Annotated in this window: 55 protein-coding genes, 3 pseudogenes and 1 other annotated feature (1 of these 59 running past the window's edge); of the genes and pseudogenes, 44 read left to right on the top strand and 14 right to left on the bottom strand. The window is 36.8% G+C overall.

Annotated features, from left to right (window positions below; genetic code table 11):
• Both ACFX40_RS21405 and ACFX40_RS21400 read left to right on the top strand, forming a co-directional pair.
• Nucleotides 1–1,176: the 3' portion of an MFS transporter gene (locus ACFX40_RS21405; protein ID WP_377256268.1), read on the top strand. It extends 60 nt beyond the left edge of the window; only the last 1,176 of its 1,236 coding nucleotides appear in the window; its start codon lies off the left edge, out of view; its stop codon occupies nt 1,174–1,176.
• Complete coding sequence (locus tag ACFX40_RS21400) at nt 1,173–1,625, top strand: GNAT family N-acetyltransferase (protein WP_060746832.1); 453 nt, start codon at nt 1,173–1,175, stop codon at nt 1,623–1,625. The genes ACFX40_RS21405 and ACFX40_RS21400 overlap by 4 nt, the downstream gene beginning before the upstream one ends.
• A gap of 109 nt (nt 1,626–1,734) precedes the next feature.
• On the opposite strand, the gene ACFX40_RS21395 is transcribed toward ACFX40_RS21400, so the two are convergent.
• Entirely contained in the window at nt 1,735–2,646 is a 912-nt protein-coding gene (locus ACFX40_RS21395; protein ID WP_060746831.1) for a DMT family transporter, read from the bottom strand.
• A gap of 167 nt (nt 2,647–2,813) precedes the next feature.
• Complete coding sequence (locus ACFX40_RS21390) at nt 2,814–2,960, bottom strand: hypothetical protein (RefSeq protein ID WP_013057506.1); 147 nt, start codon at nt 2,958–2,960, stop codon at nt 2,814–2,816.
• 220 nt (nt 2,961–3,180) lie between these two features.
• On the opposite strand from ACFX40_RS21390, the gene ACFX40_RS21385 reads away from it, so the two are divergent.
• Together ACFX40_RS21385 and ACFX40_RS21380 are read left to right on the top strand one after the other, a co-directional pair.
• The gene (locus ACFX40_RS21385; protein ID WP_377256265.1) at nt 3,181–4,071 is read left to right on the top strand and encodes a LysR family transcriptional regulator; all 891 of its coding nucleotides are present in this window, start codon (nt 3,181–3,183) and stop codon (nt 4,069–4,071) included.
• Between the two features lie 84 nt (nt 4,072–4,155).
• The gene (locus ACFX40_RS21380; RefSeq protein WP_098334472.1) at nt 4,156–5,328 is read left to right on the top strand and encodes an iron-containing alcohol dehydrogenase; all 1,173 of its coding nucleotides are present in this window, start codon (nt 4,156–4,158) and stop codon (nt 5,326–5,328) included.
• A gap of 37 nt (nt 5,329–5,365) precedes the next feature.
• Here the strand turns inward: ACFX40_RS21380 and ACFX40_RS21375 are convergent, their stop codons facing one another.
• Nucleotides 5,366–5,698, bottom strand: coding sequence for a hypothetical protein (locus ACFX40_RS21375; RefSeq protein ID WP_060746828.1), 333 nt, complete (start codon nt 5,696–5,698; stop codon nt 5,366–5,368).
• A gap of 198 nt (nt 5,699–5,896) precedes the next feature.
• Here ACFX40_RS21375 and ACFX40_RS21370 point away from each other — a divergent pair, with 198 nt between their 5' ends.
• From ACFX40_RS21370 to ACFX40_RS21340, 7 genes are all read left to right on the top strand, one after another.
• Nucleotides 5,897–6,934, top strand: coding sequence for an EAL domain-containing protein (locus ACFX40_RS21370; protein WP_377256262.1), 1,038 nt, complete (start codon nt 5,897–5,899; stop codon nt 6,932–6,934).
• A gap of 172 nt (nt 6,935–7,106) precedes the next feature.
• Nucleotides 7,107–8,351 (top strand): YeeE/YedE family protein, encoded by a 1,245-nt coding sequence (locus ACFX40_RS21365; protein WP_098433167.1) that lies wholly within the window; start codon nt 7,107–7,109, stop codon nt 8,349–8,351.
• 301 nt (nt 8,352–8,652) lie between these two features.
• On the top strand, nt 8,653–9,759 hold the full coding sequence (locus ACFX40_RS21360; RefSeq protein ID WP_050690498.1) for a CapA family protein: 1,107 nt from the start codon (nt 8,653–8,655) through the stop codon (nt 9,757–9,759).
• A gap of 92 nt (nt 9,760–9,851) precedes the next feature.
• Nucleotides 9,852–10,037 carry a DUF4083 family protein gene (locus ACFX40_RS21355; protein ID WP_043981614.1) on the top strand — a complete coding sequence of 62 codons (186 nt, stop codon included), beginning with the start codon at nt 9,852–9,854 and terminating at the stop codon, nt 10,035–10,037.
• Between the two features lie 100 nt (nt 10,038–10,137).
• On the top strand, nt 10,138–10,449 hold the full coding sequence (locus ACFX40_RS21350) for a hypothetical protein (RefSeq protein ID WP_377256259.1): 312 nt from the start codon (nt 10,138–10,140) through the stop codon (nt 10,447–10,449).
• A gap of 26 nt (nt 10,450–10,475) precedes the next feature.
• Nucleotides 10,476–10,961 carry a GNAT family N-acetyltransferase gene (locus ACFX40_RS21345; RefSeq protein WP_162214447.1) on the top strand — a complete coding sequence of 162 codons (486 nt, stop codon included), beginning with the start codon at nt 10,476–10,478 and terminating at the stop codon, nt 10,959–10,961.
• Nucleotides 10,962–11,088: 127 nt separating this feature from the next.
• Nucleotides 11,089–12,420: a TIGR00366 family protein gene (locus tag ACFX40_RS21340; protein ID WP_377256256.1), complete on the top strand. Its 1,332-nt coding sequence runs from the start codon at nt 11,089–11,091 to the stop codon at nt 12,418–12,420.
• 43 nt (nt 12,421–12,463) lie between these two features.
• Here ACFX40_RS21340 and ACFX40_RS21335 read toward each other — a convergent pair whose 3' ends face one another.
• Nucleotides 12,464–13,303, bottom strand: coding sequence for an SDR family oxidoreductase (locus tag ACFX40_RS21335; RefSeq protein WP_377256253.1), 840 nt, complete (start codon nt 13,301–13,303; stop codon nt 12,464–12,466).
• 224 nt (nt 13,304–13,527) lie between these two features.
• Between ACFX40_RS21335 and ACFX40_RS21330 the strand changes: the two genes are divergently transcribed.
• The 3 genes from ACFX40_RS21330 (at nt 13,528) to ACFX40_RS21320 (ending at nt 16,671) form a co-directional block, all read left to right on the top strand.
• A complete protein-coding gene (locus tag ACFX40_RS21330; RefSeq protein WP_028408977.1) occupies nt 13,528–14,490 on the top strand; it encodes a carbohydrate ABC transporter permease in 963 nt (320 codons plus the stop codon).
• Entirely contained in the window at nt 14,490–15,317 is an 828-nt protein-coding gene (locus ACFX40_RS21325; protein ID WP_013057493.1) for a carbohydrate ABC transporter permease, read from the top strand. Before ACFX40_RS21330 ends, ACFX40_RS21325 begins: the two co-directional genes overlap by 1 nt.
• 70 nt (nt 15,318–15,387) lie before the next feature.
• Nucleotides 15,388–16,671, top strand: coding sequence for an ABC transporter substrate-binding protein (locus ACFX40_RS21320; RefSeq protein WP_047931829.1), 1,284 nt, complete (start codon nt 15,388–15,390; stop codon nt 16,669–16,671).
• 122 nt (nt 16,672–16,793) lie between these two features.
• Here the strand turns inward: ACFX40_RS21320 and ACFX40_RS21315 are convergent, their stop codons facing one another.
• The gene (locus ACFX40_RS21315) at nt 16,794–17,117 is read right to left on the bottom strand and encodes a YnfA family protein (protein WP_014459650.1); all 324 of its coding nucleotides are present in this window, start codon (nt 17,115–17,117) and stop codon (nt 16,794–16,796) included.
• 277 nt (nt 17,118–17,394) lie between these two features.
• Here ACFX40_RS21315 and ACFX40_RS21310 point away from each other — a divergent pair, with 277 nt between their 5' ends.
• Entirely contained in the window at nt 17,395–18,381 is a 987-nt protein-coding gene (locus tag ACFX40_RS21310; RefSeq protein ID WP_098579422.1) for an MBL fold metallo-hydrolase, read from the top strand.
• 40 nt (nt 18,382–18,421) lie between these two features.
• Here ACFX40_RS21310 and htpX read toward each other — a convergent pair whose 3' ends face one another.
• Entirely contained in the window at nt 18,422–19,294 is an 873-nt protein-coding gene (gene htpX / locus ACFX40_RS21305; protein ID WP_013057489.1) for a protease HtpX, read from the bottom strand.
• Nucleotides 19,295–19,619: 325 nt separating this feature from the next.
• Entirely contained in the window at nt 19,620–20,207 is a 588-nt protein-coding gene (gene plsY, locus ACFX40_RS21300) for a glycerol-3-phosphate 1-O-acyltransferase PlsY (RefSeq protein ID WP_136789968.1), read from the bottom strand.
• Nucleotides 20,208–20,816: 609 nt separating this feature from the next.
• Between plsY and ACFX40_RS21295 the strand changes: the two genes are divergently transcribed.
• The 16 genes and pseudogenes from ACFX40_RS21295 (at nt 20,817) to ACFX40_RS21220 (ending at nt 32,990) form a co-directional block, all read left to right on the top strand.
• The gene (locus ACFX40_RS21295) at nt 20,817–21,005 is read left to right on the top strand and encodes a hypothetical protein (protein ID WP_225049418.1); all 189 of its coding nucleotides are present in this window, start codon (nt 20,817–20,819) and stop codon (nt 21,003–21,005) included.
• Nucleotides 21,006–21,311: 306 nt separating this feature from the next.
• On the top strand, nt 21,312–21,623 hold the full coding sequence (locus tag ACFX40_RS21290) for a hypothetical protein (RefSeq protein ID WP_098248245.1): 312 nt from the start codon (nt 21,312–21,314) through the stop codon (nt 21,621–21,623).
• Between the two features lie 129 nt (nt 21,624–21,752).
• Nucleotides 21,753–22,493 (top strand): annotated as a pseudogene (locus ACFX40_RS21285) (GH25 family lysozyme).
• A gap of 34 nt (nt 22,494–22,527) precedes the next feature.
• Complete coding sequence (locus ACFX40_RS21280; protein WP_098248247.1) at nt 22,528–22,854, top strand: nucleoside triphosphate pyrophosphohydrolase; 327 nt, start codon at nt 22,528–22,530, stop codon at nt 22,852–22,854.
• A 38-nt stretch (nt 22,855–22,892) separates the two neighbouring features.
• Entirely contained in the window at nt 22,893–23,867 is a 975-nt protein-coding gene (locus ACFX40_RS21275) for an HNH endonuclease (protein ID WP_098790565.1), read from the top strand.
• Nucleotides 23,868–24,005: 138 nt separating this feature from the next.
• The gene (locus tag ACFX40_RS21270; protein ID WP_026106623.1) at nt 24,006–24,950 is read left to right on the top strand and encodes a DNA-binding transcriptional repressor DeoR; all 945 of its coding nucleotides are present in this window, start codon (nt 24,006–24,008) and stop codon (nt 24,948–24,950) included.
• A gap of 5 nt (nt 24,951–24,955) precedes the next feature.
• Nucleotides 24,956–25,279 carry a hypothetical protein gene (locus ACFX40_RS21265; protein WP_377256248.1) on the top strand — a complete coding sequence of 108 codons (324 nt, stop codon included), beginning with the start codon at nt 24,956–24,958 and terminating at the stop codon, nt 25,277–25,279.
• 182 nt (nt 25,280–25,461) lie between these two features.
• Nucleotides 25,462–26,763: a pyrimidine-nucleoside phosphorylase gene (locus ACFX40_RS21260; protein WP_016764541.1), complete on the top strand. Its 1,302-nt coding sequence runs from the start codon at nt 25,462–25,464 to the stop codon at nt 26,761–26,763.
• A 21-nt stretch (nt 26,764–26,784) separates the two neighbouring features.
• Nucleotides 26,785–27,459, top strand: a complete 675-nt coding sequence (deoC, locus tag ACFX40_RS21255) for a deoxyribose-phosphate aldolase (RefSeq protein ID WP_013057476.1) — start codon at nt 26,785–26,787, stop codon at nt 27,457–27,459.
• 59 nt (nt 27,460–27,518) lie between these two features.
• On the top strand, nt 27,519–27,917 hold the full coding sequence (locus ACFX40_RS21250) for a cytidine deaminase (RefSeq protein ID WP_013057475.1): 399 nt from the start codon (nt 27,519–27,521) through the stop codon (nt 27,915–27,917).
• Nucleotides 27,918–27,936: 19 nt separating this feature from the next.
• Nucleotides 27,937–29,118, top strand: coding sequence for a NupC/NupG family nucleoside CNT transporter (locus ACFX40_RS21245; RefSeq protein ID WP_013083603.1), 1,182 nt, complete (start codon nt 27,937–27,939; stop codon nt 29,116–29,118).
• Between the two features lie 148 nt (nt 29,119–29,266).
• Entirely contained in the window at nt 29,267–29,881 is a 615-nt protein-coding gene (locus ACFX40_RS21240) for an AmiS/UreI family transporter (RefSeq protein ID WP_025751370.1), read from the top strand.
• A 42-nt stretch (nt 29,882–29,923) separates the two neighbouring features.
• Nucleotides 29,924–30,168, top strand: a binding site (T-box leader).
• Between the two features lie 67 nt (nt 30,169–30,235).
• The gene (locus tag ACFX40_RS21235; protein WP_377256245.1) at nt 30,236–31,465 is read left to right on the top strand and encodes an MFS transporter; all 1,230 of its coding nucleotides are present in this window, start codon (nt 30,236–30,238) and stop codon (nt 31,463–31,465) included.
• 78 nt (nt 31,466–31,543) lie between these two features.
• Entirely contained in the window at nt 31,544–31,966 is a 423-nt protein-coding gene (locus tag ACFX40_RS21230; RefSeq protein WP_098248254.1) for a DUF4275 family protein, read from the top strand.
• Between the two features lie 269 nt (nt 31,967–32,235).
• Nucleotides 32,236–32,583, top strand: coding sequence for a DUF805 domain-containing protein (locus ACFX40_RS21225; protein WP_028408956.1), 348 nt, complete (start codon nt 32,236–32,238; stop codon nt 32,581–32,583).
• A 50-nt stretch (nt 32,584–32,633) separates the two neighbouring features.
• Nucleotides 32,634–32,990 (top strand): DUF805 domain-containing protein, encoded by a 357-nt coding sequence (locus ACFX40_RS21220; protein WP_098332906.1) that lies wholly within the window; start codon nt 32,634–32,636, stop codon nt 32,988–32,990.
• A 73-nt stretch (nt 32,991–33,063) separates the two neighbouring features.
• Here ACFX40_RS21220 and ACFX40_RS21215 read toward each other — a convergent pair whose 3' ends face one another.
• Nucleotides 33,064–34,122: an LLM class flavin-dependent oxidoreductase gene (locus ACFX40_RS21215; protein WP_098334487.1), complete on the bottom strand. Its 1,059-nt coding sequence runs from the start codon at nt 34,120–34,122 to the stop codon at nt 33,064–33,066.
• Nucleotides 34,123–34,442: 320 nt separating this feature from the next.
• Between ACFX40_RS21215 and ACFX40_RS21210 the strand changes: the two genes are divergently transcribed.
• The 6 genes and pseudogenes from ACFX40_RS21210 to ACFX40_RS21185 all read left to right on the top strand — a co-directional run bounded on the left by ACFX40_RS21210 (nt 34,443) and on the right by ACFX40_RS21185 (nt 41,270).
• Nucleotides 34,443–35,255, top strand: a complete 813-nt coding sequence (locus ACFX40_RS21210; protein ID WP_377256241.1) for an amino acid ABC transporter substrate-binding protein — start codon at nt 34,443–34,445, stop codon at nt 35,253–35,255.
• Nucleotides 35,256–35,406: 151 nt separating this feature from the next.
• Nucleotides 35,407–36,216 carry an HNH endonuclease gene (locus ACFX40_RS21205; protein WP_377256238.1) on the top strand — a complete coding sequence of 270 codons (810 nt, stop codon included), beginning with the start codon at nt 35,407–35,409 and terminating at the stop codon, nt 36,214–36,216.
• 181 nt (nt 36,217–36,397) lie between these two features.
• Nucleotides 36,398–37,309 (top strand): NAD(P)/FAD-dependent oxidoreductase, encoded by a 912-nt coding sequence (locus ACFX40_RS21200; protein ID WP_116513892.1) that lies wholly within the window; start codon nt 36,398–36,400, stop codon nt 37,307–37,309.
• 321 nt (nt 37,310–37,630) lie between these two features.
• A pseudogene (locus ACFX40_RS21195) lies at nt 37,631–37,963 on the top strand (putative immunity protein); the annotation flags it as partial.
• Between the two features lie 338 nt (nt 37,964–38,301).
• On the top strand, nt 38,302–39,657 hold the full coding sequence (locus tag ACFX40_RS21190; protein ID WP_098332910.1) for a TrkH family potassium uptake protein: 1,356 nt from the start codon (nt 38,302–38,304) through the stop codon (nt 39,655–39,657).
• A gap of 779 nt (nt 39,658–40,436) precedes the next feature.
• The gene (locus ACFX40_RS21185) at nt 40,437–41,270 is read left to right on the top strand and encodes an STAS domain-containing protein (protein ID WP_377256235.1); all 834 of its coding nucleotides are present in this window, start codon (nt 40,437–40,439) and stop codon (nt 41,268–41,270) included.
• Nucleotides 41,271–41,735: 465 nt separating this feature from the next.
• On the opposite strand, the gene ACFX40_RS21180 is transcribed toward ACFX40_RS21185, so the two are convergent.
• A complete protein-coding gene (locus ACFX40_RS21180; protein ID WP_098250245.1) occupies nt 41,736–42,572 on the bottom strand; it encodes an STAS domain-containing protein in 837 nt (278 codons plus the stop codon).
• 696 nt (nt 42,573–43,268) lie between these two features.
• Here ACFX40_RS21180 and ACFX40_RS21175 point away from each other — a divergent pair.
• Together ACFX40_RS21175 and ACFX40_RS21170 are read left to right on the top strand one after the other, a co-directional pair.
• Nucleotides 43,269–43,481: pseudogene (locus ACFX40_RS21175) on the top strand (spore coat protein); the annotation flags it as partial.
• Between the two features lie 517 nt (nt 43,482–43,998).
• Entirely contained in the window at nt 43,999–44,472 is a 474-nt protein-coding gene (locus tag ACFX40_RS21170; protein WP_240717543.1) for a hypothetical protein, read from the top strand.
• Nucleotides 44,473–45,100: 628 nt separating this feature from the next.
• Here ACFX40_RS21170 and corA read toward each other — a convergent pair.
• Together corA and ACFX40_RS21160 are read right to left on the bottom strand one after the other, a co-directional pair.
• Nucleotides 45,101–46,060, bottom strand: coding sequence for a magnesium/cobalt transporter CorA (gene corA, locus ACFX40_RS21165; RefSeq protein ID WP_377256232.1), 960 nt, complete (start codon nt 46,058–46,060; stop codon nt 45,101–45,103).
• A gap of 46 nt (nt 46,061–46,106) precedes the next feature.
• Nucleotides 46,107–46,304, bottom strand: a complete 198-nt coding sequence (locus ACFX40_RS21160) for a hypothetical protein (RefSeq protein ID WP_377256229.1) — start codon at nt 46,302–46,304, stop codon at nt 46,107–46,109.
• Between the two features lie 354 nt (nt 46,305–46,658).
• On the opposite strand from ACFX40_RS21160, the gene ACFX40_RS21155 reads away from it, so the two are divergent.
• The 4 genes from ACFX40_RS21155 to ACFX40_RS21140 all read left to right on the top strand — a co-directional run bounded on the left by ACFX40_RS21155 (nt 46,659) and on the right by ACFX40_RS21140 (nt 51,164).
• Complete coding sequence (locus ACFX40_RS21155) at nt 46,659–46,916, top strand: hypothetical protein (protein ID WP_377256226.1); 258 nt, start codon at nt 46,659–46,661, stop codon at nt 46,914–46,916.
• 42 nt (nt 46,917–46,958) lie between these two features.
• A complete protein-coding gene (ftsW, locus tag ACFX40_RS21150; RefSeq protein WP_377256223.1) occupies nt 46,959–48,149 on the top strand; it encodes a putative lipid II flippase FtsW in 1,191 nt (396 codons plus the stop codon).
• A gap of 748 nt (nt 48,150–48,897) precedes the next feature.
• Entirely contained in the window at nt 48,898–50,502 is a 1,605-nt protein-coding gene (locus ACFX40_RS21145) for a copper resistance CopC/CopD family protein (protein ID WP_377256220.1), read from the top strand.
• Between the two features lie 29 nt (nt 50,503–50,531).
• The gene (locus tag ACFX40_RS21140; protein ID WP_377256217.1) at nt 50,532–51,164 is read left to right on the top strand and encodes a YcnI family copper-binding membrane protein; all 633 of its coding nucleotides are present in this window, start codon (nt 50,532–50,534) and stop codon (nt 51,162–51,164) included.
• Nucleotides 51,165–51,244: 80 nt separating this feature from the next.
• On the opposite strand, the gene ACFX40_RS21135 is transcribed toward ACFX40_RS21140, so the two are convergent.
• Genes ACFX40_RS21135 through ACFX40_RS21125 form a run of 3 tightly spaced genes read right to left on the bottom strand, consistent with a single transcriptional unit; the run spans nt 51,245 to nt 53,841 of the window.
• Nucleotides 51,245–51,922 (bottom strand): TIGR03943 family putative permease subunit, encoded by a 678-nt coding sequence (locus ACFX40_RS21135; protein ID WP_377256418.1) that lies wholly within the window; start codon nt 51,920–51,922, stop codon nt 51,245–51,247.
• The gene (locus tag ACFX40_RS21130) at nt 51,923–52,708 is read right to left on the bottom strand and encodes a YibE/F family protein (RefSeq protein ID WP_377256214.1); all 786 of its coding nucleotides are present in this window, start codon (nt 52,706–52,708) and stop codon (nt 51,923–51,925) included. It abuts the gene before it with no gap.
• Nucleotides 52,705–53,841 (bottom strand): YibE/F family protein, encoded by a 1,137-nt coding sequence (locus ACFX40_RS21125; protein ID WP_377256415.1) that lies wholly within the window; start codon nt 53,839–53,841, stop codon nt 52,705–52,707. The genes ACFX40_RS21130 and ACFX40_RS21125 overlap by 4 nt, the downstream gene beginning before the upstream one ends.
• Before the next feature lie 1,482 nt (nt 53,842–55,323).
• Here ACFX40_RS21125 and ACFX40_RS21120 point away from each other — a divergent pair.
• On the top strand, nt 55,324–56,679 hold the full coding sequence (locus ACFX40_RS21120; protein WP_377239136.1) for a purine-cytosine permease family protein: 1,356 nt from the start codon (nt 55,324–55,326) through the stop codon (nt 56,677–56,679).
• The last annotated feature ends 992 nt before the right edge of the window (nt 56,680–57,671 follow it).

Genomic DNA, 57,671 nt, shown 5'->3' with positions numbered 1-57,671 from the left:
CTTTATACAATGGCTGTCACTTCCTATATAAAGGAAAACACCGGTTCAACAGCTCTTGCGTCGATGATTACGATGACGAGCTTACTTGCACGGCTCCTTAGCAGCCTTAGCGTACCTTTACTAGCCGATATGTATAAATCCATTCACATTATGCGGTTTGTTCAAGTGATACAGATAGGGATGCTTGTTGGATTGTATGTGCTGCTTACACAAGAATTTACAGTCACAGTACTAACGATGGGTTTTATCATTGTTGGAATCATTTCTTTTTTTAACGGCTTTTTCTCCATTTTTAAAACGTCAGTTGTACGCAGCTTAGTAAATGATAGTCAAAGAATGCAGGCCAATAGCTTGCTTTCAACAATTGATCAAACTTTTCTGTTTGCAGGGTGGTCGCTTGGTGGTTTCGTTTTGTCCTTAACGGGATCCACTCAGTCTCTATTTATAACGGCAGGTCTTCTATCGATCTCATTTGTTTGCTTACTGTTTATAAAAGAAGCCCACACATATAAACAAACACAAAAGCGAAGAGCGGCAAAACTAATGGAAGGATGGCGCTTTTTATGGATACATAAACGCATCAGAGCCCTCGTTATAATGGACATCATCGAGTCGCTTTTTGGAACCATTTGGATTGGAGCTATTACTCTTTCTTTTGTGAAAGAAGTGCTTGAAAAAGGAGAAGCGTGGTGGGGATATATAAACGGTGCGTATTATTTTGGAAGCATAGTTGGAGGAATTATTGTGTACCGCATGTCTTCTATGGTAAAAGGAAGGCTTTTGCTTTTTATGTTCTTAGGCTCAATTGGTTATGCTGTTTTAACCGGTTTTTACGGTCTAGTAACGAACCCGTATCTAGCTTTAGTACTTTTGATCATGATGGGTCCTGCCTATCAGCTTCGAGATGTAGCTCAGGAAACCATTTATCAAAATACCTGCAGCAACGGGATGTTTCCTAAAGTAATAGCGGCAAAATCAACTCTTGTACAGGCTGTGTTTATACTTTCCATCGCATTTGTAGGGACAGTAGCCGATCTGTTTGGGGTAAGGTTTGTATATCTATTTTCAAGCTTCATGCTACTTTTAACGGCTCTAATAGGCATGGCAGGATTAATGTATAACAAGCATTCTATCGAAATAAACAAGACACCTGCTGAACGGAGAGGAGGTATATGAGAATCATTAGGCTAACGTATCTTGTGGAGCATGATATAAAAGAGCTGTTAATAGAAAGCCAGGAGGCAGGCTTTTTCTTTCTTACCAAGCTAGTAGCGGAGTATAAAAACGGGCAAAACGTATTTAACAAAACAGGCGAAAGATTGTGGGGAGTTTACGGTAAAAAAAACAAATTAATTGGCGTAGCCGGCCTTAATCAAAATCCTTACAGCCAGTATGCTAACGCTGGGAGAGTAAGGAGGTTTTATGTTTCAGCTCAGTTTCGCAGAAAGGGTATAGGCAAACAACTTTTAAAAGAAATTATTCACTATGCAGAGAATTATTACGACAGTCTCGTTCTCTATACAGACACGGACAAAGCGAAACTATTTTATGAACAAAACGGTTTTAAACGCGTATACAATCAGCATAAAATCACTCATGAATATAAACTAAAAAATGTTCATTAATCAAACTAACGAGCGTTTAATTCAAGTAGGACATTAAAATAATATACGAATAACGCCCAGAAAAAATCTGAGCGTTATTAGCATAAATCAACCGAACCCGTTACTCTTGTTAGTTTGCTTTTTTAAGTTTAAGAGCTGTTTTAGGAGCAGGGCTTTTTTTGACAATATACAAACCGCTAAAAATAATAAGTCCTCCAAGCAGCTGCATAGCATTGATGGTCTCTCCAATAGTTACAGCAGCAAAAACAACGGCGAACAAAGGAATAACATACATGTAAACCATTACTTTTGTCGAGCCGATTTTTCCAATTCCTACATACCACATCACGAGTCCGTACACCGTCACAAATAGAACAGAGTATGCCAGAGAGCTCCAGCTGCCTATATCTGTGGGCCAGATAAGCGTTTGATAGGTGAAAAGACAGTAGACAGTAAGCGGAATAGCGCCGATTAAAGCAGACCACGCAGTCACGCGCAAAGCAGAATATTTTACGACTAAAGGTTTTGCTAAAATCGGGTACCAGCCCCAAGCAATGGCTGCCACAATCCCCATGATGTTTCCGAACCATGCAAGCTGCGACAGCGCATGACTAGAGTGACCAAACAGCAGTACAAACGCAGCCCCAAAAAAAGCAAGCACAGAGCCTAGCTGTGTTTTTAATGAAAAAGCTTCATGCTTATATAATATAGCTAGGATTCCTGTGAAAATAGGAGACATCGAAATAAGTAAAGAAGCATTGGTAGCTGTCGTATACTTAACAGATACCATAAACAGCGTTTGGTAGAGCGTAACGCCTACTATACTGACCGCTATTAAGCGTCCCCAGTCTTTTTTTTCAATACGAATGCCTCGCTCTATTATTCCTGTGATAAGTAAAAGAATAGGAGCAACCATTATAAAACGCAGTGCGCTAAATTGAATGGAAGACATATGAGCAACTCCAAATTTTCCGATTGTATAATTAGCTCCCCAAATTAACGCCACGGATAATAATATCCATTCCAGCCAGCCTTTTTTCATGTAATCACCTCGAGTAAGTATAGAAACTAAATAAGTGCGAATATCCTTAGTTACAAAGTATACAGGAAGAAATTATGTAAAAGGCCAGCCAATTCAGCTATTTTTATCTCATCCACTTGTTTTTAATACAAACAAAAAAGCAGCTGCATTAGCTGCATTCATGACTGTTATCCACATTGTTCTATCTCATCTAATCGCACAAGTTCGACTTTAAAAGCATGATCAATCGGTCGGATTTCACAGTATCCTGAATCATATACGTGAATCAGTACAAAGCGTTTTCCTTTATATAATACTTCTTTGTAGGCTGTCATGAGATACACCCTTTCTTTTCATAGGTTTGTTTTTCATTCTATGAACAAAAAACGGCGTAATTGCCTAATATAAAAAGAATTTTTAAGGTTGATAAAATTGCTTGGCAAAACGAGTTCGCTTATACTGTACTGTGATTCTATTTACGTATAAGTTCTAATTACTAGAACAGCTTTAGCACATAGACAACGAAACCAAACAGCAGTACATAAGGAGCAGCATATGGATATTAACTATTTATATACATTCAAAGAAGTAGCGAAGTGGGGGAGCTATACACGAACGGGCGAGGAGTTAGGGTATGCTCAGTCAAGCGTTACCACTCATATAAAAAAATTAGAGGATCATTACGGTCAAAAACTATTTGAACGAACAGGACAAAAAATGAAGCTGACTCAGCCTGGTGAAGAATTGCTTTATTATGTGAATCAAGTAACCGAGTTATTAAATGAAGCAAAAGAGCACCTTACTACGAACGAAGATGCTAGAGGAACGGTTTCAATAGGAACCGTGGAGTCGCTGGCCGCCTATTTTATTACACCGTATATTCGTGAATTAAAAAAGCAGCACCCTTCTCTAAAGATTATGCTAGAAGCGGGTTTATGTCCAAATTTAACGCAAGGAATTATTGACGGAAAGTATGACGTAGCCGTTTTGCTTGATCGCCTTCAAACATCTGCAAGCTTAGAAGTGATTCCTATTCGAAAAGAAAAGATGGTTATGATTGCTTCGCCTTCCCATTCTTTTAGTAAAAGAAACAGCGTTCTAATGGAAGAGTTTGAGGGAGAGACTATCATTTTAACTGAGAGCGGCTGCCCTTATCGCACGCTTTTAGAAGAGATGATGCGCAGCAGCGGTATTCATATGCAATCGGTCATATCATTTAGCAGTCTTGAAGCGATTAAACAGTGCGTAGCGGATAATTTAGGTATTGCTCTTGTACCGGAAATAGCGGTAAAACAAGAGATGGAAAGTGGAAAACTGATTAAAGTCCCGTTTGACCACGAAGAGTTTTATCTTTATTCACAGCTCATATTCAAAAAGAAAAAATGGCTGACGGCACCTATTCAACAATTTATTTCACTTGTTCAAGAAGGTTATCAAAAATATTGATAATAGATATAGAGAATCTTCAATAATGATGAAGTTGTTTTCGTGCTACACTTTTTATAAGACATGAAACTAGAGGTGTAGAACATGAATATATTTTTGCAGCACAATCCTACAAAATTATACTTTGGAAAAAATCAAATTACGAAGCTATCGCAAGAGCTTGCTTCTTATCATAAACAAGTAAAGGTTCTGTTAGTATACGGAGGAGGAAGCATCAAACGAAATGGCGTATACGACGAAGTGAAAGCTGAACTTCAGTCTATTAACGCAGTTGTTCACGAGCTGTCTGGTGTAGAACCGAACCCTCGTTTGACTACGGTTGCTAAAGGCGTTGACATATGTAAAAAAGAAAATATTGATTTTCTCTTAGCCGTCGGGGGAGGAAGTGTGATCGATTGTACAAAAGCTATCGCAGCGGGAGCCGTGTATGAAGGGAATACATGGGACTTAATTACACGTAAAGAAGAGATTACAGGTGCTCTTCCTTTTGGAACGGTCTTAACACTTGCAGCAACAGGATCTGAAATGAATTCAACTTCTGTTATTACAAATTGGGAAACAAAAGAAAAGCTAGGTTGGACGTCTTCTCACGTATTTCCCGTCTTTTCTATCTTAGATCCGGCGTACACGTTTTCAGTGCCGCGCGACCAAACCGTCTATGGAATTGTTGACAGTATGTCGCATGCGCTTGAACACTATTTTCATCGCACGGAAAACACGCCGATGATCGACGGCTTTATTGAATCTTTACTAAGAACGGCTGTAAAAGAAGGTCCTAAGCTTCTTAAAGACCTGACTTCTTATAAGTATCGTGAAACAATGATGTATATCAGCACGACGGCATTTAACGGAAGCTTAGCAAACGGAACGGACGGGGGAGACTGGGCTACTCATCGTATTGAACATGCTCTGTCGGCCGTATATGATATTCCCCACGGAGGCGGTCTTGCTATCTTGTTTCCTAACTGGCTGGAGCACGTCTTAAAAGAAGACCCTTCTCGTGTAAAACAATTGGCTGTAAACGTATTTGGCATTGATCCAGCAGGAAAAAGCGATGAAGAAACAGCAATGGAAGGAGCAAAAGCGCTTCGCACTTTCTGGAATGACTTAGGAGCTCCGAACAGCTTGCGTGACTATGATATTGATGATTCTGAATTTGATTCAATTGTTGAAAAGACCTTTGTAAAACCAGGTGTTGGAACTTATAAAGAGCTTGATCATGCAAGCGTTAGAGATATTCTAGAAAGATCCAAATAAAAAAGACGAGCTGCCTGCTCGTCTTTTTTATATGTACTCAATAATCCATTAGAAAGTAAAGAAAAAGAAAAAAGCACAGCAAGATGCCTCCTGCTCCTACCGCTATTTCCGAAAAGCCTTGAATAAACGTACTTTTAGGACTGCTTCCATCATTTTGCAGATGAAATACACGTTTTCTTTTGCGTTCATGTACGATCACCAACGAGCCAAAAGCAACCGATAATAATGTAGAGAGCGGCACCACAATTAAAAACAGCTTAATAGAATACGCCCAGTACGATATATAGAGCGTATAATACATTGCTCCGGTACTTAAGGCAAAGAGTATTAAAGAAAATAAAAACCACTTCGTAAAACGGTTTTTGCTCATGTATGGTTCACTTCCTTTTATCAGGCGCGTCTTATGATGTAGAAATAAAACACGTCTATCATTTTACCAAAACTTTTTAATACATTCTATTTTAGCGGAAAAATAGGGTTTGTAAGTTTCTTAAAAGTGGTATAGTTCCTAAGAACTATTCATGTATACATACAAAAAACTGATGATAAATGAGGGAGAAGATGAGCTATGGGGTGCGACGCGTGTCTGCCAATTAGGACAGGATATACGGTTTCTTTTCAGAAATCAAGCGATGTGAAGAAATTGGAAAAATACTTTAAAGATATTTCTCAAAGCCAATGGAAGACTCTTGGAGAAGATATGGTCTGGATGAGGGAAGATATCTTTTGGAGTTTTATGGATTATGTTCATCAGCATCTAGACCCTCGGCATGTGCGGGCTGTAGAAGCCAAGCAGCGGAGCCCGTTTGAAAACCTGCGGCGTATGGAGCCAATCACCGTTTTTCAAAAAATGAAAGATGCCTTGTGGATTGATGAGCTGATTGAAGACAAGCGAATTTGCTCATATTATCAGCCGATTGTATCGATTGATCACGAACGCGTGCATATCGTTGGGCACGAAATTTTATCAAGAGGATTAGAAGAAGACGGAAGTATTATACCGCCTTTTAAAATGTTTGAAGCTGCTCAAATAAGAAATAAAACCTTCGCTCTTGACCGAGCCTGCCGCTTAGAAGCTGTAAAAAATGCTAGTATTATTGATCGTCAGCTGATTTTTATTAACTTTATTCCTACAGCAATATATAATCCCGAGCATTGCTTGGCATCTACATTTGCGTTAATTCAAGAATTGAATATAAAGCCCGAGCAAATTGTATTTGAAGTGATTGAAACCGAGGATGTTCAAGATATTGAGCATTTGAAAAACATTTTGAATTATTATCGCTCCCACGGATTTAAATATGCGCTAGATGACGTAGGAATTGGCTATAATACGCTGAATCGGCTTTTAGAAGTGGAGCCTGACGTCGTGAAATTGGCATTTGAATTCACAAACGGAGTCAGTAAGAATGAGAAACAGAAAAAAGTGGCTCAAGAGATGTTAGCTATAACCCATAGAATGGGGGCGCAGGCTCTTGCAGAAGGTGTAGAAACAGAAGAAGATTTAAAATGCCTGATAGAGATGGGTTATGATTTGTTTCAAGGGTATTATTTTGCAAAGCCTCATCCTACTCCGGTAAAAGAGATTCATTCTATTTACGCTTAGCAGCGAAAAGCAGAAGGATAGAAGCTTCTGCTTTTTGTATGAACAAAAGTAAGAATACTCAAAAAATAAACAATTCACTTTCATTTTGCTAAACAGTTTACAGGAGAAGGGAAGTGCTATAAGATGATAAATATTAATTCTTAGTATTTCTATCAGAAAAGGAGTGGATGGTGTGTCGCAAACGTTGCACTCATCATATAAATCAAAGCCTACTACTGTTGTAACAGAATTAAGTCCTATGCAAAAGCCATTATTTGCAGGAGGGGTTATAGCAGCAGTTATTTTATTTCTTGCGATTGTGCTCACGACTAATTGGACGCAAGGTGTTTTATTTACTATCGGCCTAGCGTTAGGGATGACGCTTCTATACGCACGTTTTGGCTTTACATCAGCATTTCGCCGCCTTGTGTCTGTCGGCAATGTTCAAGGCTTGCAAGCGCATATGCTTATGCTTGCAATTGCGTCAACGCTGTTTGCTATTATTTTAAGTACAGGCTTTAGCTTTACAGGGGTAACGCCAAAGGGATATGTCTCACCTGTAGGAGTAAGCGTGATAGTTGGTTCGTTTATGTTTGGAATTGGGATGCAGTTAGGAAATGGATGTGCCTCAGGGACGCTGTATTCGTTAGGCGGAGGCTCTTCTTCTATGATTTTAACGCTTTTAGCTTTTATTGTAGGTTCTATGTTTGGGGCGTATCATTTGCCATTTTGGCAAAAGCAACCTTCGCTTCCCCCTATCTCATTAGCTGAATCGACAGGTCTTGGTTATTTTGGAGCTTGGATTATACAGCTTATCGCGTTCGCAGCGATTTACTGGATTACGATTCAAATTGCTAAAAAGAAAAATCCGCCTATGATGAAACAGCTTCCTACTACAAAAGGGTGGAAAAAGATTATTCGCGGCTCTTGGCCTCTATTCACAGCAGCGATTGTGCTGGCCGTATTAAATGCATTGACGCTTGCTGTAAGAGGAAACCCTTGGGGAATCACTTCTGCTTTTGCATTATGGGGCGGAAAAGCCATGATGGCAGCTGGGATAGATGTATCGAGCTGGGGATTTTTCCAAGGTGCAAATGGAGAAGCGCTAACGCAAAGTGTGCTAGCAGATTCTACCAGCGTGTTAAACTTTGGGATTATATTAGGTGCCTTCATTTCAGCGACGGCGCAAGGGACATTCAAACCAGGAAAGATTAAGCCCGGAGTTGCAGGTGCAGCTGTTGTTGGCGGCCTTTTAATGGGGTATGGTGCGCGTCTTGCTTTTGGCTGTAACATCGGCGCTTACTTTGGCGGCATTGCTTCATTTAGTCTCCACGGATGGGTATGGATGGTTATGGCAATGCTTGGCACAGGCTTAGCACTATTTATCCGACCGATATTTGGACTCAAAAACCCTAAATCTAATGATTCGATTTGTTAAGTTTAGATAAAACCTTCTTTGCATGGGCAAAGGAGGTTTTTTATTTTAGCTGATGTTTGAAAATCTCTATATTTTTGTAAATTCCTTGACGTTTATCAAAGATCATCAGCTTTCTTCATAGCGCTTGTATTACAAAAACCTCTTGTTCTAACCCAAAAAGAAGATAGGAATTTCCTTTTTTTATAAAAATTTCACTTATTTTGCCGATATAACAGGAAGATTGTATGTATTTGGCGAAATGTACATTAAACACCATGTCCAAACACAGTTATTAAAACGTAAAAAGGGGTTTTAACGTTACATGAACAAGTATTTAAAAAAAGCTGTTATTTATGGAAGTTTGTGTTTTTTACTGGGAGCGTGCGGAGGAGCAGGAGAACAAACATCTTCTGAACCGCAGAAAAAAGAAGAAGCTGTAAAATCTAAAGAAGAAGCGACAAAAAAAGAAAAAAAAGAGGGCATTAATACAACCATTAAAATTAGCGCAGCGGGAGATTTTACTTTAGGAAATGATGAAAGCTTCAGCTATGATTCTACTTTTAATGACGTAGCGGCAAGAAATGGCCTTCCGTATTTTACGCAAAATGTAAAGTCGATTTTTGAACAAGATGATTTAACAACGGTTAATTTAGAAACGACGCTGACAACTGCGACTGAAAAAGCAAGTAAAACATTTCGTTTTAAAGGTGATCCTTCTTTTGTGAATATTTTAAAACAAGGAAGTATTGAAACCGTTAACTTAGCTAATAATCATACACGTGATTATTTACAGCAAGGATATGATGATACAAGAGAGAACTTGAAGAAAAGCGGAATAGGCTATTTTGGCTATGAAGATACATACGTCACAACGGTAAAAGGAGTCAAAGTAGGGTTGCTTGGATATCCGGGCTGGGATGACACCAAAGAAATAAGAAGTCAGATTAAAGACGGAATTAAGTCTTTAAAAGAAAAAGGCGCTAAAATTATCATTGTGCATTTCCACTGGGGATCTGAGCGACACTATGTTCCTGATACAGCGCAGCAAGCATTGGCAAAATATACAATTGATAACGGAGCAGATTTAATTTTAGGTCATCATCCTCATGTTGTTCAAGGAATTGAAGAGTACAAAAATAAATTTATTGTCTATAGCTTAGGAAACTTTATGTTTGGCGGAAACAAAAATCCAAGTGATAAAGATACATTTGTATTTCAGCAGAAGTTTACGATTAAAGATGGAAAGCTAACGACGAATAAAGACATCAACGTCATTCCATTCCGTATTTCTTCCACAACAGCACGAAACGACTACCGACCTACGCCTTTAACAGGCCCGGAAAAGGACCGAGTGAAAAATAAACTGATTGATGTTTCCAATCAAATCAAACAGGAAAAGTGGACAGTTTACGATGAAGATAGTAAATGAAGCTCTCAGCATTGAGAGCTTTTTTTTATAAAATAAAACAAAAACAACCAAAAAAATGATATAATGTAAAAAAATAGATTAAAGGTGGAACTATGGTTAATATAGGTGATATAATTTTTCAAATTCTTATGATGCTTATCCTGATAGGAATAGCAGGAGTAATAATTGCATTTATTATAGGCTTAAAAAGGTTGATTCAAAAGCAGGGGGCAAATGAAAAAAGGCTTCAGCGTATGGAGCAAAAGTTAGATGATATGCTGAAAAATAAAGAGTCTTAACTATACAGAAGCACTGTCAATACATCAGTGCTTCTGCACTTGACATTTTATAAAAAAGCAGTAAGATATGTATACATCATTTATATAGGGAGGAAGTTACATGGCAAAGTCAAAAGCAAAAAAAATGCGTGATAAAATGACGCGTGAAGGCAAGCGAAACCCAGAATTAAACCGCAGTCTGTTTGTATTTGCAGACATGGAAACGCGGAAAACCAAAACAAAGAAGGAAAAACTTCAGCATCAGCAAACAAAACATAAAAAACGATTATCAGACGGAGCGTACAGTACCGGAGATGATCGTTTTTTTTATTTCGTTTCATACATCTACAAAATGAAAAAAGAGCTTTTTGACTATCCATCTTCACTTTGCTCAAACATTTTTACTGTAAACTTTCACAAAAAACCCTTATGATAGGAAAAGAAGGGGATGAACTAAGAATGCTTACGATTGAAAAAGTACCTAAAGACCAAGCGGGCGTTTTGCAAAATTTGTATTCTCTTTATCTCCACGATTTATCTGCGTATACACCTTCTTTAGATATTCGCGAAGATGGAGCTTTCCACTTTGAAGAGCTGCCGCTGTTTTGGAAAGTAGAAGGCCTCTCGCCATACTTTATTAAAGTAGATGATAAGCTGACGGGCTTTTTTTTACTTCTTGAACAGCCCGCACTTCAGCAAGAAGCAGATTACTGCATCAATGATTTTTTTATCTTAAACAAATACCGAGGGCAGGGCATCGCTTCCAAAACGGTAAAAGACATTTTCTCTCATCGAAAAGGAACATATATGATTATTGAGCTTGCAGGCAATAAGCGGGCTATTTCATTTTGGAAACATATTTATAAAAGCTTACATATTTCCTTTCAAGAAAAGAAAATCGAACTTGACGGAGAGCCAACTCTTATTCAAACATTTAGTGTGTAAAACCCGTCTGAAAAACAGAAGGGTTTTTTATTTAAACTAAATATTAACAATTTTCAACAAATTATGTATAATTAAAGATGCTTGTCGACATTTATTCACAGGAGTATTCCTGTAAAGGAGGAGTAAAATGAAAGCGTTATCTAATTTCTTCACAGCGCTTGTGCAGCGTTTTTTACCTGATCCGTTTGTATTTGCTCTAATCCTGACGCTGATTTTATTTGTATCAGGTATTGTTTTTACTCCTCACGGGCCGATTGAAATGGTTCAGTTTTGGGGAAGTGGCTTTTGGAACCTTTTGGCATTTGCGATGCAAATGAGCTTAGTGCTTGTCACGGGACATGCGCTTGCCAGCTCGCCGCTTGTAAAAAAGTGGCTTGTGAACATAGCGCTGTTAGCCAAAACTCCGGCACAAGGGGTAATTCTGGTCACGCTCGGCGCAGCTATGGCCTGTATGATTAACTGGGGGTTTGGTTTAATTGTAGGTGCGCTGTTTGCGAAAGAAGTAGCGAAGCGCGTGCCGGGATCTGATTATCGGTTTTTAATTGCCTGTGCTTACATAGGGTTTTTAACATGGCACGGAGGCTTGTCGGGTTCGATTCCTCTTGTTGCTGCTACACCTGGAAACCCAATGGAAAAAACGGCTGGACTTATTCCGCTGTCAGACACGATTTTTACAGGGTACAACTTATTTATTACCCTCGGGTTATTAATTGTCCTTCCTATTATGACAAGACTGATGATGCCGACGGGAAAAGAAGTGGTAGAAATTGATCCAAGACTGTTGGCGGAAGATGAAATGGCTCCGGCTACAGTTGTTGAGACCACCTCTTCTAAGCCAACATTTGCTGTACGGATGGAGAACAGCAGATTTTTAAGTCTGACGATTGCGCTTCTTGGGTATTCATATTTAATTTATTATTTTGCTACAAACGGTTTTAAAATGGATATTAACACAGTGAACTTATTGTTTTTTACAACGGGTATTTTACTTCACCGCACGCCTTTATCCTATATGAATGCCGTTTCTAATGCTGCGAAAGGAACCGCTGGGATTGTGATTCAGTTTCCATTCTACGCAGGTATTCAAGGCATGATGGAGCTATCAGGCTTAGGCGGGAAGCTAACGAACGTATTTATCTCGATTTCAAATGAAACGACATTTCCGTTTCTTGCGTTTTTAAGTTCTGGCGTTGTGAACTTTTTTGTTCCATCTGGAGGAGGACACTGGGTTGTACAAGGACCTTTTATTATGCCGGCAGCTGAACAGCTCGGCGTAGATCCGGGAGTCGCTGCGATGGCCATTGCCTACGGAGAAGCATGGATGAATATGGCGCAGCCGTTTTGGGCACTGCCTGCACTAGCTATCGCAGGGCTCGGAGCGCGCGATATAATGGGCTACTGCGTGACCACCTTAATTGTATCAGGCTTTATTTTTGCTATAGGACTAACGTTTTTCTAATACGAAAAGGTCAGCTGAAAAGCTGACCTTTTTTTATTCTACATTATAAGCCAACTTCGCGTGCACTCCAGTTCCAGAATTCTTCTGCAAGCCGTTCATTTTTTGCTCTTGAAGAAGGGGGCGTAACGCGTTTTTTATAAAAGTAAGCGCCGCTAATATGCGTCACTTCAGGGCTGTCTGCTAAATAAATAGCTGTTTCGGCACCCTGAAGAGGTGTTAAAAAGAAAGGGCGAAGCACGGCGTGAACGCTTTTTCCAAAACCCGTTTGACGATTAACGCCGATAGCGGTAGAGACTGCACCGGGGTGTAGGCAATTTACGGTTACAGAAGTATCTTTTAGCTTTTTACTTAAATGGACCGTAAATAAATTATTCGCTAATTTAGACTGAGAGTATCCTCGCCATATTCCGAATCCTGTTGTTAAGTGAGGGTTGTTGAAGTCTATTTTTCCAGATTTATGAGCACCGGACCCAACGTTTATAATGCGTCCTTGCTTAGATTTTTTCAGCAGCTCTAAAAGTAAATTAGTTAATAAAAAGTGACCTAAATGATTAACACCAAGCATCATTTCGAATCCGTCTTGTGTTATTTCCCGCTTAACTGTCACGACGCCCGCGTTATTAATCAGCACATCAAGTATACTGTAGCGAGACATAAAGTCATCACTGAAAGCCCGGATACTAGCGAGAGAAGCTAAGTCGCAGGTCATAAGAGATATGGAATCCGATCCGCTTTGACGCTTCGCTTCTTCTAAAGCCGTATTTCCTCTTTCTTCATTTCGGCATACCATAATGACTTCGAATCCTTTTTTAGCTAGTTCAATCGTTGTGGCCAGCCCCATTCCAGAATTGGCACCCGTAATTAACGCTCGTTTGGCTGTCATGCGTATGTTCCTCCCAACTACATCTTTTTTCTAGTGTATAAGATAAGAAGATACGCCGTCCACTTCTAGCTTTTCTTTCATGCATACTTTAAAAAAATGCGTAAAATGTGCACAGGGGAGAAAATGTTGCACAAAGGTCAATATTTTACACCCTACTCGTCAATTAAAGCGGTTTCATAAATAACTGATTTCGCTAAAATAAGACATAGGGAGGTGCTAGTAAGATGAATAGCCAAAGTAAATTACAGGAGACAGAATATGTTCCTTTAGAGCAAGAACTTAAAAGAGAACCATCCATTAATACGAAAAGACGTAAAAATTTGAAAAATGTAGGTTTATTTGCACTATTTGTAGGACCCGCACTATTAGCATTTTGTGTGATTGTACTTATACCATTTTTTACAGGGATTTATTACTCATTTACAGACTGGAACGGAGTAAACGGTACGATTAACTGGGTGGGACTTGATAACTTTAAGTACTTATTCACTGAAGATAAGCAGTTTCAGCAATCGTTTTGGATCACAACGAAATATACGGTCGTTGCAATTATCTTAACGAATGTGGTTGGGTTCGTGTTAGCAATCCTTGTTACTCAAATGTTAAAGACACGAAACATTTTACGTACGGTTTTCTTTATGCCGAATTTAATTGGCGGACTTTTACTAGGATTTGTATGGCAGTTCATTTTTGTAAAAGGATTTGCATCTATCGGACAAATCACGGGAATTTCGCTTTTTGAGCTTCCTTGGCTGGGAGACGCAAAAACAGCATTTTGGGGCATCGTGATTGTAAGTGTATGGCAAGGAGCGGGCTATATCATGCTTATTTACACAGCAGCACTTCAAAACGTACCGCAAGAGCTGATTGAAGCAGCAAAAATTGACGGAGCAAGCAGATGGCAAATTCTTCGTCACATTACAATTCCAATGGTAGCACCGGCAGTAACGGTTTGTTTATTCTTAACGATTTCATGGTCATTCAAAGTATTTGATGTCAACTTATCATTAACAAACGGTGGTCCATTTAAATCAACAGAAATGTTAGCGCTTAACATTTATACAGAAGCATTTGTTAATAACAGATACGGTCTAGGTGAAGCAAAAGCCTTAATTTTCTTCATCGTCGTAGCAGCAATTACAATTATTCAAGTAACATACACCAAGAAGAAGGAGGTTGAATCGTGATGGGAAACAAATATACGAGCAAAACCTTTATTGTTGAAATTTTAGCAGTCCTGCTTGGACTAGTGTTCTTGGTTCCATTTTATTACGTGCTTTCAAACTCACTGAAGTCATTTGCAGAAATTTTATCAAACACATCGGCGCTGCCGACAACGATTCAGTTTCAAAACTTTGTTAATGCATTCAACCAAATGAATTACTTAAAAGTGCTTAGCAACTCGCTGATCATTACAGTCATTAGTAACGCAGTTCTAGTCATCTTCTGTTCAATGGCAGCTTACATGCTGGTTCGAACAAAGAAAAAAATCAGCAGCATTATCTTTATGGCATTCGTAGCGGCAATGGTTATTCCGTTTCAATCCATCATGATTCCACTTGTAAAAGTAGCAGGAAACTTAAATCTGTTAAACAGCATCTGGGGTATTGTGATCATGTATTTAGGCTTTGGTTCAGGTATGACGATTTTCTTGTACCACGGATTTATTAAAGGAATTCCAGTTGAGCTAGAAGAAGCGGCAATCATCGACGGATGCTCACGTCTAGGCGTATTCTGGAGAATTGTATTTCCGTTATTAAAACCAATTACAGTAACCGTAGTTATCTTAAACAGCCTATGGATTTGGAATGACTTCTTACTTCCGTCTCTTGTTCTGCAAGATCCTGAGCTAAGAACGATTCCGCTTGCGACATTCTTCTTCTTTGGTCAGTATACAAAGCAGTGGGATTTAGCACTAGCAGCACTTGTAATCAGTATTATCCCGCTATTAATCTTCTTCTTTGCAATGCAAAAACACATTGTTAAAGGAATTACAAGCGGTTCAATTAAATAATAGTATCGGCAACAGGGCTGGTTTTGAGGCTGTGGCGTCAAAACCAGCAGCAAATAGGGAGGAACGGAAAATGGCATTTAAAATGAAAAAATGGCCTTTAGCAGCAGGTGTTTTATCGGCTACGCTTTTATTTTCAACCGCATGTTCAAACGAAAGCGCATCGGGTAATAAAAAAAGCGGCGGAGATCAAGTAGTAGTAGATGTATTTCAAGGAAAAGTAGAAATCGCTGATCAGCTAAAAGCTCTAACTGATCAATACACAAAAGAACATCCAAATGTGAAGTTCAATATCCAAACGGTTGGTGGAGGAGCTGACGGTGCAGCAGCTTTAAAAGCGCAGTTTGCGTCGGGGAATGCACCTGACCTTTTCACAAACGGCGGATATCAAGAGGCAAAAACGTGGAAAAATAAATTAGAAGATTTATCCGATCAGCCTTGGATTGATGACGCGTACGAAAACACACTTACACCAATGACGATGGACGGTAAAGTATATGGACAGCCAATCAGTCTTGAAGGCTACGGATTTACATATAACAAAAAACTGTTCAAAAAAGCAGGCATCAAAGAACTTCCAAAAACATATTCAGAATTAGAAGCAGCGGCTAAAAAGCTTAAAGCTGCCGGTATTACGCCATTTTCTATCGGCTACGGCGAGTGGTGGGTGCTTGGAAACCACGGCTTAAATATTCCATTTGCTAGTCAAAAAGATCCGGATGCATTTATTAAAGGATTAAATGACGGCAGTACGAAAATCGCAGGAAACGAGCAGTTCAAACAGTATGTAAAGCTGCTTGATTTAACGGTAAAATACGGAAATAAAAATCCGTTAACGACGGACTACAACACGCAAGTAACGAAGTTTGCGAACGGTGAAGCAGCGATGATTCAGCAAGGAAACTGGATTCAGCCAATGCTTAATAAAATTACGCCGAACATGGATGTAGGCATTCTACCTATGCCGTTAAGCGATGATGCAGCTGTAGCTGACAAGCTTGCAATCGACGTTCCAAGCAACTGGGTTATTCACAAACAAGCACCAGCGGCAGATAAAAAAGCAGCAAAAGACTTCTTAAACTGGATGGTCACATCTAAAGAAGGCCAAAAAGCGTTAGTAGAAGACTTTAAGTACATTCCAGCTTTTAAATCAATTGAAGCGAAAGACATTGGACCTTTAGGCGAAGAACTTCTTAAATATTCTAAGGATCAAAAAACGCTTCCTTGGGAATGGACAAAATTCCCTGAAGGCGTAACGCAAAAATTTGGAGCGGATGTACAAGAATACATCGGCGGCCAAACATCTGAAGATGAGCTGTTAAAATCATTAGATAAAAGATGGGCTGAGTTGAAGTAATAAAAAAGACAACCTTTGGGTTGTCTTTTTTGTGAGTACATAAACTGGCAATATAGCTGTATTTATCTAAAAAAATAAAAGACGGCAGAATTCATGTATTCTGCCGCTTTCTGCGTTATCACTTAACTTCTTGGCCAAAGCATAACCGCTACGCCAATCAGACACACAAGTCCGCCAATCCAATCGTATGTATCGGGCATTTTTTTATCAACCCACCACGCCCAAAACAGGCTTAAAACAATAAAAATACCGCCGTAAGCTGCATATACACGTCCAAAGTCCGGGAACGACTGCCACGTAGCAATGACGCCGTACAGCACCAAAGCAATACCGCCTAGAAGTCCTAACCAGCTTGATGCTCCTTCGCGCAGCCACTGCCAAATCAGATAGCCTCCGCCAATTTCAGCAAGACCTGCTAAAATAAAAAGAAAAATTGCTTTAATCATAAACTATACTCCTTATATCATCATTTCATCTCTTTATTCTATCTTACTTTCTTCGTTTGATGAATCATTCGTTTGCTTCAAATAAGTACACTGGAAAGCATTCCTTTATCAATTTGTCTTCAAACCTGCTAAACTATTAATAGTATGAGTTTATGTAGAATGTTTGTGAGAGTACAAAGAGTCATTCAATTATTGATGCTCAGGGTACTTTTACAAAAGGTAGAAGTTAGCAGTAAATGGACTATATAAAAGAATGCAGATATAGGGGTTTGGTAAAATGAGTTTAGATCATAAAGTAATACGCATTGAGCTGCCTACGCCATTTCCAATTGGACCAGTGAATGTGTTTTTATTAAAAGCAGACAAGTTAACGTTAATTGATGCAGGGATGAAAACCGAAGAAGCGTGGAATGTTTTTGAAGAGGCGCTTCGTAAAGAAGGATATAAAGTAACAGATATTGAACAAGTGATTCTTACTCATCAGCATCCGGATCACACTGGATTTTTAGAATGGCTGCCGAGTGATATACCGGTTTACGGTCATAAGCTTGTGGAGCCTTGGATTTACCAAGATGAAGAGTTTGTTCAGCAGCATAATGAGTTATACCATAATTTCCTTATGGAGTTTGGAGTCAGTGATGATGTAATGGATACATGGCTTCGTAAAGCAACGGCTGCAATTCAAGTATATTCACCTAAAGGGCAGAAGCTAGCAGGGTATTTGAAAGAAGGAGATACACTTCCGTATGCCAGTGATTGGGAAGTGATTGAAACGCCGGGACATTCCTTGAGTCAGCTGATGTTTTACAATCGAAAAGAAAAAGTCGCGTTTGGCGGAGATCATATTTTGCCAAAAGTACCGTCAAACCCGTATTTAGAGCCAACCATTCAAAATCCTAAGCCAACGCCGCTATTGGACTACTTGGCGTCGCTAGAAAAAACGTTGAACTACGACATTGATTTGATCTACAGCGGACATGGTAAACCGCTTAGTGACATTCATTCTTTAATTATGGAACGTATTCAAAAGCAGCATAAATGGGCGCTGCGCGTGTTACAAGCGATGGGTGAAGGAAAGAAAACAACGCTTGAAGTCAGCGCAGCTTTTTTCCCGGATATGTATCAAAAAGCACCGGACTTTATTTTCTCAGAAGTGTACGGCCAGCTTACGTATTTAGAGAAAGAAGGATATGTTGAATTAACAAAAAATCAAGATGGCGTCTTGCTGTGGGAAACTACACGTGTGCTTGCTCCTCAGTCATAATATAAAAAACCAGCTTCTATAAAGAAGCTGGTTTTTATGCTTATAGTGAATGCAAGCGCTCAATGCGTTTTTCAAGCGGCGGGTGAGTAGAGAATAAGCGTGAGAATTTTTCTTTACCGCTAATTTTAAAAGCGGCAATTGATTTTTGGCGGTCATCTACTAATGAAGTAGTATGACGAAGCGATTCTAACGCATAAATCATTTTTTCTTTACCACCGAGTTTAGCTGCAAGCTCATCGGCTTTGAATTCACGTCTTCTTGAATGCCAGAAGATAATTGGGCTGCTTAGGATACTAAAGAGAATCTCAAACACAATCGATGTAAGGAAATAAACAACCATCGCAAACTCTTCTCGCACAAAGTTTGACACCGCTTTGGCTACTAAACGAGAGAAGAAAATAACGAATGTATTTAATACTCCTTGCAGAAGCGTAGTTGTGACCATATCACCGCTTTTAATATGCGCTATTTCGTGAGCGATAACGCCGCTGATCGCATCGCGGTCCATTCGTTCAAGCATTCCGCTTGAAACGGCAACAAGCGAGCGTCTTTTACTTGGCCCAGTTGCAAAAGCGTTAACTTCTGCTGAATGATAAATTCCGACCTGAGGCATTTTTCTTAATCCTGCAACAGATGCAAGTCGATGCGTTTCTTCTAAAACAAATCGTTCATATTCACCTTGAGGAGAACGTTCATCAATAACTTGAACACCCATCATCCACTTTGCCATCACGCGTGACATCATAAGAGAAATAATCGCCCCGCTGAAGCCAGCAATGACGCTAAATGCCAGCAGGCCGCCGTAACCGCTGCTTCCCATATAGCTTTGAACACCTAATAAAGATGTAATCGTTGTGATTGTAATTAATACTAAAATATTAACGAAAATAAACAGTGAAATTCGTTTTAGCACAAGTCTTCCTCCTTTAACTAATACGTGCATGATAGATATACGGTTAGAGGAGAGGAAAGGTTTCATTTATTTATTCAAAGTTATTAAAATTAAAAAGGTTATTATGCTAAGTTATTAAATAGGAAATATCAAATTACAAAATGAGATACAAGAAGTAGCGGAATGTATAATTTACTCTATAACCAAGAGCGTTTGTTAATAGAAATTTTATAATTTACGTCTATCTTCGGACGAGACGTACTAAAATAATAAAAAAGGTGTTCAAATCATGAACACCTTTTTGGCAAAAATATTTAAAGATTAATAGTAAATAACTTTATTACGCTTAAAAATTAACTTTTGGTTCTGTACCTAATTTAATGCGTTTGAAGTTTTTAATATGCTTCCATGTAATGAAAACAAAAATAATGGCTGCAAATACCATTAAAACTACATCGCCTACATAAATTGATGCTAAAAAGGCAACCAATGCGCCAATAGGTGAAGATAAGGATACGTATTTAGAAATTTTGAGAGAAATTAAAAAAGCAAGAACCCCTAGAATGAAAGCTAATGGTGAAAATGCAAGGAATACACCAGCCGCAGTCGCTACGGATTTTCCTCCTTTAAACTTTGCAAAAACAGGATAGCTATGTCCAAGAATAGCGATAAATCCAGGGACAAGCATATGCAAGTGGCTATTCATCATAAGCGGTAAACAGACAGCTAGCGAACCTTTTGCTATATCGCCGATCAATACTATAATACCTGCTTTCTTTCCTAAAGTGCGAAAGGTATTAGTGGCTCCTAAGTTACCGCTTCCGTGCTTGCGAACATCGGTTTTGTAAAAGCCCTTTCCAATCACTAAAGCAAAAGGAATGGACCCAATTAAATAAGCTAATAAGATAATTATAGCGTTTGTTAATACGTTCATTATTGGCACCTCAAATTGTGTTGTTATTATTCATTTTATAGCAAGATATCAAGAGTAAAGTTTATTTTGTTTCTGAACACTTCTATCAGTATGGATTGCTTCCCAGGGAGTAAATTGTGGTTTCTTAAATAGTGGAAGGCAACTTTTATATGGATAGAGGGTGCTGGCTGTTTTGGTAGAGTATTTGTAAATTCAACTGTATTTTTAGCGGAATAGCTTCATGACTTTATGCTGAGATGTTTTTGAATTTTCAAGCCTTCCTACGTATTAGGACGAATCCATATGTCCATTATAAATATGTAAAAAAGAAAAGAGAGTAGGCGGAAAGGCAAAAATAAAAAACTTGCTACAACACCAGCGAAGTTTTTTGCGCATCAGCCGTTCTGATTTTTTCTGCAAAAATAAAAAACTTGTAATACAATTTTTAAAATATAACATAAATGTTTAAGGATTAAAAGATATTTTGGGTATATTGTATTAGAAGGAATGTCTTTTAATATTTTTTTATAAAAAATAAGACAAATAAATTAACAAATCAAAAAAAATATAATAGAATGTAAAACAGTGTTTCGAAATATTAACTTCTTAAAGTTGAAAGGGGTTCTGCACTTGTTGTGGACAGATATCAAAGAACGAGAAGTAGTTATGTACAAAAACTGCCAGGCGAAAATTTTGGAAAAAAAGGTGCCGAATAAAATAGTCGTGCGCAATCTAGAATTCCCGGAAAAAGGCGATTGGATATCAGCCGAGCTTGATTTTGAAGCTGTTGAAAAATTTGAGAAGAGTCGAGAACACTAATACAAGAAACATTTTACAATAATTCTATTTATCATATAAGAAAAAGCCGAGCTTACATTTTGAGTTCGGCTTTTTTGTTTATATCTCATTCGTTCTCTTTACGAAGAGCTCCTCGTTATTACATGTAAAACCACGTCTTTTCCTCTCATTCATTTTCCACTATTACACTAGTCCCGTATAAAAACGTATCTTTATAAGGGACTATCGATTCATTTTTAGTACACGTATTTTTGCCATTTTTTTCATATGCTAACGTTCAGAAATAAAACCTCTGTGCATACATTGAAGACAAAGGGGGAGGATACATTGGGAAAAACAAGTCGTATATTGAAATGGGTCAGCGGGGGATTAGAGGCTCTTTGGGGGATTCCCCTCTTAGGCGGCACCTTGGTTATAAGCCTAGCCTACACGCCGCTTATTCTAATGCTCGCATTGCACATCGTAGGTTTAGTATTTGCGATTAAAACAAACAAAGTTCGGACAGGGCATATCATGGGAATTGTCTGTTCTGCTATTGCGTGGATTCCAATTGTCGGCATGATTATGCATATCTTAACGGCTATTTTCTTACTGATAGAAGCAGCCAAAGATAACGAGCCATCTGAAGACGCAGCATAAAAGAAAAGCCGCCTGATTTTTAGGTGGTTTTTTATATTTTCTAGCAAAGACTTGAAGGCTCTATTGTTTTAGAAAATCCTTTTTATGTTAGAATATTAGAAGTATTTTCTAAAAAAGGGGGTAAACATAATAGACAAAGCCAATCAAAAAAACAAAAGACTTTTTACAGCAGGACTCATATTAGTCGCTCTTGTAAGCTTTATATTTTTACTATGGAGTAAAGGATGGGTAATTCCTAATGCGATAAGTGCCAACCGCTATGATGTAAAAGGCGTAGACGTATCTTCTTATTAAGGGGAGATTGATTGGAGTGTGCTGAGTAAACAAGATATTCAGTTTGCTTTTATTAAAGCAACGGAAGGAAGTTCATTTCAAGATCCTTTATTTAAACAAAACTGGGAACAAGCAAATCGGAAAAACATGCGGATCGGAGCTTATCACTTTTTTAGCTACGATAGCAAAGGTTCCACACAAGCGGCTAATTTTATCAAAGCGGTCTCTCTTAAAAATAACGATTTGCCTCCAGTGATTGATGTAGAATTTTACGAAGATAAAAAACAAAACCTTCCGTCTCAGAAACATGTATACAAGGAGCTTTCTAGCATGATTAAACGTCTTGAATCTCACTATGACAAGCGCGTCATTCTTTATACGACGCCTAAAGCGTATGACTTGTATATTAAAAACAAATATCCTGAGTGTGATATCTGGATTCCCGATGTTGTGAAAAAGCCTACTCTTGAAGAACAGAAGAAATGGACGTTTTGGCAGTATACGGACAAAGGGCGGTTAAGCGGCTATAAAGGTAAAGAAACGTTTATTGATTTAAATGTGTTTAACGGAAATCAAGCAGAATTTGAAAAATACTAGTTTACTAGAAAGCTAAGAGATGGAGGGAAGAATAATGCCTACTTATAACAAGCTAGTGCGAGATAAAATTCCTGCGATTATTGAACAAAGCGGAAAAACCTTCAAATCACGCGTGCTGCAGCGAGAGGAATATCAACATGAGCTGATAAAAAAAGCAAAAGAAGAGCTTCAAGAATACATAGAAGCCCCAACGCATCAGGAGGCAATTGAAGAGCTCGCGGATTTACTGGAAGTTATGCAGGCGCTAGCAGCTGTGCACGGGGCCACGCCAGAACAACTTGAGAAAGTGCGTGAGGAGAAGGCCAGGGAGCGCGGGAAGTTTGATGATCGGGTTTATTTGGTGGAAACAGGAGAAGCGTAGTTTGATGATGCAATAGTGGAGGGAGCGAGCGATGGCAGGTGAGTTTTAATTTAAAAGTAGGAGAAATAAAAAAAGCTTATTTAACAGAACAAGAAATTTGGAAGATCATTAATCAATTTTTCGCTAATGGTCACTTTACCACAACGTATAAATATGGATTAATGAAAGCTTTAATTGAAAACCTATATAACGTTGACAATCGGTTAGTACTCACGTTTGATCAAGTGTATTTTTCCTTTGCTAAAATATATTGGAATTTGGTTATTCATCATGATTTAAATCAATTAAATACACACAATAGACAAGCTGGAATTCAAAAAGAGTTAAAGGAATTTCAGTTAATGCATGGTGTCCCAAATAAAGTAGTATTTGATCGTTTACCAAGTAATCTTCAATTGCAGTTAGTAGAAAGAACTAAAAAAGTGGGGGCAAGGTATGTAGTAGGGGCGTTATACGGAGATATGGAAGGTTCCATTTATGAGTTTGATAAAAGAACAGAATACATAAAGTTTAATAGCAGTATGTATATTTTTTTGCAAAAGTATAGACAAATTGTTACTCATTTAACCAATTATCATTTGGCGAAATTTTTAGAAAAGCATAATGACAAAAATAAGTTAGAAGATGTCTTGTTAAAAGTGGAGAATATTTCAAAACGCGAATCGCTGCATGCATTCTATAACATACTTTGGAAATACGAAACAAAAGAATGTTTTTATTGTGGGAAAGTTCTTTCTGATAAACGCATCGCTACTCATGTAGATCATTTTATTCCATGGAGTTATATCCAATCAGATAATATGTGGAATTTGGTGTTAAGCTGTCAAAGCTGCAACACAAAAAAGAGCAATAAACTTGCTAAGAGTGTATACCTCGAGAAGATGTTTGTTCGTAACGATAATCTTAAATTAACAGCAGTTCACAATGATTTTAACTATTATTCGGAGCGTAAGTTAGAAGCTCTTTATGAGTTTGCTGGAATGAATGGATACGTAGAAAACTGGTCTCCTTAACCCCGAGTATTTCTCTTTTCATTTCAGTTACAAAATCCCCTCTTGAAATTTTGTTCACCAAACAAGTAAACTAAAGACATAAGTTTGGTAAAATTGGGATAAGAAATTCATGAGGTAGGGGAGAACAAGTCGATGGAGATGGATCAAGAGAAATTTAATAAAGTGATTGAAGCGGCAAGGATGTATTATATTCTTGATTATAATCAAAGTGAAATTGCAAAAAAGCTTGGTGTATCAAGGCCTACGGTTTCTCGATTGCTGCAGACAGCAAAAGAAGAAGGCATTGTTCAAATTAAAATTGTGGATTCGTCTATCAATAGTGAAAAATTGTCTTCTCAGCTTGAACAAAAATTCAATCTAAAAAAAGCAATCGTCACACCGGTGCCTCAATATGAAAATCACATTATTAAAAGTCATCTAGGCGTGGCAGCAGCTGACTATCTCTATGACATCGTAAAAGACGGAGATATTATTGGGGTGACGTGGGGAACAACTCTTTATCAAGTGGCCATCGATTTAAAACAAAAGTATGTGAATGACGTGCAGGTTGTGCAGTTAAAAGGCGGAGTAAGCCATTCGGAAACGAGCACATATGCTTCTGAAATTATGTACTTATTTGGAAAGGCATACAATACGCCTCCTATGCATCTTCCTTTGCCTGTAATTGTCGATCACGTGGTAGTCAAAAAAGCAATGGAAACGGATCGTCATATTAAGCGTATTTTAGATTTAGGCAAACAAGCCAATATTGCCGTCTTTACTACGGGACCCATTAAAACGGATTCGCTGCTTTTTCAGCTTGGCTACTTTTCCGAACAAGATGTAGAGATGATTTCCTCGCGAGCGGTAGGAGACATTTGTTCACGTTTTTTTGATAAAGATGGACAAATTTGCAATGAAAGCCTGGATGAACGGACGCTTGGACTTGATTTGGAAGAACTAAAGAAGAAAGAATACGCCATTTTAGTAGCGGGCGGGGACCAGAAAATTGACAGCATTTACGGAGCGCTGCAAGGGAAATTTGCAAATGTACTCGTTACTGATCAGTTCACGGCGCGCTTTTTGTTAGATAAACAAGAGTAAGGGAGATGAATACGCTGTTTTTTCAAGAGCAAAAGCTTCATCGAATCGAAATAGTAGAAGATATTGTATCTTATTCGGCGTCATCTCTGCAGGCGCAGCGAAACCGGTATCCTTTTCAAACAGACGTCTCAAAAGACGGGGTAATTGCTAAAGGAACCACAGGCTATATTATTAAACGGGGGGGAAGAATGTATTTTTCTCCTGATGCTAATCAAAAAGGAATTGAACGTTTTACGCCGCCTAATCAGCCATACGTATTAATTCCTTATAAAAAGGTAAAGAATAAGTATCGAATCATGTTGTCATTTGTGATAAAAGCTGAAAAATAAGGGAAGACTTCCGAGTGCGGAAGTCTTTTTTTATTCACTAAAACAGCGACTATAAATATTTTTGAACAAATGTAAATATATCTGTTTACAATTGTTCAAAGCTATTATATAGTAAGGGTGTAAGTTGTTGAAAACGTTTTAGTGGATGCACAATATGCAGATACTTTTAGGGGGAAAACGTCATGAGAATGGTTGACTTAATTGAAAAAAAACGTAATGGACATGAATTAAATAAAGCTGAAATCGATTTTATTATCGAAGGTTATACAAAAGGGGATTTACCTGATTATCAGCTATCGGCATTTGCGATGGCGATTTACTTTCAAGGAATGACGCAGGAAGAACGCGTAAATTTAACGCAAGCAATGGTTGAATCAGGCGATCAAATCGACTTATCAAAAATTGAAGGTATTAAAGTAGACAAACACAGCACAGGCGGCGTAGGTGATACAACAACACTTGTATTAGGACCTTTAGTAGCTGCGGTTGATGTACCAGTTGCCAAAATGTCTGGCCGCGGCTTAGGACACACTGGCGGTACGATTGATAAACTTGAAGCAGTGCCTGGCTTCCACGTTGAAATTACAAATGAAGAATTCATTCGTTTAGTAAATACAAATAAAATTGCCGTTATCGGTCAAAGCGGAGACTTAACGCCGGCGGATAAAAAACTTTATGCACTTCGTGATGTAACAGCAACGGTTGATTCGATTCCGTTAATTGCAAGCTCAATTATGAGTAAGAAAATTGCAGCTGGAGCAGATGCCATTTGTCTCGATGTAAAAACGGGGAACGGCGCATTTATGAAAAAGCTTGAAGACGCTGAAGAATTAGCAAAAGCAATGGTTGAAATCGGAAAAGGGGTAGGCCGAAACACAAAAGCAATCATCTCAGATATGAGCCAGCCTCTAGGATTTGCGGTTGGTAATGCGCTTGAAGTAAAAGAAGCTATCGACACGTTAAAAGGCGAAGGTCCTGAAGATTTAACAGAACTTTGCTTAACATTAGGAAGTCACATGGTTGTACTTGCTGAAAAAGCAAGCAGCTTAGATGAAGCGCGTGCAATGCTTCAAGAAGTAATTAAAAACGGAAAAGCATTAGAATCATTCAAAACGTTCTTAAGCGCACAAGGCGGAGACGCTTCTGTTGCAGACGATCCGTCTAAATTACCTGATGCAGCGCACAAAATTGAAGTGCCAGCAAAAGAAGATGGCTACATTTCAGAAATCGTTGCAGAAAAAATCGGCGTAGCAGCAATGAAGCTAGGTGCAGGACGTGCAACAAAAGAATCTGAAATCGACCTAGCGGTTGGTATTATGCTAAATAAAAAAGTTGGCGACCAAGTGAAAAAAGGCGACTCTCTTGTTACAATTCACAGCAACAGTGAAGATGTACAGGAAGTAATGGATATCGTTTATGATTCTTACAGCACGGTCGCTGAAAAAGTGGAAGCTCCAACGTTAATTTATAAAGAAATTCATTAAGAGACAGAGAGGAAGAACAAAATGAGTCAAAACATTACGGGTATTATTGATCATACATTATTAAAAGCAGATGCAACAGAAGAGCAAATTACGGTTTTAGCACAAGAAGCAAAAGAATATTCATTCGCTTCAGTTTGTGTAAATCCAACGTGGGTAAAAAAAGCAGCTGAGTTATTAAAAGATGCTCCAGAAGTGAAAGTATGTACGGTAATCGGCTTCCCTCTTGGAGCTACTACTTCAGCCGTAAAAGCATTCGAAACAACAAATGCAATCGAAAACGGTGCAGATGAAGTAGATATGGTAATCAACATCGGCGCGTTAAAAGATAAAAACTATGACTTAGTGCAAAGCGACATTCAAGCAGTAGTAGATGCTGCAAAAGGCAAAGCGCTAGTAAAAGTAATTATTGAAACAGCTCTTTTAACAGACGAAGAAAAAGCAAAAGTTTCTGAGCTAGCTGTAAAAGCTGGAGCTGATTTTGTTAAAACGTCAACGGGCTTTTCTACAGGAGGCGCAACGGTAGAAGACGTAGCGCTTATGAGAAAAACGGTTGGACCAGATGTAGGTGTAAAAGCTTCTGGAGGCGTTCGAGGCTTAGAAGATGCAAAAGCAATGATTGAAGCTGGTGCAACACGTATTGGTGCAAGCTCTGGCGTATCAATTGCAAAAGGTCAATTAAGCAACTCTGATTATTAATAAATGACAGCAGGTTAGTACTAACTAACCTGCTGTAAACTAAGCAAAGGATGATGACGGTGGAGCCAAAACAATTAATAGATGAAGCAATCGCAGCAAGCAAACAAGCACATGTACCATATTCTCACTTCCATGTTGGTGCAGCTCTTTTAACAACCGATGGGAAGATTTATCGTGGATGCAATATTGAAAACGCTTCCTATGGATTGACGAACTGTGCTGAGCGAACGGCAATCTTTAAAGCTGTTTCAGAAGGGGACAAACAGTTTTCAGCTATTGCAGTTGTAGGAGATACGGACGGCCCAATTTCTCCTTGCGGCGCATGCAGACAAGTATTAGCTGAGTTCTGTGATGATCACACACAAATTATCTTAGCAAACCTAAAAGGAGATTTTGTGATTACCAACATCAACGAAATCTTACCGGGCTATTTTTCATCAAAAGACTTACAAAAATAAGTAAGCAGTGGAGGATACTATGAAATATTTAATTGGCATCTTAGGGTTACTCGTTGTCTTTGGATTAGCGTATCTTGCAAGTAATAACCGTAAAGAAATCAAATATAAACCAATCGTTATTATGGTTGTGATTCAAGTTCTTTTATCAGCTTTACTTCTTAACACAAAGTTTGGTTTGATTATTATCAATGCGATTGCCAGCGTTTTTGGAAAGCTGCTTTCATACGCAAACCAAGGAGTAGAGTTCGTATTTGGAGGCATTGCGAATAAAGGATCAATGCCGTTTTTCTTAAACGTGCTGCTTCCGATCGTTTTTATCTCTGTCTTGATTGGGATTTTACAGCACTTTAAAATCCTTCCGTTCATTATGAAATGGATTGGCTTAGTTCTCAGCAAGATTAACGGAATGGGAAAATTAGAGTCTTATAACGCAGTAGCTTCCGCGATTGTAGGTCAGTCAGAAGTATTCATTACTGTTAAAAAGCAACTAGACAAACTGCCGCCAAATCGTTTATATACGCTTTGTGCATCAGCTATGTCGACTGTTTCAATGTCAATTGTCGGTGCTTATATGACAATGATTGAACCAAAATACGTAGTAACAGCAATCGTTATTAACTTATTTGGCGGATTTATTATTTCTTCTATCATTAACCCTTACACAGTAACGGATCAAGAAGATATTTTAGAGGTACAAACAGGTCATAAGCAAACGTTCTTCGAAATGCTTGGCGAATACATTATGGATGGATTTAAAGTAGCGATTATCGTAGGTGCGATGCTAATTGGTTTCGTTGCGCTGATGGCTGCGATTGATAACGTGTTTGAAATGTTATTTGGTCTATCGTTCCAGCATCTTCTTGGCTATGTGTTTGCACCGTTTGCATTCATCATGGGTGTTCCTGCTTCAGAAGTTGTGGCAGCGGGTGGAATTATGGCAACAAAACTTGTAACAAATGAATTTGTGGCAATGATGAGCCTATCGGATATGGCTTCAACATTCAGTGCTAAAACGCTTGGAATTGTATCTGTATTCTTAGTATCATTTGCTAACTTCTCATCAATTGGAATCGTGTCAGGAGCTGTTAAAGGCTTAAGCGAAAAGCAAGGAAATACAGTAGCGCGCTTTGGTCTTCGTTTACTGTACGGAGCTACGCTTGTAAGCGTACTGTCAGCAATTGTTGTCAGCTTTATTTTATAAGTGTAATAGAAACAGAAAGAAAAGCAGTTTCCTTTTTAAAAGGAATTGCTTTTTCTTTTTTACATGTAAACCACAACTCCGTACATCCTAAAGAAAAACATAGACGCAGAGGAGGACAAGAAAAGCTGGGGGCTTTTCTTACTGAAAAATGGATCAAATTGGACTGTTGCTGTCAGGTGCAGCGTTATTTTTAAACGGACTGATGCTGCTTGGAAAAGCAGATGAAAAAAACGTAGGCGTATTTAACTTATTTGTTGGAGCTTTTCAAGTTATTGTTCCGTTTTATTTAATTATTACGTCAGATCAAAGCAACTGGATTTTGTATGAAAGAACGGCGATTTTTTTATTTGGCCTTACGTATTTGTATGTAGGGGTGACGGTATTAAAAGGAATGCAGGGAACAGGACTAGGCTATTACTCTCTTTGGGTATCGATTATCGCTTTAGTGTACGTGACCGTTTCTCTTGTTCATTATCATGACGTAGTGAACGCCATTACATGGATTCTTTGGTCGTTTTTATGGTTTTTATTTTATGTGCTTAATACGAGCAAAAAAGATGTATCTGCATATGTGGGGAAAGTGGCGATTGTCCAGTCGTGGGTGACGTTAACGATTCCAGCGCTGTTTTCACTAACAGGCGTATGGGGAAATAAGGATATGTACAATATGTGGGGAATCGTGCTGGTGGCGTCCATCATTTATTTCGTATATCTAGGGTATCGACTATTCTTTTCTCAGCCGCAAAAAATGATTTTGAAATAAAGTATTTACAAAAAATAGATAATAATGGTAAGATGTTAGAAATTAAATGCCGTGAAGAGAAAAGTAGCCAGCGCGTATTCTTAGCAGAGAGCTCCGGAAGCTGAAAAGGAGCAAGAAAAACGCTGTTGAAACAAGCCTCTGAGCAGCGCATTGGATCTAACGTGATAGTGCGACGGCTGCTTCCGTTACAAAGCTAGAGTATAAGCGAAAGCCGTACTCGATAAGGTTTATATGGCGACATATGAACAAACTAGGGTGGCACCGCGATTCATAATCTCGCCCCTAAGACACATGTCTTGGGGGTGGGATTTTTTTATTGACCGAAATCAATAGTGAAGCGGAGGCCTTTCTTTTATGAAAAGTAAGCTGTTGTCTTGGAAATACCCGTGTTTATTGCTGTTTGGAATTGGCACTAGCAATATCGGCGACTGGATTTATTTAATTGCTTTAAATGTAATGATGCTTGATATGACGAATTCGCCGCTTGCGGTTTCAGGGCTATACATGATAAAGCCGCTTGCTGCGCTATGTACAAATATATGGTCTGGAAGCTTAATTGACCGCATGAACAAACGGAAGCTTATGATGGTTTTAGATTGGACGCGCGCTGGAATTATTGCTTGCCTTCCGTTTTTCTCATCCATACTGATCATTTATGTGCTGGTATTTATCATCAGTATGGCAAGTTCAATGTTTCGGCCGGCATCGATGGTTTATATCACAAAGCTTATTCCACGTGAAAAACGACAAAGATTTAATTCGCTGCGCAGTTTGATTGACTCAGGCGGTTTTCTTATTGGACCAGCCGCAGCAGGTGCGCTATTTATGATTGGAACGCCTGCGTTTGCTATCTATGCCAATGCTGCAGCGCTGCTATTGTCAGGGGGAGTTACTTTGTTTATGCCAAACCTGGATACAAAAACAGAAGTTAAAGAAAATAAGCTGTCTGTAAACACCATTAGAGAAGACTGGAAAGCGGTGTTTCGTTTCAGTAGAGTCAACAGATACATTATAACCATTTATGTATTATTCAGTTTCTTGATGGTCATGGCCACGGCAATTGATTCTCTTGAAGTTTCATTTGCAACAAAAGTCATTCATTTGTCCGAAAGCGAGTACGGGTTTTTAGTGAGCATAGCAGGTGCAGGCATTATGATTGGCGCAGTTGTGAATACACTGTTTGCTAAGAAGCTGTCAACGAATTTTCTCATAGGCGCCGGCAGTGTAGGAGTGTCGCTTGGCTATTTGCTGTATGCTTGTTCGTCTTCTTTTCAAACCATGGGAACAGGATTTTTTAGCTTATCCTTTGCGTTAGCTTTTGCAAGTGCTGGTTTTCAAACCTTTTATCAAAACAGCATTCCCGTTGACATGATGGGTCGAGTAGGAAGTATCTATGGACTGCTTGAGTCACTCCTGATCATTATCATGACTTTTTTATGCGGCATGGCTGCGCACATCTTTTCGATTCAAGGAGCTGTAATTGGTGGAAGCCTGATCATGCTTTTAAGTACGGTTGTATTGTTTTTGTGCACGTTAAAGCCGGCGTTTTATAAAATAAGTTTAGTCAAAAAACAAGGAATCTAACGCATAGGTACTAATGGAGAAATAAGCTAAGAAGGCGATAAAAAGAAATGAATACAGAATAAAGGGTGAAAAAGCACAGTGAAAATGAAAGATGCGTTAAAGAAAAAAGGAATGTTTGTTAAAAAATTATCGAATCAAGGTGAATTCTTCCGGAAGCGGTGGGAAAATGAATTTGCAGATGCTTTAAGCGCATCGCAAAAAAAGAAAATTTATATGGATCAATTTCTATGGCATGCGTTTAGCTATGAAAAGCTACCTTGTTTACAAGGAGAACAAGCGGTTCAAGCGTTTGAGCACCAAGTTAAGAACGACTGTTATTTGTTGTTTGAGCATGATGAACGAGTGCTGCAGCTATCTAAATGTAAGCATTTAACAACTGCTGATTTAAGTGAAAATACAAATATGTATTTAGAAGATTTATACGTGGTGGATAAAGATTTCACATGGACTTATGTGATTACCCATGAAAGTTCATGTGGACCTTACTTTTACCGCACGTAAGTAAAGATAGAGCCTGCCGATTAATACGGCAGGATTTTTGTTATAAAAAAACATTTTATAAATTAAAAGTAATTATAGTAATTAAATGGTTTTTTAACTGAATTTATTGGGTATTTATTACTAACTATTATCCATCTCTCTCCTATATCTATATTACCATTTGGGATTTTTTCAAAAAATAGGATATGAAATTAATTTTTTGTATGCTAAGGTAATTACTGCTAGTAAGCTTGTCTTACAAAATTTGTTTTAAAAAAGGAGGTTTTTGTATGAAATGGTATCTACATGTACTAAAAAATTATGCAACGTTTCAAGGAAGAGCAACGCGTAAAGAGTATTGGATGTTTGTCTTATTTAATTTTATTATATGGTGTGTGCTTTCAGCTATTGAACTTATAACAGATATGCCTCCGTTTTTGCGTATAGTTTATCTTGTTGCAGTGTTCATTCCATCTCTTGCTGTGACGGCACGCCGACTGCATGACATAGGAAGAAGCGGGTGGTGGCAGCTCATTAGTATTATTCCGATTGCCGGAGCTATTTGTCTATTAATTCTTCTTTGTCTAAGAAGTGAGTCGCAGCTAAATCGTTTTGATGTACCTAATAAAGTTGCGTAGGACTTAAACGATTAGATAATTTAATTTAATAAATAAAGAGAGGGTTTATCATGTACTGGTATATAAAAGCGTTAAAAAATTACGCGACGTTTCAAGGAAGAGCAACGCGTACGGAGTATTGGATGTTTACATTATTTTCTTATATCTTTATGCTCGTTCTATACGCCTTGGTTTTTATTGATTCAATTGCTCTACTTGTATCTATTTTAATATTGCTCTATGGAGCAGCAATGATTCTGCCTTCCCTTGCCGTTACTGTTCGCCGGCTGCATGATACAGGAAGAAGCGGCTGGTGGTATTTAATTAACTTTGTTCCAGTTATCGGAGCTATTTGGCTGCTCATCTTACTTTGTCAAAGAAGCGAAGTAACGGCCAATATTTACGATACAGACACGCAGGCATCTTAACCAGAGTAGTTTATTAGTTTAAAAGTTGATAAATTAATAGACAAATTATTTTTAGCTAAAAAGAAAACTCCTGTTAAAAAGGAGTTTTCTTTTTTTTATTTTCCCACACGCTGCTGGGAATTTCTTTTCGAAGAACAGGTGCAATATCATCTGCAAAGCGCTCTAGCTGTTCGCGCTGTTCTGCTTCGCTTAGACCGTCTATGCTGATGCTCAGCACTTCGTTTCCATAAGCGCGGTGATAGTCTATTATTTTTTCAATGATTTGCTCAGGGCTTCCTACTAAAGCAGGACCGTGTTGAACGATATCTTCTAGTGACGTGAACGGCGATTGATTATGTTTGGCTGCTTCTGTATTGCTAAATGCGTTATAGTACGGGCGATAGCGGCGAATTGCTTCTTCCGTTGTATCGGAAATATAGAGGCTGCTTGCCCCCGAACCGACGATGGCCTTGCGTGGATCATGCCCATAATAAGCGAAGCGTTCGCGGTAATGGTCAATCAGCGCTTTATATTTAGCCTGAGGGTGGAAGGAATTAGATGAAAATAGCGGCTCTCCGTATTTAGCTGCAAGTTCTGTAGACAGCGGGCTTGACGCACTTCCATGCCAAACGGGAATAGAAGTTTGAAACGGACGAGGCTGAGTTGTAACGTTAGTTAAAGGCGGACGATAACGGCCGCTCCACGTGACATTTTCTTCTGTCCAAAGCTGTTTTAAAAGAGCGTATCTTTCAGCAAGAGATTCCCATTGTTCTTCTTCTGTAATACCAAAAAGCGGATAATGACGCGGGTCATTGCCTTTTCCGATAATCAGTTCAAGGCGTCCACCCGATAGGTGATCAAGCGTTGCATAATCTTCAGCTACTCGTACAGGGTCTAAAATGCTTAGAACGGTAACGGTCGTAAGGAGACGGATGTGTAACGTTTTAGCCGCAATTGCACTTAAAACAACGGGAGGAGAAGAAGACAAAAAAGGAGCTCCGTGTCTTTCGCCGACTCCGTAAGCATCAAAACCTAACTTTTCTGCCAGCACTGCTTGATTTAACACATGCTGAAACTTTTCTTGAGCAGTGAATGTTTCTCCAGTAACCGGGTTCGGGATGTTTTGAATAAGACTAAATAAAGCAAATTTCATACGTTTTACCTCCAAAAGATAGAATGGTGGACGACAATAAAAAAAGCAAACGTACACGCATTATCGTGTCCATTTGCCTCCAGTTGACTGGTAGATATGTAGTTTCAATGTTTTATTAGTTGTATCTTAAGCGGTAGATACCAAGCTGTCAAGATAATCTTTTTCTAAAAACCTACTTGATTTATCGGTTAACTAGTATTATGATGTGAATAATCTTACACGAAGTAAGCCCACTGGTTAACCAGAGGCTCTTGAGGAAGCAGCTGCTTCCTCAAGAGCCTCTTTTTATTACATAATATAGGGATTTAGGGGAGGAACGTATGAAAAAATATTGGCTGTTTTTACTTTCAATTGTAGTAGCTGTGAGCGTGGCAGGATGCGGAACAAACGCATCTTCAAGTGCAGGAGAAAAGAAAGAAAAAGATGTTCAAACGATTGTGGTTGGAACAGGCACTCAGTTTCCTAATATTTGCTTTATCGATGATAAAGGCAAACTGACCGGCTATGATGTAGAAGTAGTAAGAGCAATCGACAAAGAGCTAAAGGATTATAAATTTGAATTTAAAACGATGGAATTTTCAAATCTGCTTCTCAGCTTAGAAAGTAATAAAATTGATATGATTGCTCATAACATGGCTCAGAACGCTGAGCGAAAGAAAAAGTTTTTATTTAATGATGAAACATATAATTATTCTCCGCTTTATGTAACAGTTCCTAAAAATCGAAATGATATTGATTCATTAAAAGATTTAGAAGGTAAAAAAATGATTGTAGGAGCTACAAGCAATGCGGCAGTTTATCTAGACAAATACAATCAAAAACACGGCAATAAAATCGATGTAGTTTATGCCGGTCAAGGTGCGGATGATGCTACTACTCAATTAAAAACAGGCCGGGCAGATGCTACGCTTGCAACACCATTTTCCATCGACTTTAGCAATCAAGCGCTGAAATTTCAGCAAAAAACGGTTGGAGATATCGTGATTAATTCAAAAGTATATTTTATGTTTAACAAAAAAGACGAAAAGTTAAAGTCGGAAGTCGATCAGGCGATTAAAAAGCTGAAAAAAGACGGTACATTAAAAAAACTCAGCACAAAATGGCTAGGAGAAGACTATACCGTGCAAAATTGACTATAGCAAAAAAGCAGCTGCCCATACAGCTGCTTTTTTTGTATGATATAAATCCAATAGATAGAAGAAACGATCTGCAAAGAAAACAAAAATTAGTGTATAGTAGAGCTATAAGTACTATAAAAGCAGGACCGCAGTAGGAGGCAATTCATTGATTACGGATTTACAGCGCGGAGATTTCTTTCAAAAAGGACATCGTTATCGCAGAAAACAAATTCATAAGCTTTATAAAGGACAGGAACAAAGCGAAATATCAACGCCGAAAGCGCATCCATATATTTTTATTTTCACAAAAGAAAGCGGAAGTGAATACGGAACAGGACACGGATGGAATAGAGATAAGACCTCTTTTTTCTATACCGGAGAAGGTCAAAGAGGATCAATGCAGCTCATTAAAGGCAATAAAGCGCTTCGTGAACATTTTTTATCAGGAAAAGCCGTTTACTTGTTTCACTACGTGGAGCCGGGAGTAGTCGAGTTTATTGATGAAGTGACGTATATTAATCATCAATTAGAAATTATGTGGGACTCAGACGGAGAGCTTCGTGAAGCCATTATTTTTGAACTTGAACGAAATCCTGTGATGGAGGAAAAAGCAGCAAAGCTGGATGTTTTAGCTTACTCAACTGAACAACTTTGTCATATAGCGCTAGGGGAAGACAAAAAGACAAATATTTATGAGCAAACCGCAGCTCTTAAACAATATATTTACAAACGCGCAGCTGGTATTTGTGAAGCCTGCGGAGAAAGCGCGCCGTTTATCGCAAAAGATGGAAGCTCCTTTTTGCAAATGTATTATCTTTCAAAGCTGTCAGAGGGCGGGCTCGCTAAGCCAAAGGACGCTGCGGCACTATGTCCCAACTGTCATAGCCGTCTACGCTACGGGAAAGATAGTGAAGTATATAAAGAAGAGCTGATTATTAAAATTAATGAAAAAGAAGCAGGAAAGAAAAATGAGTAATATCGTCTCTTTTCATTTTATAAAAAACCGTCTCTAAGCAGGTCAGCTGCCGAGGCGGTTTTTTTGTATATAGAATGACTTCAAAAAATAAAGACAGTAAAGCGTATAAAAATAATAGAAGAACAGATAATGAAAAACTGAAGCTTTCGTTTAAAAATAGTAAAAGCTGGGGTGATGTGCTGTGGCAGACAAGTATGACTGTGTCATTATAGGTGGAGGAATTGCAGGACTTCAAGCTGCTATTCAGCTTGGAAGATATAAGCGTTGTGTATTGGTTATTGATTCAAACGATGGACGTTCCAATCTTTGCAAAAATTATCAAAATATATTGGGGTGGCCAGAGGGAATAAGCGGTCAAACTTTAAGAGAAACGGGAAGGCAGCAAGCAAAAAGCTACGGCATTCAATTTGCAGAAGAGCGTGTCCTTCAGTGTGAAAAAGAAATAGAAGGGTTTAACGTCATTACAAACTCTGCGAACTACGAAGCAGCTACTTTACTGTTTGCGACGGGAGTAGTAGATCGGATTCCGCCTGAACTTCAGCAAGAGCTATATCCGTGCATGGGAACAACCGTATATGTATGTCCCGACTGCGATGGGTATGAAGTAAATAATAGAAGGGTATTAGTACTAGGGTCAGGAAAAGCAGGAGCCAGTTTATCTCTTACGTTAACATATTGGACAAATGACATTACATACATTAATCACGACAAAAAAGAAATTGGACCTTTAGCAGATACCTTGATGCAAAAAGGAATTACCTATAAAGAAGGGGCCATAAAAAAAGTCATAACTGAAGCAGAAAGGTTAAAAGGAGTCATCCTCGAAGACAATGAATTTATCTATGGAGAAAGAGGTTTTTTAGCGTTCGGAGGAAATAAAGTTCGAACAGAATTAGCGCATGGGCTCGGAGTAGAACTCCTAGAAAATCAGCACACTATCGTAAATCCGCGTACAAAAGAAACAAATGTTTCAAACGTGTGGGCAGCAGGAGACATTGTGGCTCATTCTGAACAAGTTACGGTAGCGATGGGAGAAGGTTTACAAGCCGCTATTTGGATACACAAACGCTTGTTAGAGCTTTATGAAAAATAATTGGTTTTTTATCCGTTTCTGAACACGCTACATTCTAAGTGGGAAAAGTCGATTTTTAGTATTTTGTTTGTAATAAAACTCTGTACAGTATTCTGTGTTCAATAACCTTTCTTATTCTATTTTATATTACAATCGAATAAGACAAAAATAAGAAAGAGTGATAATGGGGGTTTATTGGATATACACGTGTATCAACAGGATTACAAATAGAAAATACCCCTCGTTGGTTGCTACATTAAAAAGGTTAGGTTTGTTATAGTGTGACTTTATTTACCTGATAGCATGGATGATTTAGGACAATAAAAAGGGTTAGATTTTCTCAATGACCATTTAAAAGATGAACTATGTATAAATTTGAGAATAGAAACTTTGCAAAAACGAATAGAAGAAAGTATTAGAGCTTTTGATTTACGAAAAGTTGGATTTATTGTAAATGAATTGGCTAAAGACTCCAAATCTGACGTTAGTAAATATTCTGCACGTTCATTTGCCCAAGCCATAGCAACAGGACATATGAGAAGACAGGCAATGGTTAGCAGTGACTACGCAATAAAGGTAACAAATCTTTTAACACATAACTCCTTAGATTCCTCAACAAAGGAAAGGGTAAGGCAATTAAAGATAATAGATGAATTGTTAGAATCACCAAGCTGATAATCAACAATAAGAAACAAGGACACTATGTTTTATTCAATATAGTGTTTTTCTTTATTCAAAAAATCAACAATAAAGTTTAACAGAGCCTTATAAAACTATTATTTTTATAAATTAATTTGTTATTTTACTCCTTTACATAGAAGATGTGATCTTTTTATTTCTAATAAATTTTATCTTATTTAAAGTATATTAACATTAGATACTTTATTATTTACTTAATGTAACGTACTTTCTGGGAAGATAGGAAGGTAATAAAAGTAATGACCATCTTTTGAAATAAATGGGTATGATATATAATAAATCTTTAATCAAAACATTTTGAAGGGAAATGTAATATGATAATTTCTAAGCCGCGTAAAAAACATAAAGTGAAGCATCTGGAACCTGCAAGTATCTTGTTCGTGGGGTTTTTAGGATTAATATTGCTCGGCACCGGCTTATTAATGATTCCTGCTGCTACAAGCGATAGACATCATCTAAGCTTTATTGATGCTCTTTTTGAAGCCACTTCTGCTGTATGTGTAACAGGCCTAGCCGTGGTAGATACGGGGACAACATTTACTTTATTTGGACAGCTCATTTTGCTTGTGCTCATTCAAGTTGGTGGCTGGGGATTCATGACTATTGGTATACTCATGTTTATTGTACTGGGTAAAAAAATAGGATTACAACAAAGATTAATACTTAAGGAATCTCTAAATGCTTTTTCGCTACAAGGCGTTATTGCATTAGTCCAACGTGTTGTGCTAATTACATTGGCTGTGGAAGGTATAGGAGCGCTTATCCTAGCTATTCGTTGGTCCCGAGAAATGAGCTGGGGAAAGGCTATTTATTATGGCATATTCCATTCTATCTCTGCTTTTAATAATGCAGGATTTGGTTTGGAACCAGATAATTTAAGCAAATGGGTAGGAGATCCAACCGTAAATATTATGATTACGTTACTTTTCATAATAGGAGGGACTGGATTTTTTGTCATTGCAGACATTTTTCAGAAACGAAACATAAGAAAGTTTTCTCTTCACACTAAAATTGTATTAGTTTCAACTATCCTACTAAATGTCGTGAGTACACTCATTATTTTTACTCTAGAATATCATAACTCTCATACTTTAGGTCAATTAAGCATGGGGGATAAATGGTGGGCAGCTTACTTTCAGGGTGTAGTTCCTCGTACTGCTGGTTTTAATACCTTGGATATCGGGGCGCTCACATTGCCTTCAAAAGTGTATATGATGGGTCTTATGTTTATTGGAGCGGCTCCAGGTTCAACAGGCGGTGGAATTAAAATAACTACGTTTGTCTTAATATTGTTTGCTTTATGGTCAGTATTGACAAATAAAGAAGAGATTAATGTTTTTCGACGCCGAATTCCTAAATCGCTTGTGTATAGAGCTTTTTCTATTGCTACTTCTGGCATTATTTTTGTTTCTATTATTTTCTTTCTACTCACAATCACAGAAAAAGGTATAGACATGTCTACCCTTTTGTTTGAAACGTTCTCTGCTTCTGGAACAGTTGGATTAAGTGCTAACTTTACAGGAGATTTAAGTCCTATAGGCCGAATTCTGATTACAATTATGATGTTTATTGGCAGAGTGGGACCTCTTACCATTGGCTTTGTACTTGCGATTCGTTCAAACAAACAATCTAAAATTAGGTATGCAGAAGAAAAGATTCTTATTGGTTAAAAATTTATTTTAAATATATAATTTGGTCAACATATTCATAATTTAGGCACAAGTAGCCTAAATCACGAATACCTTTTTTTATTATAAACAAACTACTCAAGGTGCTGAGAATTATCTTCGATCTAAATCTCATTAACCTGTAGAAAAACTCCCTATTTATTGGAGGGAGTTTTTTCTAATTTTAAACTGTATATGATTTTAGTTAACATAAAACTATTTATCAGAAGCAAAATAAGTTTTATAAAAAAATCATATTTCATGTTTCATTTTCGATCAAAAGGGTAGAGTATTATAATGGATTGGAATTTTAAAAGAAACAGTCTTTTTAGATCTGTTTCTTTTTTTTATTTAAGAATATAAAACGAATAATAAGTATCAAATTGAGCAAAATACTCAAGGCACTGTAAGGTGTCAAATATATCTATTTAGAACATTCACCAGAAGAACTATCTTACTCGCATTGAGATAGTTCTTTCTTTTTTCAGCCTATATATGATATACAAAGGTAGTTAACATAATACCTCTTTCAGAAAGGCAATTTTTCTGAACGTAAGCACAATTATAATGTAAAAAAAGGTCAATTTTATACATATGTTGTAACTTACTTGAAATAGTTCTGTCATAAAGATATGTTATGATTTAGGGGCACTATACAACTAAATAAAGAATATAAGTAACTTACCATTTCATCATTATTAATACACTTTTCAATATGCTTAGTCCTCTAATCCTCATCTATTAGAGGACTATTTGCTTTTTAAGATAAAAGGAGGGACACTTTGCAGTATATACAACAAGAAAAATTACATGCAATTAAAGAAACAATTTTACAACGAAAAGAAGAGTTAGCTGAAAGTAAAAGACTAGATCTTGCAACGTCTCATAATATCTATACAGAGTTGACTACTTTTCGCTTGGATCTTCTTACAACTTATGCCGATTCTCTTTTGATGGAAAAAGAGGCAGCAAATGAAGTCATGGAACAGTGGGGAAACAATATGGCTAATTTACTGGTCAATCACGGACTTCCTTTAAACCTAGCTTTAGAGGAAATTAGCTATTACCGAGATGTAATCGGAGAAATAATAAAAGAAGAAGCAAAGAATAATGATTTTTCCCTCGATGCTTTTTATCAAATCATTTCTCACTTTAATAGCATTGTAGATAATGCCATCCAATTCGTAAGTAAGTCGTATGTAAAAGATTACACTGAAAAAATAAATTATGCTCAATATGCCATTGATGAATTATCAGTTCCCGTTGTTCGTATGACAGAAGAAATAGGCATCCTTCCTTTAGTAGGTGATTTAGATACCAAACGGGCACAATATTTAATGGAGAGTGCCTTAGAGAAAGGAAGTCAATATAAATTAAAATGGCTTATCATTGATTTATCAGCAGTTCCTATTATTGATACGATGGTAGCAAATCAATTATTTAAAGTAATAGCTGGGCTACAGTTATTAGGAATTGAAGTAGTCATCAGTGGGATACGTCCAGAAATCGCTCAAACCATGGTAAACTTAGGAATAAAAGCTGAGGAAGTTAGAAGTTTCTCTAGTTTACATCAAGCTGTTCAGTATACAAATTCATTTACAGGATCTTTAATGTGAATATTTTTATGGATTATGAGCAAACTACTCAAGATGCCGTAAGGCATTCTTCCTTTAATAAGATATGTGTAACAGAAAAAACCTACCTCTTTTGACTGGGAAGAGATAGGTTTTTCTGTTTTTAAGCTGTATGTTTTATACATTTCTAGTTACCGCAATGTGATTTATCAGAAGCAACTTTTTTATTTCACCTTTACTCTTTAAAACATCTTTTATAAACAGCTGATATAAGTAATTGATAACGCAAATAACTGAAAACGAGTGATATTTACCATTTTACAAACCTTTAATTTTTCTGCAAGTGTAGTTAAAGGATACGCGAACATATAATCAAATAAGCCATAACAAAATAACCCTAGAGTTATTTTAGTAAGGAGTGCTCAGATAGAACACACTTTATGCTCTCTTTCAAAAAACTATTTTCAATTACAGAAATTACTGGAATATTCGCACCTAGAGAATCTTCTATATTTGGTTAAGCTCTAGATATTCTTTTAAAGTTTGCTGTAAAGTCCCTTTTGCTTCTGCTTTATCCTCAAAGGAGATTCCTGAGTGAATCATTGTGCGCACTAAGTCAGCACGTAAACCTGTAAGAATAACTTTACTTCCCATCATTGAAATGCCAGTTAATATTTTTTGGAAATGGTCAATAACATGCATCTCCATGTTAGCAATTCCCGACAAATCTATAATTAATGTTTGAATTTTCAAATCCGAAATGGCTATCAAAACTTTCTCCTCAATCGTTTGGATACGATTGAGATCAATCATTCCAATCAACGGTAATACAGCTACAGATTGACTAAGTGGTATAACAGGCACTGATAGATGTTCGACTAAGTCCCTCTGAGAAGCAATTAATTCATCTTTATACTTGGAATAACTAATGAGAAACGTGTTAAGAAACTGATCAATCCTATCATTAATTCGTTTCTCTAATGCATAAAATTCTTCACGTCCATTAAAATGGTTATTTATTTGATCGTATTGATAGAGAAAATGCCATAATGTTCGCCTAATGGCCTGTACCCATTCTAGTTTAAAAGCAAGAGTTAAGGCGTGCTCTGCCCATGCTACCCCTTCTTGTTGAGCGAAAGCAATGAGTTGTTCTTCTTTTTGTTCTACGACGTATAGAGATAACCTTTGAGCATTCTTTAAAAGATCAATATTTCCAGTTTCTAAAATGTCATTAATTTTAGAAGCTACGTTAACCGCCTCTGATAAGAGTTTATCCTGGAAATTCTGTTTGTTATCTTTAATAAAATCGGTCATGTTCTCTCTCTGGTTGTACTTAATATCCATTTTGATACGCCCCTTATTCGACTTTAGTTATCTTTGATTAATCAATACCTTTAAATGAATTAATATCTATTTTTGTTTTCATTTTTGTATATAAAGAAAGTTCCTCCTTCCTGGAACCTATCCACAGTAGGCATGTTGTTGTTACATAAAAAACAACAAATCTTTTATAATGAATCTTTAAACCTGGATATACCTATAATCATGCACATCTTTTTGCATGATTATAGGTTAATTAAGGTTATTTTTACTAGCCAACAACCATTCAGAGAGGCCATAAAAGATAACCCGAGCATATTTTAACTCGTCAACTTTCTCTTAAGCGATAGAGATATAACTTTCTAAAGAATCAAGGTAAGAAGTAGAGTCAGGAGTAAGTGCTTTATAGATTATAAGGATGACCAATTGATCTAGGATTATAAATACACATTTTACATATAGCTGTACTACTCATCTGCAAATATTTCTTATCCTCTCTTGCCACTACTCTTTCTTCAGTAAGCTTATTTTCTATTTTATCTCAAAAAACATATATTTCATATACATCTTAAATGAGTTAATTTATTCCTTAATATTATAAATTAGAAATTATATAAACCTTGTTACAGTAATAAAGATTATATACATTTTTTCAATTTTAAATACATTATTGTATAGAGGATAATTATCTTATAAGGTGTTTCTCACTCAACACTTTAAGCCCTTGAAACAACGAATTCTGTTGTATATGTTGTAGTAGCTGATTCTGTTCCAAATTGCATTGAGATGGCGTATAAAATTTCCCTCTATCAAAACAAACATCATTATTACCAAGTGCCACAGCTTGCTCAACAAGATGTGCAACAAATAATCAATGCATTTGAACCTGCTCAAGATCAACCGCAGATGCCAAATAACAATAACACTCATTAATTAAAAGAAAGCTCCTGATTGGCCCCAGGAGTTTTTCTGTTTTAAATTGTATACTTCATACATATCGAGTCTATATAACGTTGTTTACCAAAAATTAAGTGTCAGTATATGTCGAAGGGGTAATATAAAAGAAATAACATCAGGAGGGGAGGACATGCTAGATAATTATGAACGGTCTCTATTCTATAGGGAGATGAAAGGTTTAATTACAGATTACAATAGGTGTAAAGATTTAGCTATTAAAAATGAATTATATCATCAGATAGTACTTCTCAAAAAAGCACTTAAATATGAACGAAATAAGATCTTAAGATAAAATAGGCTATCTATTCATTGGGAAAAACGATTTATCTCTCCGAATTAAATTGTTTTTCTCTTTTTTTATGTAAATGTTGTGAATGTTACTTATTCGCATAATCAATCGATGGATCGCTGGTTTAATTATAGGGAATGATGTTTCCTTTTTAGTTTGTTATAATGAAAGTACATATAATACGGGGGGCAGAGGATTTAAAATATGATACTTATTAAAAATAGCGAAGAAGTAATAAGAGAAGCAAAGTATCAACTTCACCTGACTATGGATGATTATCAAACCAAAATTATCTCTATTTTTGATAAACAACGTATTCTTGTGAATCAACGAATTAGATTGATGATTCTCCTATCGGATATAAAAGAGCAGGCTGTATTAATTGGAAAACACTCTGCAGCCAAAGGGAGATTAGAATATGAAGGACAGGATCAACTAATTACAGACGTTATAGATGAAGTTCCTTTCCAATACAGTAAAGAAACAGTAACTGATTTGGAAAATAACATACAAGTTAGTAAAGGCGAAATTGAAGAGCTAGCAAAAGAGTGCGGATTAGATACGGAAGAAACAATTAACCTCAAGGCTCTTTTACTTAATTTAAAAGTATCTAGTTACATAAATGGGCATTATGAAATGTATGTAAAAGATAACACTTTATCTTGTAAAAGAACCTAGAATGGTAGGATAAAATGGGATGCTAGATTCATGTATATCCTATACAATTCTAGTTACCATAATGTCTCTTTCCGGAACACACGCCAAAAAGAACTCCTTGAGCCACAAGGAGTTTAAGAGAGATTACTATTATGAATTATGCAGCTTTTTATACATCCTTGATTTATCAACGTTTGGCCTCGGGCTGAGTGACAAATAGATGAATAAAAAGTGCACCTTTTATTCATATGCTTGCAATGGAAAAGGTAGTATCTATAGCAAAAACTCATTATGATTTATTGTGAAATAAATTTCATATTAAGTTTCCCTTATAAGCTACCTCACCTCACGATCTGAGGTAGTCTTCTATTTGTTCTTTTTAAGACATACTTTTTAGCATATATATTTGTGTAGTCATTCTCTTTGAACAGACGTAGGGAATTGTAAGGATATATATATAATAAAGACAAAAAACACCTCTCTAAGAGAGGTGTTTTTTGTTTCAATTTTCACTTTATAACTCAATGCATAAAGTAAGCAAATTGATAACCATTGAGTATATACTAGCATAATGAAAAAGCAGTGGCAAATCGTAGATGGCAGCTTTTTATTCTAAAAAATAAGTAGAAAGGCTTCCTTCCAGCTCTTCCTACTTACTGACATTGAACCAGCCTTTTCGTTTAAACCAGAGAATCATACCGATGGTCATTAAAACCATAAACCCTAAAACAATATAATATCCGTAGTGCCAGTGAAGTTCAGGCATATAATCAAAGTTCATCCCATATAACCCTACGACAAATGTAAGGGGAATGAAAATAGAAGAGATAATGGTTAACGTCATCATAATGGAGTTCATCCGATTGGCGTTAAGTGAAAGGTAATTATCTCTCATATCTGATGTCATATCTCGATTAGCTTCCACCATGCTGGTTAATTTTATCAAGTGGTCATAGATGTCATTGAAATAGGCCTTCTGCTCCGCAGGTATATGTAAACGTTCAGAATTAATAATTCGATATAGCAGATCACGCATAGGAAGAATGGTTTTTCTGAGTTTTAATAAATCACTTCGGATATCAAAAACATCATTCATTAGTAAAGCAATTGATTTTTTGGCATCTCTGCTTTCAATTTCATTTAATTTATCCTCAATTTCATACACAATTGGGAAGTAATCATCCACTAATTGGTCTAGAACCGCATAAGCAATATAGGAAACTCCTTTATTAAATCCACTAGGATGCTGTAAAAGGCGTTGTCGTACTGTTTCAATACTGATTACCGGTTTAAAGTGAAAGGTCACTAAATAGTTTTCTCCAATAAATAAGTCTACTTCTTCAACATCTAACGTGTTGCTATTTAAATAATGAAGAACTAAAAAGCTGTAACCCTCATAATAATCAAGTTTAGGACGTTGTAATAAGTGAAGACAATCTTCGATAGCTAAAGGATGAAAGTGAAAAAACGTCTCTAATACTTTTCCTTCCTCTTCAGATGGAGAGGAAAGATCTACCCAGAACCACTTAATTGAAGGGTCAGATAAGTGATCAAGGGGGACATCTTCTTTGACGTGTAAGTCTTGTGTGATAGCTACTGTTCGGATCATAATGCTGCTCCTCCATGTAATTAATGATTCTCTATTGTCTAGTATGTTACATAAAATAAACGATTAATCCCACTGCTAGTAAGGCAAGGAAATTTTTTTGATATTTTCTTCTCTTTTCTTCACTTGTATCTTTATTTTTACCAAAATATTTATCTATAAAAATAATAAAACAAAGGAGGAGGAAACTAAGGATGATATCCAGTATTAAGAAGTGAAAGAAATGATCTGTAGTAGTTAATGACATAGTAATTCTCCTTATTTTTCACGTTTAAGTGAGAGAATACTAAATAAGTCTCTCTTCATATTTTAATCAGGTACAAAAAGTACTAAAATCAATGTAGCTGTATAATAACGAATAGCATAAAGAAGAATGGATTCGTTTTTTATTGTTTTCTTTATCCTAATGTCTATAATTAAAACATACAAAACAACTTATTATATACCAAACCGTTCTATATGTCCTAATTTGTTGGAAGAAAGAGGATTATTAATCTTAAAAATAGGAACGTCTAAGAAGTATATAAGTTAATAAGGTAATACGGAGAGGAAAGAGTAAAACGTAACTATATAATAAAAGACATAGTAGTGGGAGATTTTCATGAAATACGCACAAATTTTTATTGATAGCCGAATTCGGAATGCAACGTTGATTGTATTGCTTATTTGTATGAGTATAGCTTGGCTGTTTGATAGCGATTACTGGTACAAAATAGCTGTTCTTATGGTTTCAGTATCTTTTATCTTACATGGTTTAAATGATTATATCGTAGGAAAGAACAAAGCGCGAGGAACTGGTATTATACTATTAAGTGTTCTTTTTACTCTATATAATTTACTAAGAATCTTTGTTTTATGATAAAAATAAGAATCTTACACTTGCAAGGAACGAGGAGTTTTTATGTTTAAGAAAATAGTAAAATGTTATGATTACAAATTTATTGTAGCCTTAATTGTTCTAAGCCTTATCGGTTTAGTCATGGTTTACAGTGCTAGTATGGTAACGGCGGTTAGTCGTTACAGTGTAGAAGGAGATTATTTTTACCAAAAGCAAAAACTTGCTCTGATAGCAGGCTTCTTCTTTTTCTGTGTCGCAGCCTTTATTCCCTATAAAATTTATCGAGAAAAAAAAGTATTGAAAATCTTATTGATAACAGTAATTACGCTTCTTGCTTTGGTCCTTATTTTTGGACATACCGCCGGGAATGCACAGAGTTGGCTTATACTGGGCCCGATTAGAATACAACCACTTGAATTTACGAAACTAACGATCATTGTATATCTATCAGCTGTTTTTGCGAATAAACAAGAGTATATCAACGATTTAAAGCGCGCTATTATTCCACCTATCCTTATCGTATTTTTTATTTGTTTCTTAATTACTTTACAACCCGATTACGGTGGAATTCTCCTTATTTTAGGTACAGTTTCAGCAATCGTGTTATGTTCAGGTATATCCAGAAAATCCATGCTGAAAATTGCTTTACTGGGAGTAGTAGGTGTGATCATTATGCTACTTGTTCTATTAGTAACAGGACAGATGGCTACCGTTTTTTCTCCCGTTCGTTTAGCTCGTTTTACTGGTTTTCTCCATCCTTTTGCAAACCAACAAGGAGATGGATACCAATTGGTTAACTCCTACCTAGCTATAGGAACTGGGGGACTAACAGGTCAAGGGTTAGGACAAGGGATACAAAAAGCCGGATACCTACCTGAATCTCACACGGACTTTATTATGGCGGTTATTGCTGAAGAATTAGGTTTTTGGGGAGTAATGCTTGTATTAGGGTTGCTATTTTTTATTATTTTACAGGGCTTAAAAATTGCTAAAAGATGCAGCGATCCTTTTGGTGCCTTATTAGCTATCGGTATTTCCGTTATGATTGGCATTCAAGCATTTGTTAACCTAGGAGCAGTAACGGGACTTCTTCCTATCACAGGTGTAACATTACCTTTTGTCAGTTATGGTGGTTCTTCTCTTACATTGCTTATGTTTGCTGTAGGAGTGCTGGCGAATATATCCATGTTCAATAAATTTGAAAAGAAATACAAAAACAAAGTAACGGATCCAAGGGAACTGAAAAGTGTCTAATGATGTGTATGAATGACGTTTCTATAAAAATTATTGAGCTTAAAATAGAATTATAAACAAAAGACACTGGTTAAGAACCAGTGTCTTTTGTTTATGGAAGGAGGTTAAGTTTGTAGTATTGCTAAAGGAATTCAAAGGTCTATTAGAAATCCTCTTATGTATGATTCATATACTTTCCTAAAAATCTTTATTTAGAAGATACAAATTATGTCCTTCGAAAAAACTGTAAGGTGCTATAAACGATCCATAGAAAACAGGCCGCAATAACTTGCTTTTCTAGGCAAAGAATAATTGTCCATAGTATCACTAAAATTAAAATAGGAATAGATAACTTTCTTATCATTCAGATCTTCCCTTTCTTCATTCTTCTTCTATCTATATTCATGAAAACGTAGTAGATTGCCTTTTTTATGTAAAAAAAGACGCCTATTATGGCGCCTATATCGAATGAAATAGTTTGGGTGTGGAGGATTAGAGGAAAAAACATACGTTATAAGTAAGAAAAATAAGCAACTTAAATTCTCTATTCGATTCTGTTGCTTTACCTCTACAGTACTTTTTACACTTAACGTAAAAAAATATCCGATTTATCTTCTCCATTTAAAAAAACTCTCATTTGTTCTAAAATGTTCAATGTTTTTATTTGCTATTTTAAAAAAATCACTCTACTGAGTGATTTTCTTTGTTTAAGGCTAAACTTATACTAAGAATGAGTGTTATAAAACAAGAATATATAGGTGGAAAATGTATGTTGAAAAAGATAGCTCTACTCTTATTCATATCTTTTTTTGCTTTAGGTGCCCCTCTTAATGTATCGGCACACGCAGTCCTTTTGGATGCGTCACCGAAAGAAGGAAGTCAACTAAAGCAAATGCCTGGCAAGGTATCATTGACGTTTAACGAACGATTAGGAGAAGGTGTTTTTAATCTTCAAGTACGCAATGATAAAGGGAAACTTATTACCACTAAAAAAGCAACAATGAATCGAACTCACAAAACAATCTCTTTGGATGTGCCACCTTCCAAAAAAGGTATTTACACCGTTAGCTATTCGGTCATTTCTGCAGATAGTCATCCTGTACAAGGAACGTACGTCTTTTCTATAGGAGAAAAAATGGATCAAGCTATTATAAATGACAATAGTAATCAAAGTGAAAATGGTAAGCAGAGCTCTTTTTATACCATAGGGTTTTCTATAGTGCAGACATTCTATTATCTAGCTTTATTATGGCTAGTTGGTTTTGTCCTATGGAAATGGTATGTTCCTTATCAATCAGATCAACAAAAACAAAAGTATAAAACGAATGTAAGGTACCTCCAAGCTGGATATATCATTTTTTTACTGATTAGTATAGGAGTCCAAAGTACTGCGCTATTAAAAAGTTCTAGCCTTTCCCAAATAAAAACATTTGTCATGCATTCTCCTACTGGTTGGTCGTGGATGACATGTATCCTTCTTGCGTGTGTAGGATTTCTCTTCCTACTAAAGAATAAGTGGCTTGATTTTATATGGGCAGGTTTGCTATTAGTAGCTACTACGTTAAATGGTCACGCTGTAGCATCAGATACACCAGTTTATACAATCATGCTAGACTTCATACATTTGGTTACAGCCTCTTTATGGGCAGCTGGATTAGTTTATCTTTTTATGATGTGGCGTAAGGAGAGAGAACAAGCGCTAGCTTTTCTTCCTATTTTCTCTCGGGTAGCCTTTGTGAGCCTTATATTATTGATCCTTTCAGGTGTTCTTTACACACTAAAGCTTCTTCCAGACATAACAGCACTCTTTAAAACCACATGGGGACTGTTATTGTTAGCTAAAATATTTATGGTCATGTTAGTAGCTGGTGTAGGGATACTCATTAGAGAACATCTACGAAAGAACGATTCACCAAGCCTTGCAAAGTTTTTAATGTCTGATATAAGTTTTATGCTGATTATTGTATTAATTGTAGGAACGATTACACACTTAAACCCTGTTCCACAGAATGAACCTTTGGTATGGAAAGAAAACAAGCAAGACATAGAGTTTCTCGTAAAAACGTCAACCTTATCTCCTGGCAAGGGTTCTCTCTGGGTAAAAGCATCTTTACCACAGGATGGATCTTCTATTCAATCGATAGACATCGCACTTTCTCCTAAGAATAAAGGAGAGCTTGCACCAATTGATGTGCCCTTAAAAGTAAATAAAGACGAAAGTCAGGAGAAACAACAAGTGCAGTATAAGATGTATGAAACAAACAACCTGGTCATTCCTTATGCGGGAAGATGGCAAATTGCTGTACGGCTTGTTACATCAAACCTAGATGAGATTGTAATCTATAAGGACATCGTTGTTTATGATGTTAAATAATGATTTTAGAAAGAAGGAAAAGAAAAGAAATGAAAAAACAAGTAACAGCTCTTTTATCTACATTAGTTCTTTCAACGATTGCATTTGCGGGTACTGCCAGTGCTCATGTTGTCGTATACCCTCAAGAAGCGACACAAGGCTCTTATGAAAAATTTACTGTGCGCGTTCCAACTGAAAAAGATATTCCAACTACAAAAGTGAAAATTGAGATTCCAAAAGACGTAGAGATATCTCGATTCGAACCTATGGAAGGATGGAAATATGAACTTCAAAAAGACTCTTCAGGTTTGATTACCAGTGTGACATGGACAGCTACTAATGCAGGTTTATCACCTACAGAGTTTGGAGAATTCAATATGCAAGGAAAAGTAGGCGATAATGCTAAGAAGATTGTTTGGAAGGCTTATCAAACATATAAAGATGGGTCAACAGTAGCATGGGAAGGCCCGGCTGATGCAGATACACCTGCATCTATCACAACCGTAGTAAAAGGAAACGGAGCAGAGGGAGATTCTCATACATCAGCTACTAGCACAACTGCTACTAGCGAAGCAACTAACAATGATTCAAATTCTGCACTTCCTACGACTCTTTCAATTATTGCATTAGTGCTAGGCATTATTTCATTGATCTTTAGTTTAAGAAGAAAGAAGCAGAGCTAATTATTTTTATTAAAGATTTAATTAGACAGCAATCTAAAAACGCAGGTTAACATTTGTTAGCCTGCGTTTTCTATTCTTATTTATTGATTATTACGATATACATAAGGATCATCTGGTTTTTCTTCACGTTTTACTTCTGTTACTTTTACAATAGGAATTGTCTTTTTAAATGGTTGATAATACATCGTACTTACTTCACCAGTTACCGTTACCCAATCATCATTTTTAAATGATACATCATCCGGAAATTGAACTAACATACCAAACACGCCTGAATCAGCTATACAATGAATGATTCCAAAACGAAATAAAAAGTACTGATTGTCTTTTAATTCTTTGGTGTGGTACATAAATCCCATAAACTTAATTTGTTTTCCAGTAAACTCACCAGGATATCGATAAATGGTTTCCATCGCATTTAAAAACTCTTCATCTTCTAAATTAATGGTTTTCCCTTTTGAAAACTTTTTTAAATCTTTATGAATCATTTTGTCGTATGCATCTTCTCCATAAAAAGAACTGGTATCCGGTTGAAGAAACTGATGGGAGGAGTAAGGATCCTTTTTATCATAAATAGGAAAATGAAATCCTTTTGCTTCAACAATATTTGAATCAAGTGTAGCTACAGGCAAAAAGAAGACGGTTAAAACAGGTAAGAAGTAAAGAGGGTACCATGTAGAATGCCAAAAGCCGTCATTGAATAAAGTCTCATAAGCAGAAAACCACCTTAGAGAGAAGGTGGTTTTTGTTTCTTCTATTTAGTTCTCCTTGCTTTCTTTCAATGCTTTTTCTCTCGCTTTTACAGAAAAATAGGTATTGATCCAAGCTGTAATCGGAATAATGAGAGCTACTCCAATCCCCGCAAAGAAAATGGTCATCATTTCCGCACCAAAGATTTTGGAGTTCACAATCGCACCGATGGAATAATGTAAATCCTTAAACCAGATGAGAAGTGCGAGATAGCCTCCAAAAAAGGCAAAGAACAGCGTGTTCGTATCAGTTCCAAGAATATCCTTTCCGATCCTCATTCCGGACAAGAATAAGTCTTTTCTGCTGATTGAAGGGTGATGCTTCATTGTTTCGCCCATTGATGAAGTGATTGATATGGCAACCTCTGTAATCGCACCGATTGTACTAATGATCATGACAGAAGCTCCTATTTTAACGTAATCAATGCCTACAAAAAGGGAGAAGACAGCAAGCTCTTCAGTCTCTTCTTCACCGTATCCTTGAATCATAGATACGTTCACAATCACCTCAATTAATACAATCAAAAGAACAATCGTGACAATTGTAGAAAGAAAAGCAGTTGCTGTTTTTTGATCTACGTTATTAATGAAAAAGAGATTAATACAACTAATGATTGCACATGAAATTAAAGTGATGATGACTGGATTCATTTGCGGGCCGAGCATAAGAAAAATGGTAAACATAAGCACACCAAAGTTCAAAAACAAAGATATAAAAGAGCGCATTCCTCTATATCCGCCAATTAAAATCATTAAAGCAAGTAGGATCAGTGACAGGATGACTAATGCATTCATATTCTTTTCCTCTTTTGGTTAATAAAATAGATAGATGTGTACACGGCGATAGGGATGGTTAGCATAATGCCAATTCCTCCTGCCAGTGCACGTGCAATCTCTAAAGAAAGGTTCATGGAAAGGGTAAACCCTAATGGTGAAGCATTCTTTAAATACAGAATCATGGACGGAATGGATCCCGCCGCATAAACAAAAAACAAGATGTTGGTTAATGCGCCCATGACGTCTCTCCCAATGTCCATTCCTGATTTTCGAAGTGCCGTTAAGCTTATCTTTTCATTCTTTTCATAAAGCTCAAAGAGGGAAGAGGAAATGGTGATTGAAACATCCATGACCGCCCCTAATGACCCAATCAACAAGCCAGCCATAAAGACAATTTCATACGGACGAGTCAAAAATTGCATTCCTTCATATCTTAATCCGTTTCCATCTGTAAAATGGACTACGGCATACGTAACTCCTAACGTTAGGAAGATACCCAGCAGTGTGGATGTGATCGAAGCGTACGTCATTTCATTTACACCATTGAGGAGCAGCAACGAAATAACTGTAAACAAGATGACCAATATACTGCAGATGAAAACTAAGCTTTTGTATGAACTGATCACGTAAATATCCAATGCGAAGGACATCAGAGCAGCATTAACCACTAAGCTGATCAAGGCAAGGAATCCTCGTTTCTTACCGACAAAAAGGAGCGTGAAGATGAAAAGCCATCCGACAAGCAGAACGTACTTGTCTCGCTTGGCGTTCTTAATGGATCCGGTTAAGTGCTTTTCTTTTAAAGGCTTATCAATTGTAACGAAGATTTCATTACCGGGTTTATACTTTTGATCATAAGCGCCAGATGAGGAGTATTCATTTTCTAAATGAATAACTTTCCCTTTGTCTTTGCCGTTTTTTATTTCGGCTTTGATACTTTGTTTATAGATTTGGTCCTTATTGTTATGCTGATCGGTCACTTTCTCTTTACTTTGCAAATGGGTGCTCAACACTTCAGCGATCGGCTGCTTGTAGAATGAGCTATTATGATTCACAAAAATGATGGAGAGGGCAAAACAAAACACGATAAGGGAATAAACCACCCATTGTTTTCTAGACATCTTTTTCAATTTATTAATGATCATTTTAATCTCGAATTCCTCCGTTCGGAAGGGGTCTGTTCTATACTCATCAGAATTGTTATAGCTTAATATTTACTTAGTGAAAATAGAGAGAATAATGCATTATTGTATCATGGATGAAGGGTCGAAACAAAATTTTCTAAGGTTGCTAGCTTTAAAAAAGGGAATAGAATTTCTTTAGCAAAAGTACAGTAAGGGATTCCACCACATGCTCATTAAGCTAACAACGTAAATGACTAAATACGAAAAGATCCTTGGTTCAAAACTAACGAGTGATGGAACGATAGGCATACCAAAGAAACTTATTAAAATGCAATTTTTTGCTAGGCATCTTGTCTATTCTTCACCGTCATTCAACACAAGCTAAGGTCTTAAATGCAAATATAGCGCAGAAAGGGTACTGAAAACATGGGTAAAATAATTTTAGAAAAGAATCTGAATGCTCATAATGAAAAAAGACCCAAACATAACAATTCAGGTCTTTTTTAAAAAAATTTATCTTCTCGCCTTAATACGAACAACCGTTTTAAGAGTTACCTTTTTCTTCTTCACTAAAAAACCAATACCTACAACTATTGCTACCGTTAATATAACTACAGAAAGTAAACCTTGCATATAATGAAGCCTCCTATATTACCGTTCTTAGAAAAGCCCAGTAACCATAAATTTTTGGAATTCCATTTTTGTTTGCAATGATTACAACAAGCCGTCTATATGTATCATTACTCTCCTACAATCACATTCCTATGTACAAAGATCTTATCAGTTTTTATTAAAACGCTTATTTTGCTTTGTCTTCCTTCTTACTGGTCATTCTTACCAAGTTTTATTTTAACTTTTTTTAGATATTAGTTAAACACCCTATCCATTTACAAGAAACATTCCGTAAAAGTATACCTTTACGGACTTTTCTTTTATATAAGGAATCTATCACTTTGATCGTTCGTTTTCGTTTTAAAGCAAATTACGAACGTCTTCATATGTTTATGCACTTTTATGAACGTTTTTGATGAAATAAAAGGAGTTTGATATTTGAATAAATAAGTTAGATTGGAAAAGCTGGCGCAGGGAAAGCAATTTCAATACCTCAAGTAGTATTGGACGGTCCTAAAGAAATTGTTGATAGAAGACGCATCTATGTTATTATGTATACTAATGCTCTAAGAGACCGTATAAAAAATTATCAAATTAAATAAGAAGATACCTAAGCAGTTAGATACTAAAACCTTGCAGTTCCTCTTATTAAGAAAGTTTATCCCTCCATTGCACCACCTTTTTTATGAACAGCAATTTATAAAAGGAGCACAGATGAAATTGTTACTTAATTAAACGTAGCGAAGTCTTATATAGCTGTTATATCAAATGATTCAAGGGAATACATGTTAATTATACGAATGATTCATCACCTACTATAAGTAAGTATTAAAACGTTGAATTATGTAGTTTGACTTAGAGTGCAAGCGGCAAATATCTTACAAGGTGGTATATCTATTGAAAGTTGAAACACGTAGCGTTGAATTTGTTCCAGTAGACGAACGTCATGGAAAAGCAAAAGGTTTGTTCCCCATTTGGTTTGGAGCAAACATGCACATTACAACTCTTGTAACAGGTGCATTACCAATTAGTTTAGGTCTTAATTTATTTTGGAGTTTCGCAGCTATTATACTTGGAACCTTATTGGGTGCTATTTTCATGGCTTCACATTCTGCTCAGGGACCTAAACTTGGAATTCCTCAAATGATTCAAAGTCGAGCACAGTTTGGAGTAATCGGAGCTATTTTTCCGTTATTTCTTGTAATGTTCGTGTATTTAGGTTTTTTCGCAAGTAGTAGTGTGCTTGCAGCACAAACATTAAACAGTTTAATACCCATTAATCAAAGCTGGGCTATAATAATCTTAAATATTCTTTGTTTTATTGTTGCAATTTTTGGCCATGATTTAATTCATAAAATGCAGAAAGTATTATCATGGTCTTCATTTGTTGTGTATCTAGCAGCAACAATTATTATATTTCAGTTACCACTTCCGACAGGAAGTTTTTCATTAAGCGGTTTGGATTTACCTGTATTTTTACTCGCTATCAGCATTGTAGCAACATGGCAATTAGCATATGCACCATACGTGGCAGACTATTCACGCTATCTGCCCGTTAATACATCAACTGCACAAACCTTTTGGTATAGTTACCTGGGTACATTTGTAGGGACTGTATGGATGATGATTTTAGGAGCAACTTTAACAACTACTATTCCTAATTTCCTTGATCATTCTGGTGGGAATTTAGCTCACTTATTCGGAAGTTTTGCTATCTTTATGTATTTGATCATTATTTTTGGTCAACTAGCTATTAATGTTTTTAATTTATATGGTGCTTTCATGTCAACCATTACAACTATAGAACCCTTTTGGAAGCTGAAAGTAACACAAAAAGTTAGAGTAGGGATGATGTTTTGTGTTACATTGGCAGGTACTATCCTATGTTTATTAGGCCAAAGTAATTTTCTATCATTTTTCTTAAATTTTATCTTTTTCATTAGTTATTTCTTGATTCCTTGGACGTCTATCAATCTTGTGGACTACTACTTATTACGCCGTGGTCAATATAATGTGAAAGATATCTTTGATGTAAATGGTCAATACGGAAAAATAAACGGAATCACTTGCATGGCATTTGCTGTATCAATTATTGCAGAGATTCCTTTTATTAACACATCATTCTACATTGGTCCTATAGCAAAGGCATTCGGGGGCGCAGATATTGCCTGGCTAATTGGAATAATAGTTCCTGCAATCTTATATTATTTTCCGATGAAACAAAAGTTAAATAAAGAGGTTTGTGGTAACTGAACTCGAAAGAAAGGCCTGTATCTAAACAGATACAGGCCTTTCTTTAATCCATGAAAAGAGAATAAACATTCTTTTTTTATGTAACAAAAACGAGATGCAAACGATTATGCATCCCGTCATGTGAAGAAGGAAAAAAATAGCTTTTAATGCAGCATATGATCTTTAAGGAACACCTCATTTACGTAATTACATTGCCTAATGAAACAGTCACTTGAAAAAGTATATTCTCTTTAACAAACACCTCATTTAAGCATTGAACTAAAAAAATATACAATGTGAACGAAATCGTTCTTGGTCTGGGACAAACACCTCATTTGCATAGTTATAAATGAACGTTATTGTCTACCCATTATATATATTCTTACTACGCTCATGACTACCATCCCCTTATGAATCAAACATACATCGATTTACAATAAGGTTTTCTGAAATATGCCTGCTGTAGACACCTCATCCCAAATGTAAGAAGCTTTGTAATGATTAGTTCTAATCAATAACTTGTTTTCCTTCTTCCTTAAATAGAATATCCCAATAGCCTATTTATAATTCAGTAAAGCTAACAGGGGTTTTTTGGATTACATGCACCCTTTATTTATAACAAAGATTAAATAAAGAAGCTTTATTATGAATAGCTATAATAAATAGAGATATGTATGTACTTATTCATTTTATTTGATGTGTTGGAGCATCAAATAGCTATGCCACTTATGCCATATCATAAATTTTTGATAGGGGAAAGGTGAGTAGATAGAATTTGTTAAAGGTATTGTTTTCCTTATTTGCTATCAACTCTACTATATGTTACACTACAGATAACTTATTTTTGTTCGGTATATTGAGAAAAGAAAAAACCTAATTAGAAGTTTTTATCTTGAAATAGTATGTTTGGGCAAGATTGGTAATACATTTGTGGAGTATTCCACAGCAGGAGGCAACATTATGACACAAGGTACAGTAAAATGGTTTAATGCAGACAAAGGTTTCGGTTTCAT

The sequence above is a fragment of the Priestia sp. YIM B13552 genome (assembly GCF_042787775.1).
Lineage (GTDB): Bacteria > Bacillota > Bacilli > Bacillales > Bacillaceae_H > Priestia > Priestia megaterium_E.
The sequence above is the reverse complement of the archived record's forward strand: the minus strand, read 5'-3'. Positions and strand labels throughout refer to the sequence as shown.

What these genes read in the sequence shown, in the direction of transcription:
- corA (WP_377256232.1), bottom strand. Translation starts at nt 46,060, where the DNA reads ATGATCCGAACAGTAGCTATCACACAAGACTTACACGTCAAAGAAGAT.
- ACFX40_RS21395 (WP_060746831.1), bottom strand. Translation starts at nt 2,646, where the DNA reads ATGAAAAAAGGCTGGCTGGAATGGATATTATTATCCGTGGCGTTAATT.
- ACFX40_RS21260 (WP_016764541.1), top strand. Translation starts at nt 25,462, where the DNA reads ATGAGAATGGTTGACTTAATTGAAAAAAAACGTAATGGACATGAATTA.
- ACFX40_RS21220 (WP_098332906.1), top strand. Translation starts at nt 32,634, where the DNA reads ATGTACTGGTATATAAAAGCGTTAAAAAATTACGCGACGTTTCAAGGA.
- ACFX40_RS21355 (WP_043981614.1), top strand. Translation starts at nt 9,852, where the DNA reads ATGGTTAATATAGGTGATATAATTTTTCAAATTCTTATGATGCTTATC.
- ACFX40_RS21130 (WP_377256214.1), bottom strand. Translation starts at nt 52,708, where the DNA reads ATGAATGCATTAGTCATCCTGTCACTGATCCTACTTGCTTTAATGATT.
- ACFX40_RS21400 (WP_060746832.1), top strand. Translation starts at nt 1,173, where the DNA reads ATGAGAATCATTAGGCTAACGTATCTTGTGGAGCATGATATAAAAGAG.
- plsY (WP_136789968.1), bottom strand. Translation starts at nt 20,207, where the DNA reads ATGAACGTATTAACAAACGCTATAATTATCTTATTAGCTTATTTAATT.
- ACFX40_RS21320 (WP_047931829.1), top strand. Translation starts at nt 15,388, where the DNA reads ATGGCATTTAAAATGAAAAAATGGCCTTTAGCAGCAGGTGTTTTATCG.
- ACFX40_RS21170 (WP_240717543.1), top strand. Translation starts at nt 43,999, where the DNA reads ATGATACTTATTAAAAATAGCGAAGAAGTAATAAGAGAAGCAAAGTAT.
- ACFX40_RS21390 (WP_013057506.1), bottom strand. Translation starts at nt 2,960, where the DNA reads ATGACAGCCTACAAAGAAGTATTATATAAAGGAAAACGCTTTGTACTG.
- ACFX40_RS21360 (WP_050690498.1), top strand. Translation starts at nt 8,653, where the DNA reads ATGAACAAGTATTTAAAAAAAGCTGTTATTTATGGAAGTTTGTGTTTT.
- ACFX40_RS21245 (WP_013083603.1), top strand. Translation starts at nt 27,937, where the DNA reads ATGAAATATTTAATTGGCATCTTAGGGTTACTCGTTGTCTTTGGATTA.
- deoC (WP_013057476.1), top strand. Translation starts at nt 26,785, where the DNA reads ATGAGTCAAAACATTACGGGTATTATTGATCATACATTATTAAAAGCA.
- ACFX40_RS21325 (WP_013057493.1), top strand. Translation starts at nt 14,490, where the DNA reads ATGGGAAACAAATATACGAGCAAAACCTTTATTGTTGAAATTTTAGCA.
- ACFX40_RS21340 (WP_377256256.1), top strand. Translation starts at nt 11,089, where the DNA reads ATGAAAGCGTTATCTAATTTCTTCACAGCGCTTGTGCAGCGTTTTTTA.
- ACFX40_RS21270 (WP_026106623.1), top strand. Translation starts at nt 24,006, where the DNA reads ATGGATCAAGAGAAATTTAATAAAGTGATTGAAGCGGCAAGGATGTAT.
- ACFX40_RS21155 (WP_377256226.1), top strand. Translation starts at nt 46,659, where the DNA reads ATGAAATACGCACAAATTTTTATTGATAGCCGAATTCGGAATGCAACG.
- ACFX40_RS21280 (WP_098248247.1), top strand. Translation starts at nt 22,528, where the DNA reads ATGCCTACTTATAACAAGCTAGTGCGAGATAAAATTCCTGCGATTATT.
- ACFX40_RS21145 (WP_377256220.1), top strand. Translation starts at nt 48,898, where the DNA reads ATGTTGAAAAAGATAGCTCTACTCTTATTCATATCTTTTTTTGCTTTA.
- ACFX40_RS21210 (WP_377256241.1), top strand. Translation starts at nt 34,443, where the DNA reads ATGAAAAAATATTGGCTGTTTTTACTTTCAATTGTAGTAGCTGTGAGC.
- ACFX40_RS21190 (WP_098332910.1), top strand. Translation starts at nt 38,302, where the DNA reads ATGATAATTTCTAAGCCGCGTAAAAAACATAAAGTGAAGCATCTGGAA.
- ACFX40_RS21380 (WP_098334472.1), top strand. Translation starts at nt 4,156, where the DNA reads ATGAATATATTTTTGCAGCACAATCCTACAAAATTATACTTTGGAAAA.
- ACFX40_RS21235 (WP_377256245.1), top strand. Translation starts at nt 30,236, where the DNA reads ATGAAAAGTAAGCTGTTGTCTTGGAAATACCCGTGTTTATTGCTGTTT.
- ACFX40_RS21370 (WP_377256262.1), top strand. Translation starts at nt 5,897, where the DNA reads ATGGGGTGCGACGCGTGTCTGCCAATTAGGACAGGATATACGGTTTCT.
- ftsW (WP_377256223.1), top strand. Translation starts at nt 46,959, where the DNA reads ATGTTTAAGAAAATAGTAAAATGTTATGATTACAAATTTATTGTAGCC.
- ACFX40_RS21385 (WP_377256265.1), top strand. Translation starts at nt 3,181, where the DNA reads ATGGATATTAACTATTTATATACATTCAAAGAAGTAGCGAAGTGGGGG.
- ACFX40_RS21240 (WP_025751370.1), top strand. Translation starts at nt 29,267, where the DNA reads ATGGATCAAATTGGACTGTTGCTGTCAGGTGCAGCGTTATTTTTAAAC.
- ACFX40_RS21310 (WP_098579422.1), top strand. Translation starts at nt 17,395, where the DNA reads ATGAGTTTAGATCATAAAGTAATACGCATTGAGCTGCCTACGCCATTT.
- ACFX40_RS21315 (WP_014459650.1), bottom strand. Translation starts at nt 17,117, where the DNA reads ATGATTAAAGCAATTTTTCTTTTTATTTTAGCAGGTCTTGCTGAAATT.
- ACFX40_RS21160 (WP_377256229.1), bottom strand. Translation starts at nt 46,304, where the DNA reads ATGTCATTAACTACTACAGATCATTTCTTTCACTTCTTAATACTGGAT.
- ACFX40_RS21345 (WP_162214447.1), top strand. Translation starts at nt 10,476, where the DNA reads ATGCTTACGATTGAAAAAGTACCTAAAGACCAAGCGGGCGTTTTGCAA.
- ACFX40_RS21330 (WP_028408977.1), top strand. Translation starts at nt 13,528, where the DNA reads ATGAATAGCCAAAGTAAATTACAGGAGACAGAATATGTTCCTTTAGAG.
- ACFX40_RS21180 (WP_098250245.1), bottom strand. Translation starts at nt 42,572, where the DNA reads ATGGATATTAAGTACAACCAGAGAGAGAACATGACCGATTTTATTAAA.
- ACFX40_RS21350 (WP_377256259.1), top strand. Translation starts at nt 10,138, where the DNA reads ATGGCAAAGTCAAAAGCAAAAAAAATGCGTGATAAAATGACGCGTGAA.
- ACFX40_RS21335 (WP_377256253.1), bottom strand. Translation starts at nt 13,303, where the DNA reads ATGACAGCCAAACGAGCGTTAATTACGGGTGCCAATTCTGGAATGGGG.
- ACFX40_RS21215 (WP_098334487.1), bottom strand. Translation starts at nt 34,122, where the DNA reads ATGAAATTTGCTTTATTTAGTCTTATTCAAAACATCCCGAACCCGGTT.
- ACFX40_RS21375 (WP_060746828.1), bottom strand. Translation starts at nt 5,698, where the DNA reads ATGAGCAAAAACCGTTTTACGAAGTGGTTTTTATTTTCTTTAATACTC.
- ACFX40_RS21225 (WP_028408956.1), top strand. Translation starts at nt 32,236, where the DNA reads ATGAAATGGTATCTACATGTACTAAAAAATTATGCAACGTTTCAAGGA.
- ACFX40_RS21140 (WP_377256217.1), top strand. Translation starts at nt 50,532, where the DNA reads ATGAAAAAACAAGTAACAGCTCTTTTATCTACATTAGTTCTTTCAACG.
- ACFX40_RS21265 (WP_377256248.1), top strand. Translation starts at nt 24,956, where the DNA reads ATGAATACGCTGTTTTTTCAAGAGCAAAAGCTTCATCGAATCGAAATA.